Origin of the sequence: Mycobacterium montefiorense, from assembly GCF_003112775.1 — a bacterium.
Classification (GTDB): Bacteria; Actinomycetota; Actinomycetes; order Mycobacteriales; family Mycobacteriaceae; genus Mycobacterium; species Mycobacterium montefiorense.
Window position 1 is genome coordinate 1,129,406 of the sequence record NZ_BFCH01000018.1, and the last position, 57,671, is coordinate 1,187,076.

The 57,671-nt window shown below is 64.9% G+C and carries 46 protein-coding genes and 1 pseudogene (2 of these 47 running past the window's edge); 19 read left to right on the top strand and 28 right to left on the bottom strand.

The annotated features are described in order from the left end of the window. Positions 1-157, top strand: partial view of a DUF3349 domain-containing protein gene (locus tag DB708_RS17800; protein ID WP_108923977.1) — the 3' portion only. It extends 131 nt beyond the left edge of the window; the window shows 157 of its 288 coding nt (coding positions 132-288); its start codon lies beyond the left edge, outside the window; its stop codon occupies positions 155-157. Here the strand turns inward: DB708_RS17800 and DB708_RS17805 are convergent. From DB708_RS17805 to DB708_RS17830, 6 genes are read right to left on the bottom strand one after another with little or no spacing between them, the layout of a single operon-like run. After that, the gene (locus DB708_RS17805; protein WP_108923979.1) at positions 154-1,110 is read right to left on the bottom strand and encodes a patatin-like phospholipase family protein; all 957 of its coding nucleotides are present in this window, start codon (positions 1,108-1,110) and stop codon (positions 154-156) included. The two genes, DB708_RS17800 and DB708_RS17805, sit on opposite strands and share 4 nt — an antisense overlap. Continuing rightward, positions 1,107-2,177 carry an ABC transporter ATP-binding protein gene (locus DB708_RS17810; RefSeq protein ID WP_108923981.1) on the bottom strand — a complete coding sequence of 357 codons (1,071 nt, stop codon included), beginning with the start codon at positions 2,175-2,177 and terminating at the stop codon, positions 1,107-1,109. The genes DB708_RS17805 and DB708_RS17810 overlap by 4 nt, the downstream gene beginning before the upstream one ends. A 2-nt stretch (positions 2,178-2,179) precedes the next feature. Next, a complete protein-coding gene (locus DB708_RS17815; protein ID WP_108923983.1) occupies positions 2,180-3,022 on the bottom strand; it encodes a carbohydrate ABC transporter permease in 843 nt (280 codons plus the stop codon). After that, entirely contained in the window at positions 3,009-3,959 is a 951-nt protein-coding gene (locus tag DB708_RS17820; RefSeq protein ID WP_108923985.1) for a carbohydrate ABC transporter permease, read from the bottom strand. The genes DB708_RS17815 and DB708_RS17820 overlap by 14 nt, the downstream gene beginning before the upstream one ends. Beyond that, positions 3,956-5,281 (bottom strand): ABC transporter substrate-binding protein, encoded by a 1,326-nt coding sequence (locus tag DB708_RS17825; RefSeq protein WP_108923987.1) that lies wholly within the window; start codon positions 5,279-5,281, stop codon positions 3,956-3,958. Before DB708_RS17825 ends, DB708_RS17820 begins: the two co-directional genes overlap by 4 nt. Beyond that, the gene (locus DB708_RS17830; RefSeq protein WP_108923989.1) at positions 5,271-6,185 is read right to left on the bottom strand and encodes a sigma factor; all 915 of its coding nucleotides are present in this window, start codon (positions 6,183-6,185) and stop codon (positions 5,271-5,273) included. Before DB708_RS17830 ends, DB708_RS17825 begins: the two co-directional genes overlap by 11 nt. Positions 6,186-6,372: 187 nt before the next feature. Between DB708_RS17830 and DB708_RS17835 the strand changes: the two genes are divergently transcribed. Continuing rightward, entirely contained in the window at positions 6,373-6,729 is a 357-nt protein-coding gene (locus DB708_RS17835; RefSeq protein ID WP_108923991.1) for a DoxX family protein, read from the top strand. Here the strand turns inward: DB708_RS17835 and DB708_RS17840 are convergent. The 3 genes from DB708_RS17840 to pncA form a co-directional block, all read right to left on the bottom strand. Continuing rightward, complete coding sequence (locus DB708_RS17840; RefSeq protein ID WP_235616807.1) at positions 6,726-7,370, bottom strand: hypothetical protein; 645 nt, start codon at positions 7,368-7,370, stop codon at positions 6,726-6,728. The genes DB708_RS17835 and DB708_RS17840 overlap by 4 nt on opposite strands. Before the next feature lie 149 nt (positions 7,371-7,519). After that, positions 7,520-8,320: a ketosteroid isomerase family protein gene (locus DB708_RS17845; RefSeq protein ID WP_108923993.1), complete on the bottom strand. Its 801-nt coding sequence runs from the start codon at positions 8,318-8,320 to the stop codon at positions 7,520-7,522. Then, entirely contained in the window at positions 8,320-8,880 is a 561-nt protein-coding gene (gene pncA, locus DB708_RS17850; protein WP_165839852.1) for a pyrazinamidase PncA, read from the bottom strand. Before pncA ends, DB708_RS17845 begins: the two co-directional genes overlap by 1 nt. A 67-nt stretch (positions 8,881-8,947) precedes the next feature. On the opposite strand from pncA, the gene DB708_RS17855 reads away from it, so the two are divergent. Continuing rightward, a complete protein-coding gene (locus DB708_RS17855) occupies positions 8,948-9,904 on the top strand; it encodes a DoxX family protein (RefSeq protein ID WP_108923997.1) in 957 nt (318 codons plus the stop codon). A 4-nt stretch (positions 9,905-9,908) separates the two neighbouring features. On the opposite strand, the gene DB708_RS17860 is transcribed toward DB708_RS17855, so the two are convergent. The 3 genes from DB708_RS17860 to DB708_RS17870 form a co-directional block, all read right to left on the bottom strand. Continuing rightward, entirely contained in the window at positions 9,909-10,370 is a 462-nt protein-coding gene (locus DB708_RS17860; protein ID WP_201263541.1) for a gluconokinase, read from the bottom strand. Between the two features lie 38 nt (positions 10,371-10,408). Next, the gene (locus tag DB708_RS17865; RefSeq protein ID WP_108923999.1) at positions 10,409-12,403 is read right to left on the bottom strand and encodes a DUF7064 domain-containing protein; all 1,995 of its coding nucleotides are present in this window, start codon (positions 12,401-12,403) and stop codon (positions 10,409-10,411) included. Between the two features lie 61 nt (positions 12,404-12,464). Then, a complete protein-coding gene (locus DB708_RS17870) occupies positions 12,465-13,970 on the bottom strand; it encodes a carboxylesterase/lipase family protein (RefSeq protein ID WP_108924001.1) in 1,506 nt (501 codons plus the stop codon). Positions 13,971-14,048: 78 nt separating this feature from the next. Between DB708_RS17870 and DB708_RS17875 the strand changes: the two genes are divergently transcribed. Beyond that, positions 14,049-14,741, top strand: coding sequence for a hypothetical protein (locus DB708_RS17875; protein WP_108924003.1), 693 nt, complete (start codon positions 14,049-14,051; stop codon positions 14,739-14,741). An 81-nt stretch (positions 14,742-14,822) separates the two neighbouring features. After that, positions 14,823-15,830 carry an aldo/keto reductase gene (locus DB708_RS17880; RefSeq protein WP_108924005.1) on the top strand — a complete coding sequence of 336 codons (1,008 nt, stop codon included), beginning with the start codon at positions 14,823-14,825 and terminating at the stop codon, positions 15,828-15,830. A gap of 5 nt (positions 15,831-15,835) precedes the next feature. Here the strand turns inward: DB708_RS17880 and DB708_RS17885 are convergent. From DB708_RS17885 to DB708_RS17895, 3 genes and pseudogenes are all read right to left on the bottom strand, one after another. Continuing rightward, positions 15,836-16,804, bottom strand: a pseudogene (locus tag DB708_RS17885) (SDR family NAD(P)-dependent oxidoreductase). A 7-nt stretch (positions 16,805-16,811) separates the two neighbouring features. After that, positions 16,812-18,029, bottom strand: coding sequence for a cytochrome P450 (locus DB708_RS17890; RefSeq protein ID WP_235616808.1), 1,218 nt, complete (start codon positions 18,027-18,029; stop codon positions 16,812-16,814). Further along, positions 18,026-19,240, bottom strand: coding sequence for a cytochrome P450 (locus DB708_RS17895; RefSeq protein WP_165839853.1), 1,215 nt, complete (start codon positions 19,238-19,240; stop codon positions 18,026-18,028). Before DB708_RS17895 ends, DB708_RS17890 begins: the two co-directional genes overlap by 4 nt. A gap of 93 nt (positions 19,241-19,333) precedes the next feature. On the opposite strand from DB708_RS17895, the gene DB708_RS17900 reads away from it, so the two are divergent. After that, a complete protein-coding gene (locus tag DB708_RS17900) occupies positions 19,334-19,960 on the top strand; it encodes a TetR/AcrR family transcriptional regulator (protein ID WP_108924007.1) in 627 nt (208 codons plus the stop codon). 16 nt (positions 19,961-19,976) lie between these two features. On the opposite strand, the gene DB708_RS17905 is transcribed toward DB708_RS17900, so the two are convergent. Both DB708_RS17905 and DB708_RS17910 read right to left on the bottom strand, forming a co-directional pair. Further along, positions 19,977-20,588 carry a GNAT family N-acetyltransferase gene (locus DB708_RS17905; RefSeq protein ID WP_108924009.1) on the bottom strand — a complete coding sequence of 204 codons (612 nt, stop codon included), beginning with the start codon at positions 20,586-20,588 and terminating at the stop codon, positions 19,977-19,979. 56 nt (positions 20,589-20,644) lie between these two features. After that, complete coding sequence (locus tag DB708_RS17910; protein WP_108924011.1) at positions 20,645-21,868, bottom strand: acyl-CoA dehydrogenase family protein; 1,224 nt, start codon at positions 21,866-21,868, stop codon at positions 20,645-20,647. A 199-nt stretch (positions 21,869-22,067) separates the two neighbouring features. On the opposite strand from DB708_RS17910, the gene DB708_RS17915 reads away from it, so the two are divergent. Further along, positions 22,068-23,126, top strand: a complete 1,059-nt coding sequence (locus DB708_RS17915) for an AraC family transcriptional regulator (protein WP_235616809.1) — start codon at positions 22,068-22,070, stop codon at positions 23,124-23,126. Between the two features lie 28 nt (positions 23,127-23,154). Here the strand turns inward: DB708_RS17915 and DB708_RS17920 are convergent, their stop codons facing one another. Genes DB708_RS17920 through DB708_RS17930 form a run of 3 tightly spaced genes read right to left on the bottom strand, consistent with a single transcriptional unit; the run spans position 23,155 to position 25,911 of the window. Then, on the bottom strand, positions 23,155-23,973 hold the full coding sequence (locus DB708_RS17920) for a mycofactocin-coupled SDR family oxidoreductase (protein ID WP_108924015.1): 819 nt from the start codon (positions 23,971-23,973) through the stop codon (positions 23,155-23,157). Positions 23,974-23,986: 13 nt separating this feature from the next. Continuing rightward, positions 23,987-25,069: an NAD(P)H-dependent amine dehydrogenase family protein gene (locus tag DB708_RS17925; protein WP_108924017.1), complete on the bottom strand. Its 1,083-nt coding sequence runs from the start codon at positions 25,067-25,069 to the stop codon at positions 23,987-23,989. A gap of 53 nt (positions 25,070-25,122) precedes the next feature. After that, entirely contained in the window at positions 25,123-25,911 is a 789-nt protein-coding gene (locus DB708_RS17930) for an SDR family NAD(P)-dependent oxidoreductase (protein ID WP_108924019.1), read from the bottom strand. Between the two features lie 206 nt (positions 25,912-26,117). Here DB708_RS17930 and DB708_RS17935 point away from each other — a divergent pair, with 206 nt between their 5' ends. Next, complete coding sequence (locus DB708_RS17935) at positions 26,118-26,717, top strand: TetR/AcrR family transcriptional regulator (RefSeq protein ID WP_108924021.1); 600 nt, start codon at positions 26,118-26,120, stop codon at positions 26,715-26,717. Between the two features lie 10 nt (positions 26,718-26,727). On the opposite strand, the gene DB708_RS17940 is transcribed toward DB708_RS17935, so the two are convergent. Then, entirely contained in the window at positions 26,728-27,828 is a 1,101-nt protein-coding gene (locus DB708_RS17940; RefSeq protein WP_108924023.1) for an NAD(P)H-dependent amine dehydrogenase family protein, read from the bottom strand. 301 nt (positions 27,829-28,129) lie between these two features. On the opposite strand from DB708_RS17940, the gene DB708_RS17945 reads away from it, so the two are divergent. From DB708_RS17945 to DB708_RS17985, 10 genes are all read left to right on the top strand, one after another. Further along, on the top strand, positions 28,130-28,873 hold the full coding sequence (locus tag DB708_RS17945) for a hypothetical protein (RefSeq protein WP_409347603.1): 744 nt from the start codon (positions 28,130-28,132) through the stop codon (positions 28,871-28,873). Between the two features lie 203 nt (positions 28,874-29,076). Beyond that, complete coding sequence (locus tag DB708_RS17950; protein WP_108924025.1) at positions 29,077-30,606, top strand: nitric oxide reductase activation protein NorD; 1,530 nt, start codon at positions 29,077-29,079, stop codon at positions 30,604-30,606. Continuing rightward, positions 30,603-31,400: a CbbQ/NirQ/NorQ/GpvN family protein gene (locus DB708_RS17955; protein WP_108924027.1), complete on the top strand. Its 798-nt coding sequence runs from the start codon at positions 30,603-30,605 to the stop codon at positions 31,398-31,400. Before DB708_RS17950 ends, DB708_RS17955 begins: the two co-directional genes overlap by 4 nt. Before the next feature lie 26 nt (positions 31,401-31,426). Then, complete coding sequence (locus DB708_RS28000; protein WP_261859545.1) at positions 31,427-31,555, top strand: hypothetical protein; 129 nt, start codon at positions 31,427-31,429, stop codon at positions 31,553-31,555. Continuing rightward, complete coding sequence (locus tag DB708_RS17960; RefSeq protein WP_108924029.1) at positions 31,552-32,271, top strand: hypothetical protein; 720 nt, start codon at positions 31,552-31,554, stop codon at positions 32,269-32,271. The genes DB708_RS28000 and DB708_RS17960 overlap by 4 nt, the downstream gene beginning before the upstream one ends. A gap of 17 nt (positions 32,272-32,288) precedes the next feature. Beyond that, a complete protein-coding gene (locus DB708_RS17965; RefSeq protein WP_108924031.1) occupies positions 32,289-32,720 on the top strand; it encodes a hypothetical protein in 432 nt (143 codons plus the stop codon). Next, the gene (locus DB708_RS17970; protein ID WP_108924033.1) at positions 32,717-33,772 is read left to right on the top strand and encodes an NAD(P)H-dependent amine dehydrogenase family protein; all 1,056 of its coding nucleotides are present in this window, start codon (positions 32,717-32,719) and stop codon (positions 33,770-33,772) included. Before DB708_RS17965 ends, DB708_RS17970 begins: the two co-directional genes overlap by 4 nt. Before the next feature lie 4 nt (positions 33,773-33,776). Beyond that, positions 33,777-34,199: a VOC family protein gene (locus DB708_RS17975; protein WP_108924035.1), complete on the top strand. Its 423-nt coding sequence runs from the start codon at positions 33,777-33,779 to the stop codon at positions 34,197-34,199. Further along, positions 34,196-35,365 (top strand): cytochrome P450, encoded by a 1,170-nt coding sequence (locus DB708_RS17980; protein ID WP_108924037.1) that lies wholly within the window; start codon positions 34,196-34,198, stop codon positions 35,363-35,365. Before DB708_RS17975 ends, DB708_RS17980 begins: the two co-directional genes overlap by 4 nt. Next, positions 35,362-36,600, top strand: a complete 1,239-nt coding sequence (locus tag DB708_RS17985) for a cytochrome P450 (RefSeq protein ID WP_108924039.1) — start codon at positions 35,362-35,364, stop codon at positions 36,598-36,600. The genes DB708_RS17980 and DB708_RS17985 overlap by 4 nt, the downstream gene beginning before the upstream one ends. Here the strand turns inward: DB708_RS17985 and DB708_RS17990 are convergent. The 3 genes from DB708_RS17990 to DB708_RS27455 all read right to left on the bottom strand — a co-directional run bounded on the left by DB708_RS17990 (position 36,597) and on the right by DB708_RS27455 (position 52,496). Further along, on the bottom strand, positions 36,597-39,242 hold the full coding sequence (locus tag DB708_RS17990) for a sugar epimerase family protein (protein ID WP_108924041.1): 2,646 nt from the start codon (positions 39,240-39,242) through the stop codon (positions 36,597-36,599). The two genes, DB708_RS17985 and DB708_RS17990, sit on opposite strands and share 4 nt — an antisense overlap. A 19-nt stretch (positions 39,243-39,261) precedes the next feature. Continuing rightward, positions 39,262-51,747: a type I polyketide synthase gene (locus DB708_RS17995; protein WP_108924043.1), complete on the bottom strand. Its 12,486-nt coding sequence runs from the start codon at positions 51,745-51,747 to the stop codon at positions 39,262-39,264. A 398-nt stretch (positions 51,748-52,145) separates the two neighbouring features. Further along, entirely contained in the window at positions 52,146-52,496 is a 351-nt protein-coding gene (locus DB708_RS27455) for a hypothetical protein (protein WP_108924045.1), read from the bottom strand. A gap of 170 nt (positions 52,497-52,666) precedes the next feature. Between DB708_RS27455 and DB708_RS18005 the strand changes: the two genes are divergently transcribed. Further along, entirely contained in the window at positions 52,667-53,002 is a 336-nt protein-coding gene (locus DB708_RS18005; RefSeq protein WP_108924047.1) for an RNA polymerase-binding protein RbpA, read from the top strand. Positions 53,003-53,016: 14 nt separating this feature from the next. On the opposite strand, the gene DB708_RS28325 is transcribed toward DB708_RS18005, so the two are convergent. The 4 genes in view from DB708_RS28325 to DB708_RS18025 are tightly spaced (at most 34 nt apart) and all read right to left on the bottom strand, a layout consistent with a single transcriptional unit that may run on beyond the window. Beyond that, complete coding sequence (locus DB708_RS28325) at positions 53,017-53,811, bottom strand: polyprenol monophosphomannose synthase (RefSeq protein ID WP_108924049.1); 795 nt, start codon at positions 53,809-53,811, stop codon at positions 53,017-53,019. After that, positions 53,808-55,895, bottom strand: a complete 2,088-nt coding sequence (gene lnt, locus DB708_RS18015; protein ID WP_108924051.1) for an apolipoprotein N-acyltransferase — start codon at positions 55,893-55,895, stop codon at positions 53,808-53,810. Before lnt ends, DB708_RS28325 begins: the two co-directional genes overlap by 4 nt. Continuing rightward, positions 55,888-57,492 (bottom strand): amidohydrolase, encoded by a 1,605-nt coding sequence (locus tag DB708_RS18020; protein WP_108924053.1) that lies wholly within the window; start codon positions 57,490-57,492, stop codon positions 55,888-55,890. Before DB708_RS18020 ends, lnt begins: the two co-directional genes overlap by 8 nt. 34 nt (positions 57,493-57,526) lie before the next feature. Further along, positions 57,527-57,671: the 3' end of an FxsA family protein gene (locus DB708_RS18025; RefSeq protein ID WP_108924055.1), read on the bottom strand. The gene runs 389 nt beyond the window's last position; the window shows 145 of its 534 coding nt (coding positions 390-534); its start codon lies beyond the right edge, outside the window; its stop codon occupies positions 57,527-57,529.

Below are 57,671 nucleotides of genomic sequence, written 5' to 3' on the forward strand. Positions count from 1 at the left end.
CATCATCGCAGGCGAATTCATCGCGCGGGGAACGTCTCCCATCACCGCCGTCGATATCGGAGTCGCGATCTTTCGGATCACCAACGCACTGCCCTCACTGGATGACATTCAGCGCGTCGAGCGTCGCCTCGACGTGATTGGGTGCGCGCGGCGCTAGTCCCCTGCGACTGGTCCCCCACACGCCTGAAGATAGTCGGCATAGTTCCAGGTCTTCAAGAACTCCTGACCCGCGAGCAATCCTCGGCGGTAGAGAGCATCGCGTTGTTCGGCGGTGATGTCGAAGTCGATCGGGCTCACCTCATCGGACGGAACGAAGATGGTGCGCCTCACCGTGCACGGATCGTCGATGTAGGCGTTGTCCTGATTGCTCACCAATGTCTCGATTGCGGCAATGCCCAACGACACCGGCCCATGCACGGGATGCGTGGGCGGGATGCCGGGCCGCGCCGATAGCCGGATCCCGAATGTCGGCCACCGCGGCTGAGCCCGGTCGAACAGCTCCACGGGAAAGCTCGACAACAAGCCGCCGTCGACCCAGGTGGCACTGCCCACCCGCACCGGCTCGAACACGTAGGGAATCGCCGCCGAGGCGTGCACCGCGCGTGCCACTGGGAATTCGTTCGGGTCGATCCCGTACGAATCGAGGTCCCACGGAATGCGGACCAACCGGCGCCGGGACAGATCACTCGCGGTGACGACCAGCGACCACGCGAATTGTTCGGGTCCCTCACCGGTGCGCAGGTCGCCGAAGGTCCGCACACCCAGGTCAGCGAGCAGACCGGCCAGCAGGTGCTCGAGATAGGCGCCGCGGTAGACGCCATCTGATACCAGCAATGAGAGTCCCCCGCCGATGAGTGGAACACGCCCGATTAAGTTGCGGTCCAAGAACTTTCGGTAGTCAAGCGAGCGCATAATCTCGGCGAGCCGGGTCAGCGGTTCGCCGGCCGCTTGCAGGGCTGCCACCAGCGAGGCAACGATCGCGCCCGCGCTTGTCCCGGCGACGCGAGGAAAGCGGTAGCCGGCCGCAGCGAGCGCGTCCACCGCCCCGACCAGCCCAATGCCCCGAACGCCGCCGCCTTGGCACACCAGGTCGACCGAGTCCGTGCTCACGAGAGCCGCTCGCCGTCGATCCCGAAGAAATGCAGTTGTCCGGGTTCCGGATGCAACCGAACCCTGCTGCCTTTCTGCGGCGGATTGTGACCGTCGACGCGCGCAACGACGTTTTGTGCGATTACCTTGCCGGCGTCCGCGATTCGGCCATACAGGTAGGCGTCCGCCCCGAGCTCCTCGACCACGTCGACCTCCATTTCCACCCCAAGGCTGCCCAGTTCAAAGTGTTCCGGACGAACCCCGACCACGACCTCACGTGCCGCGCTTCTGATTTCACGCGGCAGCCGGATCGGCCAATCCCCGAGCGAGACAGCGGAATCAACAATGGGGAGAGTGAACAGATTCATCGCCGGAGATCCGATGAATCCGGCGACAAAGACGTTGGCCGGGTTCCGGTAGAGCTCGCGCGGCGCCGCGAACTGTTGCAATATGCCGTCGCGCAGGACTGCGACACGATCGCCCATCGTCATGGCCTCGACCTGGTCATGAGTGACATAGACCGTGGTGGTTTTGAGCCGACGCTGCAAGGCGGCGATCTGATTGCGGGTCTGCACGCGTAATTTCGCATCGAGACTGGACAACGGCTCGTCCATCAAAAACACCTGTGGGCGTCGCACGATTGCGCGTCCCATCGCCACCCGCTGGCGTTGGCCACCGGAGAGATCTTTGGGTTTTCGGTCCAGGTATGGCTGCAAGTCAAGCAATTTCGCCGCGTCCAGCACCCGCTCGCGGATCTCGGCTTTCGGGGTTTTGGCGATCTTGAGCGCGAAGCCCATGTTCTGGGCCACCGTCATGTGCGGATAGAGGGCGTAGTTCTGGAACACCATGGCTACGTCGCGATCTTTGGGATCGACGTTGGTGACGTCGCGATCGCCAATCCGAACGCGTCCGGCGTCCAGGGTTTCCAATCCGGCCACCATCCGCAGCGAAGTCGTCTTGCCACAACCCGATGGCCCAACCAGAACCACGAACTCTCCGTCATCGACCGACAAATCGAGACCGTCCAGGGCCGGCCGATCCGCACCCGGATAGCGCCGCGTTGCCTGCTCGAAGCTCACCGAAGCCACCGTTACCCACTCATTCCGGTCACCGCGATACCACGGACGAACGAACGTTGGGCGACCGCGTAGATGATGACCAACGGCACCATGATCAGCATCGAAGCCGCCATGATGATCGGCCAGCGCGCGACGTATTCGCCCCGCAACCGGACCAGGCCCAGCGTCAACGTGGCCAGGCTGTTGCGCTGGAGCATCAGCAACGGCCACAGGAAGTCGTTCCAGACGTTGACCCAGGTGAGCACGGCGAGCACCATCACCGCGGGCCTGGCGTGGGGCAACAGAATCCGCCAGTAGATCTGCCACGGCGAGCAACCGTCGAGAATTGCCGCCTCCTCGAGATCGGTTGGCAGCGTTTGGAAGAACTGCCGCATGAGATAGGTGCCGAACGCACTGCCGAACAAGCCCGGCACGATCATCGACCAGGGAGTGTCCACCCAGCCGGCGATCCGCATCATGATGAACTGTGGGATCACGGTGACGGTCAGCGGGACCATCAGGGTGCCGAGGTACAACACAAAAAGCGTGTCACGGCCGCGAAACTGCAGGCGCGCGAAGGCATATCCGGCCAGTGAGCAAAAGAAGACCTGTCCGGCTGTGACGCATCCGGCATACAGCACGGTATTGAAGAACATTCGCCAAAAGGGCATCACCGCGAACACCTCGGTGTAATTCGACCACCGGGGGTGGGCAGGTAGCAGCTTCGCCTCGCTGATCTCACCTTCCCTTTTCAGCGAGCCCGAAACTGCCCAGGCAATCGGGAACAGCCAACACCACGCGATGCCGACCAGCGCAGCGTAGACCGGAACAGCGCGAAGCACGCTGCGCTTGACCACACGCTCAGCTAAGGCCACGGGATGCCTCCAAGGAACGCTGCCGGGTGATCCGCAATTGCAGCACGGTCAGCACCAGCAGGATGGCGAACATAACCCATGCCAGTGCCGAAGCATAGCCGAATTCCAGAAAGGAGAAGGCGTGCTGAAACAGCATGATGCCCAAGACATAAGTCGACGTTTCCGGACCACCGTTGGCCCCGTTGAGCACATAGACCACGTCAAACGCCTGAAACGCGTGGATGATTGAAATGACGACGACAAAAGAGATCGCCCCACGGATCAGCGGCAGCGTGATGAATGCGAATTGGCGGACTTCGCCAGCACCGTCGATCTTTGCTGCCTCGTAGAGAGTTTCCGGAACTCCTTGCATTGCGGCCAACAAGATGACGGTAGCGAACGGAACGCTCCGCCACACACTGATGGCGCACAGCGACGTCATCGCCCAGTCGGGGTCGACCAGCCACGGGACCGGGCCGAGCCCAACCCAACCGAGCATGATGTTGAGCAACCCATTGTCGGTGTTGAAGACGAACTGCCACACGACGGCCATCACCACCGACGAGATGGCGAGCGGCATGAAGACGATTGTCCGGAAAATCGCGATGCCCTTGACTTTTCGGTTCAGCACGCCGGCCACGACGAGACTGATGAGAACGGTCGGCACAACCGTTCCGAGCGTAAAGACCACAGTGTTGCGAATCGCGATGAGGAACAGCGGATCAGAGGTGAACAGATTTTCGAAGTTCGCCCACCCCACGAACTTTGGCGGATTGAACACATCCCACTGCTGAAAGCTCATGTACAACGAGAAGCCGAGCGGGAAGAGCATGAACACCGTGACCGCGAGCAGGTTCGGTGCGACAAACAGGCGCCCTGCCCATGCACGTCGGCGCCAAGGACGCAGTCCCTTGGGCAATGTCTCGCCGACCGGCGTGGATTCAGCGGTTGAGATCATGGGTTTCGCAGAACCTCGTCGACTGCGTTCGACAACCCGGTCAGCGATGTCGCCGGGCGGGAACCGCGCAAGACGGGTCCCATGTTGCGATCGACCAGCGCTGCGATTTTTTCCCATGCCGGCGTAACGGGCAATCCTTCGGAGTGGGAGGGCCCTTCGGTGAGCACGGCAAGGTTGCGAATCCTGTGGTGGGCGTTGGCGAATCCGTCCGACGCGAGCACAGACCGCAAGACCGGTACGAACAAGGATGTTTCAGCGATCACCGCCTGCCCGACGGGCCCGGTGGCGAACTTGACGAATTCCCACGCCTGCTCTTTGCGTTTGCTGGCCCCCGAGATGGACAGTCCGGTGGTGCCGATATTGGAGCAGGCGTTGCGCCCCTCGGGCAGGGATGGGCCTACCGGCAGCGGGGCGACATCGAAATCCAATCCCTCGGCCCGGATAAAGGTCTGGTATCGCCAGTGACCACCCAGCGCGATCGCTGCCTTGCCTGCGGCGAACAGATCGGGCGTCGACATCGACTGCACCTCGGAAGCGTCGGGTGCCACGTTGTGCTTGTTAGCGAGGTCAGCGTAGAACTGCACCGCCTCCATGAACGCCGGGTTGTCGAAGTTGAAATGCGTCGGGTTCCGCAGCGGCGTCGACCACGGCACGCCATTGTTCAACGCGAACAACCCGGCCGAGTAGTACGAGATAAAGGTGTTGACGAAACCCCACTGCGTGACCCGCCCCGATGCGTCCCTCTTGGTCAACGCTTTGGCCGTGTCCAGGAATTCGGCGAATGTCCACTTCTTGTCCCAGGCCGCGGGCGGGGCCGCGACGCCGGCGTCGGCGAAGAGCCGCCTGTTGTAGTACAAGTAGTTTCCCGACCACTGCTCCGGAAACGCGGATTGCCCGCCGTCGAAGGAGAACGTGTCAAACAGCCGCCCAACGCTGTCTGCCTTCAACTGGGCAGCAAAGGCTTGATCGCGCGCCAAGAAGTCGTTGAGGTTCTGCAACACTCCCCGGGCAGCTAACTCGGCATAGCTCAGCTCCCACGTCTGCAACACATCTGGACACTTACCGCCCGCGCAAAACGTGGACAGCTGCTGCATCACGCCCGGCCCAGACCGCACCGCCCGAACCTTGATGTCGGGATGGCGGCGCTGGAATTCATCGACGACACGCAGGCGCGCAGCCGCCTCGTCCGGGTTGGCGGCGAAAAAGAACGTCAAGGCGTCGTCGTCGGAAGCACAGCCGCCGACCCACGGCACCAAAGTCGCGGCGGTGAGCGCGCCAGCGCCTCGCATCAGGGTTCGCCGTCCGAACGGCTTACCGAGCATCGTGCTCCCGTTCTCGCCTCATCGCCGACGACCCCGCCGGCCATGTCTCATGTCCTTGGTACCCGATGGGGCTGAAATCTGCCTGACACGCCCCCGGCGGCAGCGCAAGAACGGCCCGATGCAGCTGGTCGGTGTCGGCGCTGATGTCGATGGCGTGGATGCGATTGGCGGCCCCGATGCCGAGCCGCAACAGGATCTGGGCGCGCCCGCGCGGCGCGATCACGACGCCGGGCACACCGTCGATCATCATGACGACACCGCGCCGTGCGCGGGTGGCGAATCGACGGGTCTCCTCGGCGACCTCGCGGGCTCCACGCAGCTCGGCGGGCACGTCGTCGGGAATCAGCAACCGGTCGACCCGGCGCACCACGTCGGGAGCCAACAACTCGAGCAAGGTCGCGATGTCACCGCCCCGGGACGCCGCCAGAAACGCCTCGACGACCTCGAGATGCTGGGCCAAGCGGCCGGGTTGCGCGGGCGTGCCCTGATGCAGTCGCGAACGGGCCCGACTCGCCAGCTTCTTCGCGGCCGCTGGCGACCGGTCCAGCACCTCGCCGATCGTCTCGGCCAGCAGCACATCCTCGTCTGCCGGTGCGGTGGCCGCCAGCCGATCGAATTCTCCCGCGTCGGCCAGCGGCTGCTCGGCGCGCCGCTTGCGAGCCCGAAGCTGATCGAACGCCTCGTGCGCGGTGATAGTCGTGAACCAACCGGTCAGGTTGTCGATGCCGTCGATGCCGTCGATGCCGGCCGCCCGGCTGGCCTTGAGCCATGCCGACTGCACCGCGTCGTCGGCATCGGCTATCGAGCCGAGTAGCCGAAACGCCACCGCCCGCAAGTGCTGACGATCCGCGTCGAACCGTTGTGCCAGATCGGCGAGGTCTGCCCGATTTTTGGTTGCGCTCATGGGGTCACCTTTTCCGCGCCCAAGTCGTCAAGAAGACGACCACATCGATCGAAGTCCCCGCCCCAAGCAGACCAGCACCATGACCCTACCGATTGTGCGCCGCGGCGCGCGCAGCAGCCAACCGGCTCGCCGGTGCGGAAATAGCTGCACCACAACGGATTGAACGACACAAAAGGAGCTGATTCGAATGCACACCGCGTCCCTGGTGATCACGTTGATCACCGCGATCATGAGCTGCGGGATCGCCGTCGCCGACTTCATCCCCGCGAGGTTCGTCCTGGCAAACTCCGCCGAGGTCGGTGTGCCGCGTTCGTGGATACGGCCACTGGGAGCGGCCAAGCTCGCCGGGGCCATCGGATTGGTTGCCGGGCTGCTGGGTTTACCGGCTTTGGGTATCGCGGCCGCGGCCGGCCTGGTCCTGTTTTTCGTCGGCGCCGTAGCGACTCACCTTCGGGCACACGTCGTGTACAACATCGCTTTCCCCGGCGTGTTCCTGTGCCTGTCGGCGGCGTGCTTGGCGTTGCTGGTAGCGCAGCGCTACTAACTCACGCGGCTTTTGACGGCTTCGTCCTGCTTCTTGGCGACGTCAAGCACGAAGTCCTGCGGCGCGGCGTCGTTGGGTCCGCTGTCGAACTCGAGGTCGACGACGACCTTGCCCTCGGCGAACACCACGTAGGTCACCGATTTGGTGTTATCGGGCGACGGGCCGACCACGATGATCCCGTTCGTGCCCACCGAGAACGGCTGCGGGGCACCCGTGACGTATTTGCTGAGCGAGGCGGGGCGATCTTTGGCTCCTTGAGCCGCCGCGGCCGGATCGGTGAAGACCACGAGGAGGTCGTCGATGGTGTGGGTCTTGGCGTTGTTACTGAAGGTCACCGCCACGCCGGCCACGCCGCCTGGGTTCTGTTGCGGTGGGCCCAATGTCGTGTCGGCCCCGATGTCGCTGGCCGAGATCAGCAAGTTGGAGTAGTCAGCCAGTGGCGCCGTTCCAGACGGAGCCGCGCTCGACGCGGACGACGAGGCTGACGAGCTCGACGACGCCGCTGAAGTCGACGAGGACGTCGACGACGACGATGACGATGACGACGAGGAAGATGACTTTTCGTCTTTGCCACAGCCTGTCGTGACAGTCAGCAAGGCAGTGATCGCCACCCCAACACCGACGGTTCTTACCACACTCATCGTTTGCCTCCGTTCCATGACAGCTATTTCTACGGCACCCATCACGTCCTCGGCAATACATGCGACCATGCGATTCGCGTTGTCACGCGAGCTGCGGTGACCTGCAAGCTCCACGGCGGTGCTGGTGAAGACCGAATCAGCACCCGCGGTCAGGCAGGAAAATAACGGATCTGGGTGATCGCTTTGCCCCGCCAAGCCACGTCGGCGAACATGACGCCGCGCCCGTGACTTGAATTGAGCGAGACGGCGACCGTGGATCCCGCACCGACCGTCTTGGTCCAGGTCGCCCCGTTGAGCGCCTCCGCAAACTCGGCGATATCGAGCGGATCTTTGTCACCCAAAGTAATTGTGGCAGAAGGCGATAGTGCGCGCGCAGCGATGGATGTGTCGCCACATGAAACAACGCCGAGGAAAGTCTGTACCAACCGCTTGTGCCGCGCGCCTGGCCGGCGAAAGCCGGTCAAGAAACCTGCGGTTCCCGACAGCCCCTGATTGCCCAGCAGAGCTCGCGACAGTGCCACGCCGGGCGACATCGCCCCCGATCCGGTTCGCAGGAACTGCAGCATCATCGCGGGCAACTCCCAATACGCCCGTAGACGATCAATCTGCCACTGCCCGTTCGCTTCTCGAAGGTCGTAGCGCAGAAACGCCGGAATGTACATCGTGACAGCCGAACCCATAGCCACCTCGAGCTCGAGATCGCGCAGCACGACAGTGCCGACGACGATGTCGAGATCGCGATGGAATGTGATGTCGCGCGGACCGATGAAGGTGTCGTAGAAATTCCCGATTTCTACGCGGCCCACATGCGGTCGCGAACCGACCGGGTCTTCGATTCGGCCGTCGCCGGTGAACAAACCCACCCATCCATCGCGGTCATGCGCGGCGGCCGCCCGTGGCGACCGTTCAACCGCGGCCAGCAGCGACTCTCTGTCCAGTGGGACCACCATCAGATGGCTCCAATCAATTCGACTCCGGCACTTCGCATCCCTGCCAAGGCTTCCGCGGCCGAAGTTGCCGTCACCCCCGCCGTCAGGTTGACCAACACCCGGGTGCTCAAGTGATTGCGTGCCGCGTCCTCGGCCGTCCTGCGGACACACTGGTCAGTGGCGATGCCGACGATGTCGACCTCGTCGACGCCGCGCAGCCGCAACCACTCGAGTAGTGATGTCCCGTGCTCGTCGGAGCCTTCGAAACCGCTGTACGCCGCGGCGTGCGCGCCCTTGCGGAAAATTGCCTCGATCCGCCGCGTGTCGAGGTCGGGGCAAAAATCCGCTCCGGGGCTTCCGGCAATACAGTGCGGCGGCCAGGACGACGAATAATCCGGGTGCTCGGAGAAATGGTCACCCGGGTCGACATGGAAGTCCATGGTCGCCACGACGTGTTGGTAACCGGGCTGGTCGGCTAGATAGTCGTTGATGGCGCCGGCCAGTGCGTCGCCACCGGTCACCGGCAGCGAACCGCCCGCGCAGAAGTCGTTTTGTACGTCGACGATGATCAACGCTCGCACGCGCTCCACCATATCGCCGTTAGCTGGGGCGATGTTTGTTTGCGACCTCGTCGGGTAACCCCCTGCCATGCTGATCCGCAGAATTGCACGGCCGCTGTTGTCGGTTGCCTTCATCGGCCAGGGAGTTGAATCGCTGCTCAATCCCAAGTCAGCGGCTGAAGCCGCAGCGCCCGCGGTGGACGGCCTGCAAGCGCTGCCGGACCAGGTGGCCCGCAGTATGCCGGACGACCCCCAGACGTTCGCGCAGGTGACCGCGGCCGTTCAGATCGGTGGCGGGTTGCTGCTCGCCACCGGCAAGCTGCCGCGGCTTGCGTCTGCCGTATTGGCGGTCACTGTGTTGCCGGCCAACTTCGGCAACTACTCCTTCTGGACCGAGGCCGACCCCGAGCGCAAAGCCGCGCTGCGGCGTGACTTCCTCAAGGACCTGAGCCTGGTAGGCGGATTGGTAATCGCATCCGCCGATACCGCCGGCAAGCCATCGCTGGGATGGCGTGGGCGGCGCGCGGCCGAGCGCCTTTCTGAGCGGGTGTCTTCAGCGCTACCAGGATCTGACGACGCGTTGCTCGACACGGACTTCGGCGACCTCGGCGAAAGAATCGTGCACGGTCTGCACATCGGCGCCGAACGTGGCCGCGAACTGGCCAACACCGCGGCCGAACGAGGCGCACCCTACGCCGAAGTGGCCCTTGACCGGGGCCGCGAACTGGCCAGCGTCGCCGCCGAACGCAGCGCGCCGCTGGCGAAAAAGGCACGCAAGCGGGGCGAAAAGTTTGCCGACGAGCTTGCCGAGAAGGCCGAAAAGGCGCGCAAGCGAAGCGAAAAGCTAGCGGAGGAGGCCGCCGATAGAGCCAAACCGCTGGCCAAGAAAGCCCGCAAGCGCAGTGAAAAGCTGGCAAGTAAGGCCCGCTACCGTGGTGGGGAGCTCGCCGAAACCGCACGTACCCACGGCAGCCAGTTTGCCGACGCCGCGCGGGAACGAGTCGGTTCAGAGGTCAAAAGCCGGCGGCGCAAGCTCCCGTGGTGATCGTCTAGACCGCGAGAAACTCGTCGATGATGGTCTCGACGTCTTGATCAATGTCGACGGCGACACCGGACTCGTCGGCCCCCAAGGGTTCCAACGCGTCGAATTGCGACCGCAGCAGTTCCGCCGGCATGAAATGGTCCGGCCTGGCTGCCAATCGAGCGCTGATCACGTCCGGTGAGCCGCGCAGGTAAAGGAACTCGACGCGCGGACAGTGCGCGCGCAGCTGGTCCCGGTATGTGCGTTTGAGCGCCGAACAACTCACTACCCCGCCGTCACGTTGGCCGGCTAACCACTCTCCGACTCTTTCCAGCCAGGGATAGCGATCGGCGTCGTCGAGCGGTTGCCCGGCACCCATCTTGGCGACGTTGGCCGGTGGATGCAGACTGTCGGCGTCCACGAAGGACGCGTGCAACCGTTGTGCGAGTGCAGAACCGACCGTCGACTTGCCCGATCCGGAGACACCCATCACCACAATGTGTGACGCCACGGCGGTCGGCACCGCGGCTAGGTCTGTTGCGCGACGTTACGATTCCATTCCATCCAGCCGACGCCGGTGCGGCCATCCGTGGTATCAATGCTGACCCAGGCGCGCGCGAACTCGCTTAGCTGTCCGTCGGGGCCGGTCAGCAGCACCGGTGCGTGGCCATGGATATCCACTTCGCCGCTGATCCCACCCGGGTTGAGACTCAAGCTCATCTTGAGCGGTAACCCGTTGTCTTGAAAAGCTCGTGGATTGGTCACGGTGTGAAGCTCGGTGACGTTTCGGTCGGGGTCCTGGATGTAGCCGATGCCCACCGGCGCAACGTTGGGAATGTTGATGTCCAACCCGTGCAAGTGGGTTCCATCGTCCAAGTGCAGCGCGCTCCACATCCAATCCATGCTCCACCAGTCGCGCACACCCCACGAGTGGTCACGCTGTCCCGGCACGGAATCCATCCGGTAGATGGTGTCGTGGACGGTGACGGTTCCCGTTACAGTGCAAGGGATTTCGTAACGCGTCGTCACCCGGTACTTGTACGGGGTGCCGTCGGTGGACCACACCAAATTCATCGTCATGTCGACAGGAGTTCCCGGATCTCCGCGCAATATGGCCGAGGGGTCCGAATAGGACTGACCCTGGGCACGCACATCGACGCGGTAAGTCTGCAGTGGCGCGCTAGCGGCATGGCCGATTTCAAAGGCGTCGGTGTGCAACACCCACGGGTCTGACGGCAACGGCATTTCGTAGTCGAGAACGGCGACCGTAGGAAGATCGGGTCCGCACAGCAGCACCTGAACCCAGGCCGCCTGCTGGTTCGCGACCAGACCGATGCGGAACCAGCCGCCGAATCCCTGTGCAGCATCCACGAAATCGGCATACCAACTCTCGCTCCACAGCGATTCACCGGTGGGGACATGTGCGAGTTCGTCGTCTTCCGAGGGTCGCAGCGGCTCCGGTGCCTCCGCATTCGGCAGCGTTGCCAACGCATCGGTATCGAGCACATGATCGCAGTGCCGTTGCAACATCGTCATGAACATGCGGTCGCCGCGCTCGGTGCGTTCCACCAATATCGACGAAACGATCGCCATCATCACGCCGAAAAAGCCTTGCCGGCGAACACCTTCGGCGACGTCGGCAAGCGTGATGGACGCCTGCGGCCCGAGTGCCTCGTGGTAGGCGCGTAGTAATCGGTCGTAGTGCTCCCGGCGATCTTCGGTCGGCAATGCGCAACCGAGGAAGTAAGCCAGGTCAGTCAATGCCGGTCCCCAGGAAACGGTCTGCCAATCGACCACGGTCAGCGCTCGGTCGGCTCCATCGACACCGAACAACATGTTGTCCAGCCGATAGTCGCCATGGACCAGGCCCTGCACCGCGTCCCGCTCCGCTTCGGCGGCCAGGTAGGCGTCGAAAGCACCGACCAGGCGCTCGCACACCATGCGGTGCGCCGGCGCGATCTGGTCGCCGTAACGGTCGAGGAAACCGGCATAGAGCGGCCCGATCATCGACTGGTTCAGCGGAGCATCCCGGTTCAGCCACGGCGCTTCCGCCAGTGACGTGTCGCCGAGCAGCGGACCGTGCAGCCGCCCCAACTCGACAACCCCGAGGGTGGCCTGTTCGATTGTGGCACCAGCGATTTCGTCACCGACTATCGCCGGTCCGGCGTCGCCGAGCAGCAGGTCGAACACTCCCGTCGAGGTATCGATCTCGGCGTGATAGCACGGCGCGATCGGGCCGCCCAGGCGTGGCGCGATATCGCGGTAGAACCGGACTTCGCGCTCGTAGAGGCCCAGTGCCAACCCCGTCTGCCGACTCACCGGATCGCTCGCCGCGACCTTCAACACCACCGACTCCGGTCCCGCGGCCCCATCGGTGTAACGCAGGCGCACGCGGTAGCACTCACTCATTTGGCCGGTACCGATGCGCTCGGTTTCGAAGTCGGCGACCTCTCCGGCGCCGAGCGCGGTGGTCAGCCACGAAGCCGTGAGATCACTGGGTCTTTCGACTGGCTGGGTCTCCATTGACGTCCTCTGCCCGAATTTTGTCGCTAACGGCTTTCCCGTGCCAGGTCAGCGTGCCAGGTCACTGCGCCAATGAGAAGCCGGCCCACGCCATCCGGCGATTCGGGTGCGGATCGAACTCGATACGCCATTTGCGGTCGAAGACCATCACGGCGCGGTCGTCGGCGGTGTAGGCGGGCCAGTCGTCACCGGGGACGCCGTTGCGACTGAATGCTCGCCAACGACGCTGCACCTGGTTGCTGACCCGCAACGCGGCGCGCTGGTCGGCCGCGGCGGTCAACAACGCGCCGACCCGCGTCCGATAGAAATCGAAAACGGCGAGCAATTCGGTGGCATGCGTTGCTCCCAAACCCGACCAGCGCAGCATCCGCGGTGCGTAGTCGTAGCGGTACAGAAAGGTGGGCGAGTGACTGCTGTGCGCCTCGGCGATCTGCCAGGCGGCCGAGCTGAAGGCGAAGTCACCGCCGAGCTGGATGCACGCCGAGGACGACGGATAATCCGGGTAGGCGGCGGTAATGCGTTCGCGCGCAGCCGGTTCCACGTCAGCCAGCAACTCTTCGATCATCGATTCGTTGGTGGGCAACATTCGCAGGAAGCGGGTGAACAACCTGCCTTCCTCGGCGTTGGTACCCACGATCAGCGGCACCCGATGCGCCCGACCACTCTGCATCGCCTCGACGGGGTCTTCGGGCAGGTAATCGTCGCCGATCACCGGCCCAATGGGAAAAGCACCCAGCCTGCTCTCCATGCCCTGATCGATCAGCCGGTGTTGGGTCTCGACGAGTTGGGCCGATGATGCCTGCATCAGTGCATTGGCGGCATCCCCGGGTCGCGCGCCGAGCAGGTTGGCAAACCGTGTCGCGAACTGGGCCGAAATCTCCTTCGACCGCACCAGACCCGACGCCGGGCTTTCGGAGATCGCCCGGGCGAACAGGCCCTCGGCGGCCGGCACGGCCAACAGTGTGGCGGTGATGCACGCACCCGCGCTCTCGCCGAAGATGGTGACATTGCCGGGATCGCCGCCGAATCCCGCGATGTTGTCGCGAATCCATTGCAGCGCCAGCACCAGGTCGCGCAAGTACAGGTTGCTGTCGATGGTGATGTCCGGGGTGGACAGCGACGACAGGTCAAGACATCCCAGCGCGCCCAGGCGGTAGTTCACCGACACGTACACGCAACCACGACGAGCCAATGCGGCGCCGTCGTACAGCGGGGTCGCCGAGCTGCCCAGGATGTACCCGCCGCCGTGAATGAAAACCATCACCGGCAACGGTTCGGTCTGGGCGTCTTCCGGCGTGACGACGTTGAGGGTCAGGCAGTCCTCGCTCATGGACTGGTATTTGCCCACACCCAGCAAGGTGTAGCGGCGCTGCTGGGGCGCGCAGTCGGTGAAGCCGTGGCAATGACGCACACCCGACCAAGGCGCAGCAGGTTGCGGCGCCTTGAATCGCAGCCGCCCGACCGGCGGCCGTGCATACGGAATGGAGCGCCAGCGGTTGACGCCGCCGCGGGTAAAACCTTCGACGGTGCCGTTGGCGGTGCGTGCGCGGATAGTGCGCTCGTGCATACGCCGACGGTAGCCGACACTACGTATGTAGGGCGCGCGGAGCAGCTAAATCCAAGGTGTGGCGGTTAGCCTGGCGGGATGCGAATGACCGTGCTGGTCACACTTTCGGTTCTGGTTACCGGATGCTCGCACTCGGGCGGCGGCCAGCCCGGGCAATCGCAGACCCCGAACACGACGGCGGTTTCCGGTTTTTCCCCGACCAGCACGGTCTCGCCGGGGAGTAAACCCCCGGGTCCAGGAGCTCCACCAGCGGCCGGTGCGGCGATCTCCGACGTCATCGCATGGATCGAGACAGGCCATCCCGCCGATCCGGCCCGCTATCGCGCCGTCACGCGCGACGGTGTCACCACGCAGCTGGGAAATGACGTCGCCTTCACCGTGACGGCCGCCAAAGTCGCATGTACGACGGATTCCGCCCACACCGGCGGCACGCTCACCTGCCTGGTCGACCTGACCAATCCCCCGCCCCGGCCGGAAACGGCCTACGGCGAATGGAAAGGCGGTTGGGTCGACTTCGACGGGGCGACCCTGAGAGTCGGGGCGGCCCGCGCCGACCCGGGTCCATTCGTCAACGGCAACGGGGCCGAGTTGGCGGGCGGCGACACGCTGTCCTATGACGACTACCGTTGTCGCGCCGATCAGACGGGCCTGTTGTGCGTGAATTATGCCCATCAGTCGGCCGTACGGATCAGCAGCGCCGGAATCCAGCAGTTCGGCTGCCTGCGGTCGGTGCCGCCGCCCGATGGCATCGGTACCGCGTTCGGCTGCTGAGGACCTGTTGCTGCTCCGATCGGGGCATAACGGGCGCGCCGGTGGTGTTCAGTACGTCGGATCAGGACGAGGAGCGCAGCCATGACCACCACAATTCCCACTGTCGACCTTGGTGACGGACTCACCGTCAGTGCGATCGGGTTCGGCGCGATGCCCTTGACCCCGATCTACGGCGCGGTCGACGACGCTGAATCGCTTGCCACGCTCAACCATTGCCTCGACGCAGGTGTCACCTTCATCGACACCGCGAACATTTACGGCGGTGGGAGCAACGAACGGCTGATCGCGGAACTCTTGGCGAATCGGCGGGACGAGGTCACTCTCGCAACGAAATTCGGCATCGACGGCAACCCGGCAGCGGGCTCACGTGAGGTGAGGGGCGATGCCGCGTATGTCCGTCAGTGCATCGACGAAAGCTTGCAACGACTGAACACCGACGTCGTCGACCTCTACTACATGCACCGACGTGATCTCAAGGTGCCGATTGAGGAGACGGTCGGTGCGATGGCAGAGCTGGTGACGGCCGGCAAGGTGCGCCACCTCGGATTGTCCGAAGTGACCGCCGACGAATTACGTTCGGCCGTCGCGGTACACCCAATCGCCGCCGTGCAAAGCGAATGGTCGGTGTGGAGCCGCGACGTCGAACGCAACGTCGTGCCGGCCGCCGCGCAGCTGGGTGTCGGCTTCGTTCCCTATTCGCCGCTGGGACGCGGCTTTCTCACCGGGACGGTCCGCTCGGCCGCGGATCTGGCGTCGCCGTCCGACTTCCGCCGCCGGATGCCACGGTTCGCGCAGGGCGCCCTTGATGCCAACCTCGCGGTAGTCGACGTCGTGACCTCAGTCGCGGACGAGCAGGGCGCAAGCGGCGCGCAGGTCGCCCTGGCCTGGCTGCGTGATCGCGCACAACAGCTGGGCGTCACCAGCGTGCCGATCCCCGGTACCCGACGGGCGACGCGAGTGGACGAGAACGCCGCCTCGCTGACGGTGAACCTGACACCAGAGCAGTTGGCGGTGCTCGATTCTGCCGGTTCCGTGGTTGCGGGCGACAGATTCGAAGACCTCAGCTGGGTGTCGGCGGGGCGAGAATAGCGTCGCTAATCCGGTTGCTCGGCCATCAAAGTGGCGAAGAGCTCGGCCATCTCGTCGGCCGGTCCGCCGGGCACGGTGTAACCGGCTTCGTCACGGATCTCCGCCAGGTGGTCTCGCACATCCTCGATTGACAGTTCGGGACTGCGGAAGCCCCGGGTTCGCCCGATGAAGAATCGGGAAACATGGCCTGCACCAACGGTATAGATCTCACCCGACACCGGGCAATCACGATGGATCAGGAAGGCGGCCACGGGAGCCACCAGAGCCGGATCCAGCTTCTTGAGGTATTGGTTCGTCAGGTCGTCCAGTACGGCCTGCGCCGCCGCGTCGGCCGGGGGTGCGGCACCGTCGATCGAATGCGTCAGCATCCGGGTGTAGGCGATCGGGGCGACGGCATTGACCTTGATGTTGTGATCGGCGCCCTCGGCGGCCAGCACGCGAGTGAAGCCGATGAGTCCGGTCTTGGCCGAGCCGTAATTGCTCATGCCCGGGGCGCCCAGGATTCCAGCCGCCGACGTCGTGTTGAGTATCCGCCCATATCCCTGCTCGCGCATGGCTTTCCAGGCTGGAATCGTCACATGAAACGCGCCCCTGAGGTGTACATCAAGCAGAGGCTCGAATCGATCGGAGGTCATCTCCTCGAACGGGAAGTCACGCACGATGCCCGCGTTATTGATCACGATGTCCACTCGGCCCCAGGTGTCCAGGGCGGTGTCGATGATCGCCGCTCCCCCTTCCGGGGTGGTCACGCTGTGGCTGTCGGCGACGGATTCGCCACCGAGTTACCGGATTTCGGCTGCAGCGGCCTCGGCCGCCGTGGTGTCGGAACCATCTCCGGTCACCGAACCGCCAACGTCGTTGACCACGACGCACGCCCCGCGGGATGCCAGCAGTAGGGCGTACTCTTTGCCCAAACCCCCGCCCGCGCCGGTGATCACGGCAACCTGTTCGTCGAATCGCAGCTCGTTCGTCATCGCATCCTCACCAGCTGACCGGCAGCTCTTTCATCCCGTAGATGTCGGCTTCTTTGAACTTCAGGTCATCGGGAGCGACCGCCAGTCTCAGCCCGGGCAAGCGCCTGGCCAATGTGGCGAACGCCGCCTGCATCTCAACTCGAGCGAGATTCGCCCCAATGCATTGATGCACGCCGTAGCCAAAGCCCAAGTGCCCGCGAGTATTTCGCTCGACATCGAAGGACTCCGGATTGTCGACGAACTCGGCGTCCCAGTTCCCGGCGGGAATATTCATCAGGACCATGTCGCCGGCGCGGATCAACTGACCGCCGAGTTCGAAGTCCTCGGTAGCCACCCGGTCCACCTGGCTGTGCACGATGGACAGATAGCGCATCAGCTCTTCGACGATGTTGGCGACTACGGCGGGATCGTCGGTGTCACCGAGTCGCTTGAAAATCTCGGGACGCTCCAGCAGCGCAACCGTTCCCAGTGAAATCATGTTGGCGCTGGTCTCGTGGCCGGCGACCAGCAGGGTCATCCCGGAGAAGGCCGCGGTCTCGCGGTTGAGCTGACCTGTCACGACGTAGTCGGCGACCAAGCGGCTCATCAGGTCGTCAGCCGGATCTTGTTCCTTGCGCGCCACTAATTCCAGGAGGTAGCCAAACATCGCAGCACCGGCCTGTGCCTTTTCGTCGTCGGATGCCTTCGTATCCAGCCCAACCGCGGTGTATTGCTGGAAGGACGCGAGATCCTCGGATGGCACCCCCAGCAGTAAAGCGATTACCAATGACGGCACCGGCAAGCCGAAGTCACGCACCAGGTCGGCTGGCGCCCCGTTGCGGATCATCTCGTCAAGATGATGGTCGACCAGTTCCTGGATCTGGGGCCGCATCGCTTCGCAACGGCGGAAGGTGAAGTCGCCGGTCAGCATGCGCCGCAACCGATGATGCTCGGGGTCGTCGACCCGGGCGAACATGACCGGTGTGTTGTCCGTGTTCTTCTGCCTCAGATATTCGGGGATGGTGTCGGCGGACAGACGCGGGTCGACCAGCGCCGCCCGGATGTCGTGGTACCGGCTCACCACCCAGGCCGGTTGGCCGTGGTACGCCGCCCGTCGTAGTCCAGGGTCCTGGCGCCAGTTAACGAACTCAGCCGGGGGATGCAGCGGGCAGTGCGCAGCGCGCGGCACAGGTATTACCGGAAGATCCGTGTCGGAGCTCAGATCGGAAATTGTTGACTTCGTCACCAGCTCACCGGAAGTTCTTTCATGCCATAGATATTGGCTTCCTTGAACTTCAACTCCTCCGCCGATACCGCGAGTTTGAGCCCAGGTAGCCGGCGGGCCAGCGTGGCGAAGGCGACCTGCATCTCGACGCGGGCCAGATTGGCGCCGATACATTGGTGCACGCCGTAGCCAAAGCCCAAGTGCCCGCGAGTGTTTCGGCCGACGTCGAAGGATTCGGGATGGTCGACGAATTCCGCGTCCCAGTTCCCGGCAAGCAGGCTCATCATGACGTACTCGCCGGCGCGAATGAGCTGGCCGCCGATCATCAGATCCTCGGTCGCCACGCGATCGACCTGGCTGTGCACGATGGTCAGGTAGCGCATCAGCTCTTCGACGATATTGGCGACGACTGCAGGATCGTCGGTTTGGCCGAGTCGCTCGAATGTGTCGGGATAGTCCAGCAGCGCAACAGTTCCCAGCGAGATCATGTTGGCGGTGGTTTCGTGACCGGCCTGCATCATGATCACAGCGTTCATGGCCGTGGTGGCACGGTCGAGCTGACCCGTCGCCACGTATTCGGTGACCAGGCGGCTGATCAAGTCGTCGCCGGGTTCGCGCGCCTTGCGCTCCACCAACTCCTCGATGTAGGCGTACATGGCCCCGAACGCCTGGCCCTTTTGCTCGTCGGTGGATTTCTGGTCAAGTCCGGTCGTGGTGTTGAACTGGAAGAGTTCGAGGTCCTCGGGCGGCACGCCCAGCAGCAGTGCGATCACCATTGACGGCACCGGCAAGGCAAATTCACGCACCAGATCAGCCGGAGCACCGACGTCGATCATCTGTCCGAGATAAAGGTCGACCATGTCTTGAATGTGTGGCCGCATCGACTCGCAACGCCGGAAGGTGAAGTTGGTCGTCATCATGCGCCGCAACCGTTGATGCTCTGGATCATCGGTGCGCGCGAACATCACCGGGACCTTGTTGTCTTCATCCTTCGGCATGATCGAGTCCGGAATGGTCTTCGCGGACAGGCGCGGATCGACCAGCGCGGCCCTGATGTCCTGGTACCGGCTCACCACCCAGACCGGATTGCCCTGAAACATTGCCTTTCGCAGCCCGGGTTGTTCCCGCCAGTCGACGAACTCGGACGGTGGCGCGAGCGGGCAACGTCCGGACCGCGGTAGCGGCAGCACGGGAAGATCGGCGTCTGAGCGCACTTCGGAAGTTGTTGACATAACCTGCGTTTCCCATTAAGTGTCAGATGTCTGCCAGTTATGCAGTTTAGAGTAGCGCATAATTGGCAGTCAACCGTCAGATAGGCTGTCCCGATGACCGCGGTCGAAGACCGGCCGTTGCGGGCCGACGCGGCGCGCAACGTCGAGCGGATCCTGCGCGCGGCGCGCGAGGTCTATAGCACGATGGGGCCCGACGCCCCGGTGGAAGCGGTCGCACGCCACGCCGGTGTGGGTGAGCGAACGCTCTACCGCAGGTTTCCGGCGAAGGCCGATCTGGTGCGGGCCGCGCTGGATCAATGCATCGCCGAGGACCTCACGCCGGTGATCGACAGCGCTCGCCGCAGCGAAGACGCGCTGCGCGGCCTGACCCAACTCATCGAGACGGCGATCTCCCTCGGCGCCCGGGAGCAGAACCTACTGATCGCCGCGCAACGGGCCGGATCGCTGACCGCCGATATCTCCGACTCGTTGCTTGACGCCCTCAACGAGCTTGTCCGCCGGGGCCAACAGTCCGGCATCGTCCGCACTGACCTGGTCGCCGAGGATCTGCTGCGGCTGATCGGCATGCTCTACAGCGTGCTGTCGACAATGGAGGCGACCAGCGACGGTTGGCGACGCTATCTCGCGCTCATTCTCGACGCGATATCGACCGGAGAGCGACAGCCGCTGCCTCCCGCGCCTCCTCTTCAGGCCTCTGAGCCGAATAGCTGGCCGCTGTAAGCGCGTTAGTTGATCGTCACCCGGCGTCGACTTTGACGTCGCGCCACATTCGGAAAAACGGTGTCCCGTCCGGCAGCAGGATTTCGCACGGGCTCATGTCGCGGTAGCCGTGGCGGCGGCATAGCCGGGCGCTGTTGTGGTTGCTGGCTTCCAGGTACTGCGGCGAACCGACGGCGTCCAACTCTTCGTGAAAGTGTTCGAGCAAGGCACTGCCCAATCCGCTGTTCTGCAGGCGGGGATCCACCCCGAGAAATGCGAGTTGCCAGTGCGGCTGGGCGGGGTGGTGTTCGTCGAACAAGGCGTCCAGAGCTTGGAAGCGGTCCAGATATTGACCCGCTATCTCGGGCAGGCGGCGGTCATAGTCGGCTATCTCCGGTATTTCGCGGCTGCGGTCAAACCAGACGGCTGCAGCTGACAATCCGTCAGCCTTCTCGATGACGTCGACGCGGCCGTGTTCTAGCGCATGTCGAGTATGCAGAGTGAAGTAGTCACCACATACGCGTGGCCGATCGATCAGTGGCGGGGTGAGGTAGGCACTGGCGTCAAGATCGTTGAAGGACAACGCAATCAGTGCGCCTACCGCATCAATCTCATCCTGGCGGGCACGACGAACGTTCGCATTGGGCACAGCAACTCCTGGTGATCGGGTGGGAAAGTGAAGGCCGCGGTGTTGTCGAGCAGGCGTTACACATCCATCGTCAGTGCGTCGTCGGCGCCGATCAGCAGGCGTCCGTAGACCTCCTTGCCGACCTCGGGTGAAACGAAGGCGTGCCGTCCCGCGATCTCGGCATCCCGCCAGATCTGGCTGAGCGCGTTGGCGTCGGCGAACGATCCGGCACCGTTGGTGGTCATCAGGATGTCTATCCCGTCCTTGACGAGTTCGGCGACGATGCCCGCGTCGCTGCGGATGCGTCCCCGCGTTATCAGGTCGGGCAGCTCACCGCGGGCGGCAGCATTGTCGACGTCGGCGGTCGCCTGCCGCATCAGCAGCTCGGCCAGGTTGAACTTGGTGGCGGCGACAGCCACGCCGATTTGATGTGTTGGTGAGTTCTTGGCTGCCGTGTACTTGGTGTAGGCGACCGCCTTATTCGGAAGCTTCTGCAGAGTTAGCTCCATCGCATGGCGGGCCAGCCCCAGCTGCGCACCGACGAGGATCAACGCGGTGACTGCGATGAAGGCCATGTTGGAGTTGCGTTCGTTGACCTTATGCGGCGTGGCGAAGTTCGCGTCCCGCATGGCGACGAAGCGCTGGACTCGGTGATCGGGGACAAAGTGATCCTCGACGACGATCGTGTCGCTGCCCGAGCCCTGCATGCCGGCGACGAACCAGGTCGGATTGATGGTCCACGCCTCCTTGGGAATGAGCGCCAGCGCGGGGTGATTCTCGTCCTCGACGTCGAGCGAGAGCCCGACGGTCGCCCAGTCCGCGCCGAACCAGCCTGACGAGTAGGGCCATTGGCCGCTGACCATGTAGCCGCCGTCGACCCGAACCGTCTTGCTGAAAGGAGTGAAGATCCCGCAACACGTCGCGTCCGGATTCGCCCCGAACACTTCATCCTGGGCCTCTTGGGCGAACGTGGTCGCGAACCACGTGCACAGGTTGAGCAGCGCGACGACCCACGCGGTGGATCCGTTACCGCGGGCGACCTCCGCGATCGTCTCAATGGCGGTGGCTAGGTTCTCCTCGTAGCCGCCGTACCGACGCGGTACGAACACCTTGAACAGACCCTGTGCTTTCAGCGCGGCCATCACCTCGGGTGCCACGCGCCGGTCGGCAGAACTTTGCTCGGCATATTCGCGAATGAGCGGTATCAATGCGCTTGCCTTGGCGACGACTTCGCAGTTCGGCCGTGCCGCATCGGTACCGATCACATCGACCGGCGTCGTGGGTTCGAGTGTGTGATTCATGAAGTTCTCCTCGACGGTGAAATGCGTGTAGTCGCCGCCAATAAGTGACCGGCGTCACTCGAATGGAACGATCCGACGGCAGTCCAATTGACGTTAATGAGAGCGGAGGGGCCCCGAAATCCGCTTTGCGAGATCGGATGTCCGATTTCGGAAACGCCCGAAGATGCTTTGACAGATCTCCCATTGAATGAGGTTGGCGATGAAAGATCAAGCGCTGCAACATGTTAGCGACCGGATAAGCGCCCACCTGTCGTCAACCGCTAAGGCCGATGCCGGCATCCACTGCGTCACCGAGGACTTCGACGAATTTCGGGTCAGCCTCGACAGCGTGTTCTACTCGGCGAACATCGACCCGACACGCGAGCAGGACCGCGTCTCGTGCGCACAGCTGTCCGCCGTCAGATTGAAATACCTCACGATCGGACTGGTTCGGTTCGGGAACGAGGTATCGGTAGACCCCGGCGACCTTGGCGCCTACCACGTGAACGTGCCCGTCTCGGGCGAGGTGGTCTCGTCGTGCGGTGAGCGGCAGATGATCGCAACTCTTGGACGTGCAGCGGTATTCACGCCGCACGAGCACACGGTGCTCCCAGTCTGGGGTGCGGACGCGGCGCAGATTTGTATCAAAATCGACCGCGCCGGCGTCGAATGCGAGTTGGCGCGCATCTTGGGTCACCCCGTCGATAAGCAAATCCGCTTCGATCTCGAGATGGATCTGATGAGCCCGGCCGGGGCCCGATGGCTCTCGATGGTCACGCTACTGATCGAAACGCTCGACGATTCGCGGCCGATCCGCACCAAAGGTCTTGCGACTCATGTCGAATACTTGGAGCGATCGCTGATCTCCGGTCTGCTGGTCCAGCAGCCACACTCGATGACGTCTCAGATCTACGCGCCCGTCCAGGCTCGCAACCCCGGGGCGATTCAGAAAGTCCTCGATCACATCGAGTCCAGGCCCGGATCGCAATTCGCGGTGAGCGATCTCGCTGTCGTCGCCGGGATCAGCTCACGCCATCTGCAGCACTTGTTCCAAGAACAGTTCGGGATGTCTCCGATGACGTACGTGCGCCAAGCACGTCTTGACGGTGTGCGTCGAGAGCTGCAGCGCGGTGTCGACGACACCCAGATCAGCGCCGTTGCGTTCAGCTGGGGTTTCAACCACTTAGGACGGTTCGCCCAGCACTATGTACACAAATTCGGTGAGTCGCCATCGCACACGTTGCGTGCTGGCTTGAAACGTAGCCAAGCGCGCCGATGAACCTCGTCGCCGAACCGCTGTAGGCGGTTTAGTTGATCGTGACCCCGGCGTCGACTTTGAACTGAAGCCCCGTCACATATCGGGATTCATCGGAGAGCAGGAACAGCACTGCGTTGCTGACATCGGCGGGCTCCACGGCCGGCGTGGGCATGGCATTGACGAAGATGGGAATCAGGTCAGACCGTTGCTCACCCAGGAGCGGTCCGAATGACGGCGGAACCATCCCGGTCAGCACGCCGGTGGGAAGCACGGTGTTGACCCGCACGTTCTGTGCCGCAAGTTCATTCGCCAGGGCCAACGTCAGGCCGACAACGCCGTGCTTGGCCGCCGTGTAGGGCGTCTGCAGCGGAAAGCCTTTGATGGCACCGGCCGAGCTGACGTTGACCAGACTGCCTCCACCCTGGTTGAGCAGGTGGGGTATCGCGGCCGCGCAGGTGTTCCACACCCCGATCAGATTGACGTCGACAACGGTGCGCCACTGATCGGCAGTTGTCCTGTCCCAGGGCGCCACCGTCAACACGCCGGCGTTGGCCACCGCCCCATCGAGTCCCCCCAGCTCGTCGACGCCGTCATCGACCGCGGCGCGCAGCTGCGCCTCGTCGCGAACATCGACGACGCAACTGACGCAGCGGCGGCCGAAACCTTGTACCAGCCTTACCATTTCGGCCAGGTCGTCTTCCGTGACCATCGGATACTCGATCTGCGGCAAGGATTGGCAGATATCGATCAGGATGAGATCCGCGCCCTCCTCGGCAAGCCGCAGCGCATGGCCGCGCCCCATACCGCGGGCAGCGCCGGTGATCAGAACGCGTTTACCGGCGACGCGTCCGGGCAGTGATGTCGTCATGCCTCGATTCCGGCTACTGCTCGTTCCACATCAGGCCACGCATCGTCGCGGAGAGCGGGATGTCCTCCACCCCGATCAGTCCCTGGGGTGCGCGGCACACCCAGTCGATCGCATTGACGGCCCGACCGGCCGTCGAGATGCAGCCGGCATCAGTGGAATCGAAAAGCGGATGTGAAACGTGGGTGTTGATCTCGACACGGGGTTCCCCCTCCACGACCACCCGATGTACGCCGGTGTGACCATCGGGCGGAAATTCCCAGTGGGGCGCAGCGGCGGTGGTGAGCCTGGTGACATGCTCGAGCGTGATTACCGGCTTGCCGTTCCGCACGCCTTCGGTAGCAAAGCGCACCGCACCCATCTGGCCGGGCTCCACCGTCATCATCGTGCATTCGATGCGGTCAGGGGTGTACCAAGGCTCGACGCGCTGGCGCACTTCGTCGAGTTTGATGTCCAGATTGTCCGCCAGACTGCGGACCTGACCGCCCCACATCGACACGATCACCCCGGGCAGAAACATCATCGGCGAATCGTCATCCTTAGAGGATCCGAAACCCATTGCGGCGCCAGTGAATTCGGCATCATCGTAGTTTCCGTAGTCGAAGATCTCCTGCACGGTGATCGAATCCACCCGAGTAGTCAGGCTGACGGCCGAGTGCACGAGCGTATCGCCCGAAAATCCGGGGTCGATGCCGTTGACGTAGAGCGAAGTGTTGCCTGCCGCGCAGGCCTGCTGCAACGGCTCGCGCAACCAGTCCTCGGCGTGATGCGGTGTGACCAGCCAGACCATCGACGTCCCGACGACGTTGGTGCCCGCGGCGAGGAATTTGGACATCTGCTCGATCGCTTCGATCGGCCGCGTCTCACCCTGAGATGTGTAAACCACGCAGTCGGCGCCGAGGTTCACCAGGGCGTCGATGCCGTCGGTGGCGACGATGCCGGTCGGTGCGTCGAGTCCGCACAGCTGCGCCGCATCCTTGCCGATCTTGTCGGGGCTGGCGGCATGCACACCGACAAGTTCCAGGTCAGACCGCCCGATGATCGCCCGCAACGAATGCCGGCCCACGTTGCCGGTGGAGAATTGAATCACTCTGCGCATCGCTACCTCATCCTTCCCGTGGACGATACTGTATCGCTTTCGGTGGCGGGGGCCTAGTAATCGGGTATCGGCAGCGGGGAATTGTTCGATTCGATGCCGCCGTCGACGTGGAAGGTGGCGTTGGTCGCGTAGCAATCGCGTGTTGATAGGTACACCGCGAGCCGTCCGAGGTCCTCGACATCGCCCAGCCGATGCAACGGCGTCGCCTCCTGCATCTTCTCCAGCGACCCCGGCATCATATCCAGGCTGCCCTTCAGGCCGTCGGTGGCGAAGGATCCCAGCGCGATGGCATTGACGCGAATTTTCGGTGCGAGTTCCTGTGCCATCGCGCGGGTGAGCGCTTCGAGGCCGCCCTTCGCGACGCAATAGGCGGTCAGCGCCCGGATGCCGAATCGCGCCGAGCCCGAAGAGATATTGATGATGGAGCCGTGGCCGGCGCTGAGCATATGCGGGGCCGCGAGCTGACTCATGATGAAAGCCGATGTCACACACCAGTCGAACGTATGCCGGAAGTCTTCGTCGGTGATGTCGAGGAACCGCGCATAAGTGGAGCCGCCGACATTGTTGACGAGAATGTCGATGCGGCCAAAGCACTCCACGGCGGTATTGACGACGCGCTCTCCGTCCGGACGACTTATCGCGTCCGCGACGAGCGCCAGCCCCTTGCCCCCCGCCGCCTCGATACCCGCAATCGTGCCAACGATATCGGCCTCGGTGCGGGCGGTGCCGACCACCGTCGCACCCGCCTCCGCCAAGACCCGGGCAATTCCCGCCCCCACACCCTTACCGGCACCCGTGACGATTGCAACCTGTCCATCCAGCCGGAACTGCTCCAACGCCATGCCGAGCTCCTTCGATCGGGTATGTGCATCGTTCAATCTATGGATCTTGCTAACTAAAGTCAATGAATCTTGAGGAGGGTCGTCGGTGACGGTGCGGAGAGACTCACAATGGCCAAGTTATGCAAGCCTTTTTAGCGAGAACACGGCATAATGGTTGGGTTAGCCTCGATGCTCTCGCATGAGTCAGGTCAACCGTAAGGAAAGAAATGGCTGTGACGGATCGGGTGTCTGCGCGCGAAGCCAAGCGTTTACAGACGCGAGAGCGGTTGATGGGCGCCTCGATTGCGGAGTTCGCCCGCGCCGGGATGGCCGAGGCCGACGTCAGTGCGATCGTGGCCGCTGCAGGAGTCGCCCACGGGACCTTCTTCTTCCACTTCCCCACCAAGGAGCATGTACTACTCGAGCTGGAGCGCCGCGAAGAGGAACGCATAGCCAAGCAGTTCGCGCAATTTTTGAAGTCCAAGCACGATCTTGTTTCCGCATTGAATGAGGCGGTCCGCCTGGTGGTCGGATTGGAGCGCCGACTCGGCGATCTGCTCTTCAATGACTTTCTCGCACTGCACTTCTCGCAAACCCGTCCGCAGACCGAAGACGGCGGGGATCACCCCTTGATCGTTCTGGTCGCTCAAGAAATCGCGCAGGCCCAGGAACGCGGCGAGACCGATCGGCAGGCGAATCCGATGAATAGTGCGGTGTTCTTCTTGCTGGGTCTCTACGCTCTGTTGATCACCACGAATCACTGGCCGACCGGCCACGCTCTGCTGGAAGACTACGTCGCAAGGACATTGCGGAGTTTGAAGCCCTGACGCCCCGACGCTAGGGCCGTATGACACCACGCAGCGGCATCAGCCCGAGTTCGTTGTGGGACATGAACCCTGGCGGAGCATCGCAGACGGCGGGAATGGCGTTCGCGGGCCCCATCGCGGTCCAGGTGTATCCGGGCAGCGCGTAGCAGCCATCCGGGTCTTGCGCCCCCTGCAGGATCAGCTCGGTGGACGAGTCTCCCTCAATCACAATGCGGTAGTGGTAGTGCTGAGGCCAATCCTCCCGCGGTTCAATGGCATCGAAGGTATCCATCGTGTAGATCTCGTGAAAAACGATAAGGGGTCTACCGTCCACCCACGCCGTCCACTTGTGATGCTGGCGAGCGACGGTACCCTTTTTGATCACGCCCTTGAAGCCCGGCATGTCGCTGGTCTCCCCTCCTTCGAAGGGGATATCGCGCGTGGCAGACCCTAGCTCCACCTCCGTCGTGTATTTCTCGACCGTCTTGCCCATTCCCTCCACAATCATCGCCATCGACTGCGCGAACAATGGCCATGCTTGCCCCAACAAATTCGGGCCATCCTCAAACCCGGCCGGATCGCTCCCCATTCCCATCTCGAACAGATACTTCAGCGTGTCCCGCCCGAAGTTCACCACTTCGTAGATGTGAATTGTGTCGATCTGGCTGACGATTCGGGCCAGCGTCAGGACCAGTAGGTCTCCGGCAAAACCCGGATTGACACCACCGGCATGAAACGACGTGGCGCCCTCGTGGCACGCGGCATCGATCTTGTCGATGTCCGCCTGACTGTGCTCAGTGCGATACCACCACGCACCACCCGATGCGACGACGTTTTTGCCGCTGCGCAGCAGCCGGCATACCTCGTCGGGGTCAGACCACAAGGGTGCATAGAACACACAATCGGCGTCGAGGGCCTCGATGACAGCCTTGTCGTTGGTCGCATGTACACCGGTTGGTGCTTTGCCGCAGAGTTCCCCGGCGTCCTTGCCAACCTTTTCCGCCCGATTGCACAGCACTCCAACCAGTTCGTAGGCAGGGTTGTGAACAAAGTGGCGGAGTGCGATCGTCCCGACATTGCCGACGCCCCACTGGATTACGCGATACTTCTTCTCGGCCGACTTGGGCGTCATTGCTGCTCCTTTGCGAAGCCGGAACGGCTGAATGCTCGCTGCAGCGTAGGCGCGCCGCGAACGGCGTGTCAACGATTCAGAGCTGACTTTTGTCAGTAGGAATTCACCGGGACCGCGGCTCGCGTGACAGCAGGGCGTGCGAATTCAGCCGTTGTAGCCGGTAATAACAATGCGAAGTACTGGTAGCCGTGCCGGATCGATACCACCTTCAAGGTGTCGGTGTCGCGGTCTTATGCTGACTGTAGTCAGCCTGTTATAGTGCACGAGCCGATCCAATCAGTGCCGATGACGGGGAGGGTTAGTGAATCTGCCCAGGCTCCAGCAGCGAAATACCACCACTGGCACGGCGGCTGGCGCAAACGACGCTGCGCAGGCGAGTCTGACAATCGACCAACACCTAGAGCGCTCACAACTCGCACAGCGGCAGGCCGACAAGTGGCTTATCTCCGGCAGCCTGCTGATCGGCACCGCGGCTCTCGGCGTCTTCGGCTTACCGCTGTTTCTGTGGGGAGTGCGGTTGCTGCGACGCGCCCAACGCGACGGCCTCTCCGTTCGGCCGATGCTGGTCACGCTGCTCGGCTATCTCGTCATCATCGACGCCGCGATCAACACCGTCGGATGGGCGCTTGACCTGGTGGCAAACCATACGATTCTGGCCCGCGTGCTGCTCAATGGCTGGGGCAACATGTTCGATGCCGGCTACTTCTGGCACTACAACGAGCTATGGGTCGGCGGCGCCGCCGGGCCCGGGGAAAAGGCCCTGGAAGTCGGTCTCATCCTGACCGTCTTCACGATGCGCATTGCCGCCGCGATCGGCTTCCTGCAGATGAAGCGCTGGGGCCACCAGTGGATGGTCGTCACCTGCTGGATGGGCGTTGTCATCTGGATCACCTACGTCTTCAACATGACCATGTTCGCCGACGTGCGCTTCGCCGGCGTCGTGCTGCCGGTCGTCGGCTGGTGGCTCTACGACATCTTCTACATCACCCCCTTCCTCGCCATCCCCTATCTGCACACCGTCAATCGCGAACTCTTCTCGGACTGACATGCCGCATCCGATTCCGTTGCATCAGAATCTGTTTCGATACCCCAGGAGGTCACATCATGGGTTATGTATGGGAGATCCTTCGCTATGTCGCGGCGTGGGGCGGCACCGGCCTGATCATCTGGTTCTGGTACTGGCTCTTCTCCAACATCGGTACGTTCTGAGCGACGGACCGGGCAGCCCGAACGCGCGGGAATCGGCCAATGGCTGAGTCTTCCGATGCCGGTGCGATGGCGCTGGAACGCAGTTGCGCCGTCACGGCGGTCGCGCTCAGCGAGCAACGTCGCGAAGGCGTCCGGCTCGTCACCGGCGACCGCCGTGGCTTTGGCCTGAACGCGGCGCTCACCTTCGTGCATGTCCCCTACCCAGCACTGTCTGGTTGGACCCGCCGGACCCTGACATGCGGTGTGGCGCTGCAATGTTCGCCATCTAAAGAGCGGATCACCGAATATCGTCTGAACGAGCTATCCGCTCGCGAACTGCGCGCGCTCACGCTCATCGAAGCCGGCGTCGCCGTCGGCTGGGTAGCGTCGCGGTGGCCGGGTCTGCTCCCCGAGGTCCGACGACTACTCCCGGACGTCCACACCGAAGCCGCTGACATGAATGCCGCGGAGATGCTAAGCCGGGCGATCGGGTTAGCCGCCACGGGCCATACATTGACGCTGCATCCGCTGTTGGGCAACTTGCCACTGGCCTACACAACGCCGCAAGGACTGACCGACAAGCTGCGCCGCAGCTTTGGCCGAATGCCCTGGACCACCACACAGAAGCGGCTGCCCCGGCCATACTCGGTTCCCGTCGGCGGCGATGGCGGCGTGCGCAATCCCAACCTGCCGCCGCCAAGCCGGCCACAGGACAACGATTTCGATGTCACACCCGAACACCGGCCCGGTATTCCCTATCCCGAATGGAACATGTGGACGCGGCGATTCATGCGCGACCATGTCGCCGTCGTCGAGCACGCAGACGGCCGGCATATCCGCCGTTCGGCGCCGGTAGCCGTCGACGTGCGCAAGTGGTTCGAAGAACACACCCATCGTGCGATGACAAATCGCCTCGAAGACGGCTCCGACCTCGATGTCGACCAATACGTCAATCACTACATTGACCTGACCACCGGCGAGGCCAAGGAGCCAAGGGTATTTCGCGACTTGCTGCCCAGCAGCCGGGATGTGACCACGGCGTTGTTGCTGGACGGCAGCTCATCGTTGGGGGTGCACGGCGGCCGGGTCTTCAGGCTGGAATTGGCCTGTGCTGATGCACTTTCCCGTGCCATGACGCTGGCGCGAGAGCGTCACGGCGTCTTCGTCTTCACCGGCAACACCCGCCATCGAGTCGAGGTGCGGTGCCTGAAGGACTTCGAAGACCGCCGGTTCGTGCCGCCGAGCGGGCTGGGTTTGTCCACTCGCGGATACACCAGACTCGGTGCGCCGCTGCGCCATCTGACCAGTCGGCTGCTTACCCAGCCGTCGGAGCGGCGCCTGTTGATCGTCATCGGCGACGGTCTGATGTCCGATGAAGGATATGAGGGCCGTTATGCCTGGGCTGACGCCGCACACGCGGTCGAGGAGGCGAACGACGCCGGTGTGTCGATGTACTACGTGGGAGTGGGACCGACGCGCGTCGATCCCCTACCGGAGGTGTTCGGGCCTCGTCGTTCGCGACGTATCCGACGCATAGAGGAGCTTCCGCGAGTGCTGGCTCATGTCCATCGGGAATTGGTCGCCGCATGACCACAGACACCTATTTCGCAAACGGCAACGAAGTCCAGCTGTTTGAGCAAGCCTTCCACCGGCGGCTCCCGGTGATGCTTACCGGTCCGACCGGATGCGGCAAGACCCGGTTGGTCGAGCACATGGGCGTGCTGCTGCAACGGCCGGTTGTCACGATCAGCTGCCATGACGATCTCACCAGCTCCGATCTCGTCGGCCGTTTCATGGTCCGCAGCGGCGACGTGGTCTGGACGGATGGGCCGCTGACCCGGGCCGTCAAAGCCGGTGCAATCTGCTATCTCGACGAAGTCGTCGAGGCCCGCCACGACTCACTGGCCATTCTGCATTCGCTCACCGATCATCGGCGGTCGCTGTACCTGGATCGAGCCGGCGAGGTCGTCACGGCGCCGGACACGTTCATGCTGGTGTGTTCGTACAACCCGGCGTATCGCAGTTCACTCAAAGAGCTGAAACCATCCTTCCGCCAGCGGTTTGTGACTCTCGGGATGCAGTACCTGCCGCCGGACCGCGAGGCCGACGTGATCGTCGCCGAATCCGGAATTCCGTTGGCCATCGCGCGACGGCTGGTCGGATGCGCGGTCGCGATCCGCACCGCCGACGAAGCCTTTCACTTCGAGCCGCCGTCCACCCGGGTGTTGGTCACGGCGGCTCAGTTGATCGCGGCCGGCGCAACAAAATTCGATGCGGCCGACGCTTGCATACTCGCGCCGCTGAGTACCGACGGCGCGATCACCGACGGTCTACGTGAAGTCGCGGCGGCCAACCTGGCCAACGCCGACGCCTCGAGCAGCTAGGAAGACCCCAGGAAAGGAGCACCGGCATGGATCGCCAAGAACAAAAGCGCAAGAGGGCGCTCATCGTCTTTCAGATCGCCATCTACGGCTACCTGCTGGCGATGTTCGGGATCCAGCTCTACATGTCGTTTGCGCGGGGCTGGTGGGATCTGTGAATCTGCCACTACTCAAACGCAATTCGGAAGGCGCATCGGCGGCTAACTCCGTCGGCCTCGAAGAGCACCACGACGAATCCCGACAGGCCCAGCGGCGAGCCGACAAATGGATGATCGTCGGCGCCGCCCTGATGGGCATGTGGGCTCCCGGCCTGATCGGGTTCCCGATCTTCATGCGTGGAGTGTGGCTGCAGCGCCAAGCCCTGCGCGCCGGCCTGTCGGTACGGCCGATGATCGTGACACTGATCGGCTATCTGACGCTGATCGACGGCATGCTCAACAGCCTGGGCTGGTCGCTGGACCTGGTCGCCAACCACACCTTGATCAACCGGGTGCTGATGGTGGGCTGGGGCAACATGTTTGATGCCGGCTACTTCTGGCACTACAACGAGCTGTGGGTCGGCGGTGCGGCGGGGCCAGGTGAGAAGGCCTACGTGGCGGGCTTGATCTTCACGGTGTTCTCCATGCGGGTGGCCGCTGCGATCGGCTTCCTGCAGATGAAGCGTTGGGGTCATCAGTGGATGGTCGTCACCTGCTGGATGGGCGTCGTGATCTGGTCCGCCTACATCTTCAACATGACGATGTTCGCCGACGTCCGCTACGCCGGCGTCGTATTCCCGGTCATCGGCTGGTGGCTCTACGACATCTTCTACATCACCCCGTTCCTCGCGATCCCCTACCTGCACACCGTCAACCGAGAAATCTTCTCCGACTAGGCCCAAGGAGCAATGCCGTGACCGCACCGTCAACCACCGAAGACAAAGACCCGGCGGCCGATCTGGAGCCGGGGACGACGCCGTATTACGCGCGAATGCACAAGTGGATCAAGCGGGCCGTGTTGGTGTGCCTGGTGGCGCTGGTGATCGAAGGCGCGTTCACCTTGCCGTTCATGGCGGTCTACTACGGCTATCCGACGCTGAGCCTCACCGAAATCTGCAGCGAGCTGTTGAAGATCCGCTACTCCAACGACACCCTGGAGTGCAAGTACCCGTATCCCCCGTTCGGACCGCCGGAGGGCGCCGAAGGCAAGGCCACCGCTCAGGACGTTTGGGGCATCCAGCCGATACCGAAGTACCACCGGCTCGGTTTCCGCGAACTTGTCAAGATTCACAACGACAGGCTCGCTCGCCAGGCGGCCCAACAGCAGGCGGCGTCGCACCCGTGACCTATCGGGTCGTTCAGTGGACGACCGGCAACGTCGGCAAGAGTTCGGTCAAGGCCATCGCCGCCAATCAGGAGCTCGAGCTGGTCGGATGCTATGCCTGGTCACCGGAGAAGGCCGGTCGCGACGTGGGCGAGCTGTGCGGTCTGGGGCCGCTGAATGTCAAGGCCACCAACGATATTGAGGAGCTGCTCGCGCTCAAGCCGGACTGCGTGGTCTACAACCCGATGTTCGCCGACGTCGACGAGCTGGTCCGCATCCTTCGCGCGGGCGTCAACGTCGTGGGCACAGCCGAGTTCATCACCGGCCACTTCCTCGGTGCGGGACGCGACCGTATCGCCAAGGCCTGCGAACAAGGCGGATCAACCATCTTCGGCACCGGTATCAACCCCGGCTTCATTCAACTGTTCACCATCGTGTCGGCGGGGCTTTCGGACCGGGTGGACAAGGTGTCGGTACTGGAATCGTTTGATACCACTATCTACAACTCGCCGGCGACCGAGATACCCATGGGCTTCGGTTATCCCATCGACCAGCCGGACCTACCGGCTATCACTAAGAAAGGATCCGGCATCTTCGGCGACGGCGTGTTGCTGCTCGCCGATGCGCTCGGCGTCGAGCTCGACGAAGTCCGTTGTGAAGCCCAGTACGCCCAGACCACCGAGGATCTTCACCTGCCCGGCGACTGGACCATCGCGAAGGGTTGTGTCGCGGGCATCCACGTTCGCTGGAAAGGGATTTTGGCCGACCGAGAGATCATCGAAATCGGCGGGCAATGGCGCAAGGGGCAAGCCCTGGAACCTGATTGGCCCTTGGACATGGGCTACACCATCGAGGTGCAAGGCCGACCGACGATCAAAACCACGCTGAGCTTTCTTCCGCCGCGGGACTTTGAGGGCGAGACGCTGGACGACTTCATCATGTTGGGCCTCACCATCACCGCCGTACCGGCGATCACTGCGATTCCTGCCGTTGTCGCCGCGTCGCCCGGCATCGCGACCTATAACGACCTGCCGCTGCTGCTTCCGCGCGGAGTCCTGCACGCCAACCGATAGGAAGATGCCGATGCCTGAAGAACCTTCGCTTCACCACGTGGTCTTCGCGGTGGCACCCGAGCGGCATGTCACCGTGACGCAGTTCTTCAGCGATCTGGGATTCGTCTTCCAGCCTCTGCAGCTGACCGAACTCGGCTTGGACATTCACCTCGACTGGAATCGAGGCATCGAGCTGGTCAGCCCGATCCCAGGGTCCACCGGGGAGGTGGCCGCGTCGGTGAACGAGTTCCTGGAACGTCACGGCGACGGCGTCTACACCGTGGTGATCGGTGTTCCGGAAGCCGCCTCCGCCCAAGCCGTCGCCGAACGCTACGGCGCGACAACGCGATTCCGGCAACACTTCGAGGGCGAGGGCACCTATCTCGACGAAAACGACCTATCCGTGTTGGGGCTGCCCTTGACCCTGCTGGCGACCAACATCCCATGAGCGCCATTCCGGAGCTCAACCTCGACGACTTGCCCATGTCCCTCGACCGGGGCGTCGGCTGGGCCGCATTGCGGGACGCCGGTCCGGTGGTCTTGAGCGACGGCTGGTACGCGCTTACCCGCCGAGAAGATGTACTTGCGGCACTGCGTAATCCGAACGTGTTCTCTTCCAAGAAGGCTTTCGAGGTGGTGGGCAGCCCGCTGCCGCTGGTGCCGGCGGCGTTCGATCCGCCGGAGCACACCCGGTTTCGCAAGATCCTGCAGCCATTCTTCAGCCCCCACGCACTCGCGGCGATACTCCCGTCGATTCAGGCCCAGGCGATCGACATCATCGACGCGATTGCCGGACGCGCATCATGCGAGGTGATGGCCGAGCTTGCAACCCCGTATCCGTCCCAGGTCTTTTTGACGCTGTTCGGCCTGCCCCTTCAGGATCGCGAGCGGCTGATCGGGTGGAAGGACGCCATCATCGAATTGAGCATCCCGAATGCCGCCGCCGAAACCCCTGATCTGACACCGGCACTGGAGCTGTTCGCCTACCTCACCGAGGCGGTCGCCGAGCATCAACAGAACCCGGGCAACGATGTCCTGTCCCTGGTGCTCGCAGGCGAGGACGCGCTCACCGACGAGGAAGCCCTCGGTATGGCGTTCTTCTTCGTGCTGGCGGGCCTCGACACCGTCACATCGGCCATCGGCGCAGCGATGCTCGAGTTGGCGAGCCGCCCCGATCTGTGCGCGAGGCTCCGCGAACAGCCGGACGCAATTAATGTTTTCGTCGAGGAGATCGTCCGGCTGGAGTCCTCGGCGCCCGTCGTCCCGCGGGTAACGACCGAAGAAGTCACGATCGCCGGCATCACGTTGCCGGCCGGCTCTCGGGTGCGGCTGTGCCTGGGCGCGATCAACCGGGACGGTAGCGACGCTATCTCCGGTGATGAGCTGGTGATGGACGGCAAGCTGCACAAGCACTGGGGCTTCGGTGGCGGACCACACCGTTGTGTGGGTTCACACCTGGCGCGGATGGAGATGAACGTCGTCGTGACCGAATGGCTCAGCCGTATACCACATTTCGAGCTTGCACCCGGATACCGGCCCGAGATCACCTGGCCCTCCCCGACGTGCACCTTGCCCTCGCTCCCGTTACGAATTTTGGCAAGTGAGGCAACATGACCGTAAATACCACGATGCCAAGCGTGTTCGACGCCGGACTCCCGACGCTGCACTACGACATCACCGATACCGTGCACGAGGTTGCCCCGCGGATCCACGAGGTGCGGAAGCAGTCGCCGATGGCCATCGGCCCCTTAGGGCCGGAGGTGCTGGGCTACGAGCTCGCCCGCGGCATACTTCGCGACCCGCGATTCGTGTTCCCGCCCGGCATGCACATGACGGCTCGCGGAATAACGTCCGGTCCGCTCTATGACAGGGTGCTCGGCACCATTCTGGGTATGGAAGGCGACGAACATCGGCGGCTGCGCAGTCTCGTGTCCAAAGCCTTCACGCCGCGGGCGTCCGCGCGCATGGAACAAACCATCGACACGGTGATCAACGAATTGATCGATCAGATCGCCGACGCCGGCCGGTGCGATTTCGTCACGGATATCGCCCGGCCCTACCCGATCCCGATCATCTGCGCGCTGTTGGGCGCACCTCCCCGCGACTGGGAACAGTTTTCACTGTGGGCGGAAGACGTCTTCAAAATCGTGCGGTTGGATTCAAACCTCCTCGACGAGCAGGACATCGTCATGCGGGCCTGGGACGAGTTCGACGCCTACATCGACGACATGATCGCCGAACGGCGTGGCCGGTTGACCGACGATCTGATCTCCGAATTGATCCGCGCCCAGGACGACGGCGACCGACTCAGCAACGCCGAGATGCGCATGCTGGCATTCAGCATCCTGAGCGCCGGCACTGACACCACCCGCAATCAACTAGCCGCGTCCATGCATGTGCTGTGCGATCATCCGGATCAGCTGGCGTTGCTCCGCGACGATCCTGCCCTCGCGATGCACGCCGTCGAAGAATGCATGCGGCATTCACCGGCAGTATGTGCCACTCTCCGCACGGTGCTCGAAGATGTCACGTTCGCTGACTACACCTTTCCGGCCGGCACCTTCATTTCCGTGAATACCTATGCGGCCAACTGCGATCCAGAGATTTATCCCCACCCGGACCAATTCGACATCACCCGGGATGACCCGCCACCCATTTTGACCTTCGGCGGCGGCGCCCACTACTGCCTTGGGGCAAACCTCGCCCGAGTGGAGCTTGCCGGCGCCCTCAAAATTCTCGCCCGGCGGATATCCAACCCGCACCGCGTTGCGACGTCACGCTGGAAACCGATGCTGGGACTGAGCGGGCCGCTGGTTTTGGAGATCGAATTCGACGCTGCCGACGCCTAAACGGTGCGGCCGCTAGCCGGAGACGATGAGTTGTCTTCCGGCGCAAGCTCGAGCACCTGAATCTCGCCCGTCCTGCCATCGACCTCGACCAGTGCGCCCGACGGCAACGACCTTGTTGCGCCTTGCACATCCACCACACAAGGGAAGCCGAATTCGCGGGCCACCACGGCGGCGTGTGACATCGGGCCGCCGAGTTCTGTCACCACTGCAGCCGCATAGCAGAAGGCGGCGGTATAGCCGACGTCGGTGACCTCCGCGACGAGTATCTCGCCGGGTTGCAGATCATCGATGGTCTCGGGACGCACGATGCGCACCCGGCCGCGTACCCGTCCCCCGCATACGCCGACTCCGCGCAAGGAGTCGCCGCTGGAAAGTGGTACCGACGACGTGGTGGACGGCTCCCAGCTCCCGCTGAACACCGTCGGCGGAGCAACAGCCGCCAGCCGGCGCTGTTCGGCTCGGCGTCGGGCCACCAGCCCCGCGACGTCGGCCGGCAGCGCATCGAGTTCGTCGACCAGCAAATAGAACACGCCATCGGCGGTATCCAAGATACCGGTGTCGACCAGCCTGCGCCCGTACTCGCGCAGCAGACCACGCAGCACCCAGTTGGCCCTGACTACTTTGTCGCGACGAGCTTCACGGTCGCGGAGTTGGTGTGCCGCCAACAGCGCTACCGGTTTGGCCCGCAAGGGAATCCGTGGATGCCGCGGCTGGGGCGCCGCGGCCGCACTCATTGCCCTGGCCACCATCCGGACCAGTAACTCGGGATCGTCGGCGTAGCTGGTCGAGAGCATCTCGAGCTCTGCCGGGCCACGATGGCCGATCAACGCCAGCTCGGCCAGCACCGCGGCGTGAAATTCCGGTGCGTCGACGGCGAGCTTGTCCAGCCGCTCCCCCGGATCGGTCAGCAGCCGAACCACATTCGGATCGCGCTGTGCGGCCACCACCAAGCGATGCATGGCCTCCACCGATCGCGCGCTGACCAGTTCCGGGCCCGCGGGAGCGGAGGTGTCTCGCCCGCACAGCCCGCGCAGCAACACATTGAACGCAGCGCAGAGCATGAAGGACGCCGAGGCCAGCACCCAACCATGCACGACGTGGTCACGTGCCAGCACGATCAGGCTCAGCAGTCGGCGATCGTCGAGTTCGGTGACATTGTCGGCCAGCCGTTCCAGGCGATCGACATCGGCAATGAAGTCGCGGGTATCGCGGGACGCACCGGAGCTCAGGCCGATCAGATTGACGCCGAACACCCCGACATTGCGCGCGTTGCGCAGTTGCCTTCGGACCCGGCCGATTTCGGCCGGACGCAGCTCTCCGAAGACCGGCAGCGAGGCCATGCTAGGGCCGAAGAACCCGCTGTTGCTGACGATCATCGACGGCTTGGCGAACGGCACGGTATCGGCCATGAAGTGCGCCGATGTGATCGCCCCATACAGCCGGTGGGCGAACACCGCGACGGTGCGCATCGCGATTTCGCGCTGGACCATTCCACCCGGCCGCAGCCGCTCGGCAATGATGGCTCCACCGGCGCGCAACCCGCGCACGGTCGCCGACGCCGACGCCGGCGAGAACGGCCCTGGCAGCGCCTCGGACAAATTGGTGGCCAAAAATGTGGGAAAGCGCGGATCGACAGGGGTGTCGAACTCGCCGTTATCTCCTTGTGGACCAGCCAGTTTAGGTGCCACACCGTCGCCTGCTGGCGCGTCGACGGCAGGCAGGTCCGCAATATTGGCCAGCCGCCACGGCAGCGATACGACTCGCTTACCCAGCGCGACGCGACCGCGCATCGCCAAGGCGAAGTCCTCGATGCATTCGTCGCAGTTCCACACCGGCCGGAATCCCCACTGCTCGCGCAGCAGTGAGGTATCCATCAGCGGGGCGGTTCGGATCAGCTCTAGCTCGCCACGTCGTCCCAAAACCCACAATGGGGCACCCACCCGGACGACCGGGCGCCCAAGCCGGGCAGCGACCTGACGGAAGGTCTGCTCACCCGCCGCGGCAAGATTGATTGGGCCGTTGGCGATCGCGGTGTCCACGACAGCACGGGTGAACAGCCGAAGCGCATCGTCGAGGTGGACGACCTGCATGCGCCGATCGGCGGACCCGTCGGGGAACGCCGGCAATGCGAGCAGCCCGCGCACCCAATTGTCAACGTTGCGGCCCACAATGAGCGCGGAACGAATCGCGATCCATTCGGCCTCCGATGCGCCGAGCAGGTCTTCGACCCGGGCTTGGTGCAGTCCGTCGGCCAGCACCGGAACTATCGGCGCCTGCTCGGCTCGGGGTGTGTCCGCGCTGCCATAGACGTGTGCCGACGACGCGAAAACAATTCGCCTGGAACCAGTCTGGGCCATGGCTTGCAGAACGTTGAGTGTGCCCCCGACGTTGACCTCGTGACCGATGCGTTCATCGGGGCCGGCGCCGCGCGCCCACGCGAGATGCGCGACGACGTCCGCGCCGGCAATGCCGTGTTTGACCGCGACCGCGTCGCGGATGTCCGCCTCAATGAAATCGGCTTCACTAGACCAGCTTTCCGGCCGGTGCCGGGCGATCCCGACGACCTCGTGACCCTGGCTGAGCAATCGGGCGGTGAGACCGCGGCCGAGCACACCGCTGGCCCCGGTGACCGCGATTCTCACTGACTGCCGACTTTCATGATTATTCTTCGTCGTCGTCGCTCAACGCCGCATTGAGCAGGTCCTCGAGGTCCATGTCCGCGATGTCCTTTTCGGTGCTCGCTCCAGCGACTGGGGCCGCCGCGGTGCTGTCTTCGGTTGCCAACGCGAGCAACAACTCCAGCACTCCGGCTTGCCGGAGTCGCTTGACCGGAATCGACCCCACCACACGCTGAATGTCGGCTTCCCCGGGCGCGGCGGCCGGGGCGCTTTCCTCCGAACTCCCCACCAGCTCGGAATGCATGTAACCAGCCAGCGCGGCGCAGTTCGGATAATCGAAGATCAGCGTGGGCGAGAGCGCCAGACCGGTAGCGGACTTCAGCCTGTTGCGCATCTCGACGGCGGTCAGCGAATCGAAGCCGAGCTCCTGGAACGCTCTTTCCGGATCGATCGACTCGGGGCTCGAGTTGCCCAGCACCGTGGCGATATTGGAGCGCACCAGATCCAGCAGAACCGCGTATTGCTCATCCTCGGGCAAGCCTTCGAGACGTTGCAGCAGAGCTGATTTGGACTTCGCCGCGGCCAGCGAGTCGTCAACCTGGCGCCGGGTCGGCGCGTTGATCAGGTCAACGAACATCGGCGGCAACGTTCCGCCGTCGAACTTGACCCGCAGCGCCGCAAGGTCGATGTGGGCGGGCATCAAGAACGGCTCGTCGACGATCAGCGCGGTGTCCATCAATTCCAGTGCCTGATCCGACGACATCGCGACGATGCCGTCGCGGCCGAATCGGGCACGATCGGCGGCACCCAGCGCACCGGTCATGGCACTGGCCTGGTCCCACAGACCCCAGCCCAGGGACATCGCCGGCAAGCCGTCCCCGCGCCGGTGCACGGCCAATCCGTCCAGGAAGGAGTTGGCAGCCGCGTAGTTGGCTTGACCCGACGCGCCTGCCAATCCGGCCATCGACGAAAACAGCACGAAGGCGGACACATCGAGTTCGCGCGTCAACTCGTGCAGGTTCCAGGCACCGTCGACCTTGGCCCGCAGCACCGCATCCACCCGTTCCGGGGTCAACGACGAAATCACTGCGTCATCGAGCATCCCGGCCGCATGAATCACGCCGGATAGCGGCCGCTGCACCGGGATATCAGCGATCACCTTGGCCAACGCCTCGCGATCGGCGACGTCACACGCCACCACCTGGACCTGGGCACCCATCGCGCTGAGCTCGGTCATCAACTCCGCGGCCCCCGGCGCATCCAGGCCGCGCCGGCTCACCAAGACCACGTTGCGTGCGCCACGGCGAGAGACCAGGTGGCGGGCCAACGCCGACCCGGCCATGCCGGTCCCACCAGTGATCAGCACGGTGCCGGCCGACCAGCCATCCGGCATCGTCATCACGACCTTGCCCACGTGGCGGGCCTGACTCAGGTACCGCAACGCCGCCGGCGCGCGTCGGACGTCAAACCTGGTCACCGGCAACGGCCGTAGCACGTCGTCGCCGAAGAGCGCGGCCAGTTCGTCGAGCATCTGCTGGATGCGCTCGGGGCCCGCCTCGAACAGATCAAAGGCGCGGTATCGCACCTCGTGATGTTCCTCGGCGACCTTGGCGGGCTCGCGGATGTCGGTCTTGCCCATCTCCAAAAAGATCCCGCCGGGAGCCACCAGCCGCAGGGACGCGTCGACGAAGTCGCCAGCCAGGGAATCCAGCACCACATCCATGCCACGCCCGGCGGTGACCGCACGGAACTTGTCCTCAAACTCCAGGCTTCGGGAATCCCCGATATGATCGTCGTCAAAGCCCATGGCCCGCAAGGTGTCCCACTTGCCACGGCTCGCCGTTGCGAAGACCTCGAGACCCAGGTGCCGGGCCAGCTGCACGGCAGCCATCCCGACACCGCCGGCGGCGGCGTGCACCAGCACCCGCTGGCCCGGTTTCGCCGCGGCCAGATCCGTCAGTGCGTAATACGCGGTGGCGAAAACCACTGTGGTGGTTGCGGCGGCGGTGTGCGACCAGCCGGCCGGCATCTTGGCCAGCAGCCGCTGGTCGGTGGTCGCGATCGTTCCGGTTCCGTCGGGGAACAAGCCCATCACGCGGTCACCGATCGCGAAACGGCCATCCTGCGAAGCTGTTTCGATCACGACGCCGGACGCCTCGATACCCATCACCGCATCGGGATCGGGGTAGAGACCGAGCGCGATCATCACGTCGCGGAAGTTGGCCGCGATGGCCGACAGCGCGACCCGAACCTGCCCCGGCTCCAGCCGAGCGTCGGCATCCGGGATTCGCTCGAGTCGCAGGTTCTCGAATGTGCCGCGACTGCTCATGCCCAACCGCCACGGGCCATCGCCCGGCGGCACCAGGAGACCGCCCAGCGCGCGGCTGCCATGCACTCGCGCGATGTAGACCTTTGCACCACGCACCACGACTTGCGGCTCACCGGTCGCCAGGACCGCGGCCACCGCCTCGTCGTCGAACGATCCGTCGGTGTCGGCCAACACGATCCGGCCTGGATGCTCGGTCTGCGCCGAACGCACCAAGCCCCACACCGCGGCGCCCGCAAGATCGGTGATCTTCTCCCCCGGCAACGTCGTCGCACCCCGGGTCGCCACCACCAGCGTTCCCGCACCCTCGCGGGCCAACCACGTCTGCAGCACCGGCAGCACCGCGCGGGTGGCTCCGTACACGCCGGCCAGGACGTCATCGGCAATCGCCGCCGACTCGAACAGCACCGCCGATCGCTGCCCCTCGGCAGGCTGGGATTCCGGTGCACCCCAGGTGCACACCGATACCGGCTGCGCCGAGGAGGCCGGCGCAGCGATCCAGTCGACTTCGAAGAGCCGGTCCGGCCCGGAGTTCGACACCGCCGCCAGCAATTGCTGATCGGTGACGGGTCGGGCCACCATCGATGCCACCGAAAGCACCGGCAGCCCAAGGCCGTCGGCGAGTTCGATCGACACCGCCGACTCGCTCACCGGAACGATCCGCGCCCGGACCGCCGACGCGCCCGCAGCGTGCAGGGACACCTGCTGCCAGGAGAACGGCACCAACATCGACCCTTCGACAAGCTCGTCGCTGTCTGAGGCCAGGATCACCGCGTGCATTGCGGCATCCAGCATCACCGGGTGAACCCCGAACCCGGCCACCGAGACCCCGGCATCCGCAGGCAACGTCACTTCGGCGAACACCTCGTCGCCACGACGCCACATCGAGGTCAAGCCGCGGAACGCGGGCCCGTAGCCGTACCCGCGCTCGGCCAGCCGCTCATAGCCGTCGCCGACATCGACCGGGACCGCACCGATCGGCGGCCACGCCGACAGATCCGCGCACGACTCGGCCGACCCGGCGCGCAGCACCCCCTCGGCGTGCAGCGACCAGCCGGAACCGGCCTCGGCACGCGAGAAGACCGACAAGGCACGGGCGCCCGAGTCATCGGTACCGCCGACCACCACCTGGATTGCGACCGACCCACCGGCCGGCAATACCAGGGGCGCTGCAAGATTCAGTTCGTCGACAACTCCGCAGCCGACCTCATCCCCGGCGCGGATCGCCAACTCGACGAATCCAGCTCCCGGGAACAGCACGACCCCGCCCACGGCGTGATCGTTTAACCAGGTCTGCACGCTGGGCGATAGCCGACCGGTGAGCACCACTCCGCCCGAAGCCGGCAGCTCGACCACCGCACCCAGCAGCGCGTGTTCGCTGGCGGCCAGGCCCAGCCCGGCCGCATCGGCCGGCATACCGTCGCCGGCAAGCCAAAACCGCCGCCGCTCAAAGGCATAGGTGGGCAGCTCGACGAAACGCGCCTGGCCAAGAACACCGCGCCAGTCGACATCCATCCCGGCGACGAATCCTTGCGCGATCGCATTGGTCAGGGTCTCCGGCTCCGAACGGTCCTTGCGCAACGCGGACATGGTGAAGACCGGCGCATCGGGAAACGATTCCTCGATCGACGCCGTCAGGCCACTGCTAGGCCCGACTTCGAGGAAACGGGTGCCTCCTGCCGAGTGCACGAAGCGCACACTGTCGGCGAATCGCACCGCCACGCGCACATGCCGCTTCCAATAAGCCGCCGTCGCGAAGTCATCTGAGGCCAGCTGCCCGGTCACGTTCGACACGATCGGGATGGTGGGTTTGCCGACGGCGAGTCCGGCGGCGACCGTTCCGAATTCGTCGATCATCGGATCCATCAACGGAGAATGGAAAGCGTGCGAGACGGCCAGTTGGTGCACGCGTCGACCGTCGGCACGCAGGCGCTCGGCAATCGCGGTCACCTTGTCTTCCTCGCCCGAAATCACCACCGAGCCCGGTCCGTTGACCGCTGCGATGCCGACCCCCGTTTGTTCGAAGGGAGCCAGCTGCGGGAGCACTTCTTCTTCGGTGGCCTGCACGGCGATCATGGCCCCGCCTACCGGCAGTGCCTGCATGAAGCGGCCACGGGCGGCCACCAGCACCGCGGCGTTCTGCAGCGACAAGACATCGGCGACGTGCGCGGCCGCCAACTCGCCGATCGAGTGGCCGAGCACGAAGTCGGGCCGCACACCCCAGGATTCGAGCAACCGGTACAGCGCTACTTCCACCGCGAACAGCGCCGGTTGCGCGAATTCGGTGGTATTCAACAGGTCCTCGTCGTGGCCCCACATCACTTCGCGCAACGGCCGCAGCAGGTGCCGATCCAATTCGGCCACCACGGTGTTGAAAGCCTCGGCGAACACCGGATACCCGGCGTGCAATCCCCGGCCCATGCCCAGTATTTGGGAGCCCTGGCCGGGGAAGACGAAGACGGTCTTGGCCCCCGGTGCTGCGCTGCCGCGCACGACCGATGCGGCCTCACCGGTGGCCAATTCGTCGAGGCCGGCAATCAACTGGTCGCGATCGGCACCAGTGACGATCGCTCGATGCTCGAAGTTCGACCGGCCCGCCAAGGACCATGCCACGTCGGCGACATCGAGATTGCCGTGGACGCGGAGATGAACGGCCAGCCTGGACGCGTGGGAGCCTAACGCCGACAAGGACTTTGCCGATACGACCCACGGCAATACCGGCACCTTGGGGCGATCGACGAGGTGGTCGGGATCGACCGGCGCGGCCTCGATGATGACGTGGGCGTTAGTGCCGCTGATGCCGAACGACGACACGCCCGCGCGATGCACGCGCCCCGCGGCGGGCCACTGCCGCGCCTCGGTCAGCAACGACACCGAGCCCACCGTCCAATCCACGTGCGGGCTGGGCTGATCCACATGCAACGTCGCCGGCAACAGCTCGTGGCGCATCGCCAACACCATCTTGATCACGCCGGCGACTCCGGCGGCGGCTTGGGTGTGACCCATGTTCGACTTGATCGAACCCAACAGCAGCGGCTCGGTCCGGTGCTGCCCGTAAGTCGCCAACAATGCCTGGGCCTCAATGGGATCGCCCAATGTGGTGCCCGTGCCGTGGCCCTCGACCACGTCGACCTCGGCGGCGGATAAACCGGCACTGGCCAACGCGGCGCGGACCACTCTCTGCTGTGACGGCCCGTTGGGGGCGGTCAATCCATTGGAGGCACCGTCCTGGTTGATCGCCGAGCCCCGCACCACCGCCAGCACCGGATGACCCAGGCGCCGTGCATCCGATAATCGCTCAACAACGAGCATGCCGCCACCCTCGGAGAATCCGGTGCCGTCGGCGGCTCCCGCGTACGCCTTGCACCGGCCGTCAACCGACAGGCCGCGCATCCGGCTGAACTCCACGAAGATGTCGGGTGTGGCGTTCACCGTGACGCCGCCGGCCAGGGCCAAGTCGCACTCACCCGAACGCAGCGATTGCGCCGCCATGTGCAACGCGACCAACGACGACGAGCACGCGGTGTCCACCGATACGGCGGGGCCTTCCAGCCCCAGCACGTACGACACCCGACCTGATGCCACACTCGAGGACTGGCCGGTCAGCCGGAAACCCTCCGCAGTCGGTGCGGCGCCGATGCCGTAGCCCTGTGTGTATATGCCGGCGAACATGCCGGTAGCGCTGCCACGCAAGGTGCCAGGTTCAATTCCAGCCCGCTCCAAGGCTTCCCAGGACAGTTCGAGGAACATCCGCTGCTGCGGATCCATCGCCAGCGCCTCGCTCGGCGCAATACCGAAGAAGGCGGGATCGAAGTCCGCGACGCCGTCGACGAAGCCACCGGTACGCGTGTAGCAGGTGCCCGGAACATCGGGGTCCGGGTTGTACACGCCGGACAGGTCCCAGCCGCGATTGCTCGGGAATTCGGTGAGGACGTCACGACCCTCCGTCAGCATCTCCCATAGGTCGTCGGGAGACGTCACCCCACCCGGGTAGCGGCACGACATGCCGACGATCACGATCGGGTCGTCGCCGGTAACTCTCACCACCGCGGTTTGGGCGATTTCTTGCGGGACGCCGGCGAGCTCGTTGCAGATGTAGCTGGCCAGCCCACTCGGCGTTGGGTAGTCGAAAATGAGAGTGGGCGAAAGCGCCAGTCCCGTCGCGATTTTCAGTCGGTTACGCATTTCGACCGCGGTCAGCGAGTCAAAGCCGAGGTCCTGGAACGCCTTGTCGGGATCGATCGCCTCGGCGGTGCTGTTGCCCAACACGGTCGCAATGTGCGAGCGGACCAGGTCCAGCACCAGGGCGTGCTGTTCGGGTTCGGAGAGCCCGTGCAGTCGGTGCGCCAGAGCCGATTTCAATTTCGCGGCGGCCAGTGAGTCATCGACTTGGCGCCGTGCCGGTGCGTTGAGCAGATCGGCGAACATCGGCGGCACCACGGCCGCATGCGCACGCAGCGCGGCGAGGTCGATGCGGGCGGGCGCGATGAAAGGCTGGTCGACAATCAGTGCGGTGTCGAACAATTCCATCGCTTCGGCCGACGACAACGCCAGGATTCCGTCGCGGCTCAACCGGGCGAGGCCTGCAGCGTCCAATCCGCCGGTCATGGCGCTGGCCTGATCCCACAGCCCCCACCCCAGCGAGATCGCCGGCAACCCGTGTGCCCGCCGGTGCGCGGCCAACCCGTCGAGGAACGTGTTGCCCGCGGCGTAATTGGCCTGGCCCGATGAACCCACCAGGCCGGCCATCGACGAAAACATCACAAACGCCGACACATCCAAGTCGCGGGTGAGCTCGTGCAGGTTCCACGCCGCGTCCACCTTCGCCCGCAACACCGCGTCCACCCGTTCAGGTGTCAGCGAGGTGACCACCGCATCGTCGAGCACACCGGCGGCGTGGATGACTCCCGACAGCGGGTGCTGCGCCGGAATATCGGCAACCGTCGCGGCCAAGGCCCCGCGGTCGGCCGCGTCGCATGCGATCACCGTCGTCCGGGCTCCGGCCGCTTCCAATTCGGCGACCAACTCGGCAGATCCGGCAGCATCCGGACCACGACGGCTCAGCAGCAGCAGGTTCTGCACACCGTGGTGCGTCACCAGGTGGCGGGCCAGCGTCGAACCCGCCATGCCGGTACCGCCAGTGATCAACACCGTGCCGGCCGCCCACGCGTCCGGCAACGTCAGCACGACCTTGCCGATGTGGCGGGCCTGACTCAGGTACCGCAGGGCCGTACGGGCCCGTCGCACATCGAAAGTCGTCACCGGCAAGGGCCGCAGCACACCAGTGTCGAACAGTTCGGCGAGCTCGAGCATCCACTCGTGCATCCGGGGACGGCCCGGCTCGAAGAGGTCGAAGGCGCGGTAGCGGACGCCCGGATACTCCCGGGCGACCACGCCGGGGTCACGGATGTCGGTCTTACCCATCTCCAGGAACACGCCGCCGGGCGCGACCAGGCGAAGCGACGCGTCGACGAATTCACCGGCCAGCGAGTCCAGCACGACATCCATGCCGCGCCCACCAGTGACCGCGCGGAACTTCTCCTCGAACTCGAGGCTGCGCGAGTCCCCGATGTGGTCTTCGTCAAAGCCCATGGCCCGCAAGGTGTCCCACTTGCCGCGGCTGGCGGTACCGAACACTTCGAGCCCTAGGTGCCGGGCCAGCTGCACGGCGGCCATGCCCACCCCGCCGGCGGCGGCGTGCACCAACACCCGCTGACCCGGCTTGACATCGGCCAGATGGATGAACGCCATGTATGCGGTGGTGAAAACCGCTGAGATGGCGGCTGCTTCGGCGCAAGACCAGTCGGCGGGCTTCGGCTGCAGCAGGCGGATATCACCGGGTACCAATGTGCCGCTGCCGTCGGGGAAGAATCCGTAGACCGAATCGCCGACCGCGAATTCGGTGACGCCAGGCCCGACTTCAACGACTACGCCCGCGCCTTCGCCGCCGAGCAGTGCGTCGTGGGTGAACATGCCCAGCGTGATCATCACGTCGCGGAAGTTGGTGGCGATGGCGCGTAGGGCCACCCGAACCTGACCCGGCTCCAGCGGAGCACCCGCGTTGGGAACCGGCTCGAGGCGCAGGTTTTCGAACGTGCCCGCGCTGCTGATACCCAGCCGCCAGGGCCCCTCGGCGGGAGGCGCCAGAATTCCGTCGACCGCGCGGCTGCCGTTCACCCGCGGGATGTAGATCGTCGCGCCGCGCAGCAATACCTGCGGCTCGGCGGCCGCCACGACAGCGGCAGTGGTCGCGTCGTCCAGCGGCGCATCGGAATCCACCAGCACGATCCGGCCGGGATGCTCGGTCTGCGCCGATCGCACCAGACCCCACACCGCGGCGCCCGCTAAATCGGTGACATCCTCGCCCGGCAGCCCGATGGCTCCGCGGGTGGCCACGACCAGAACGCCCGACTCCTGCTCGGTCAACCACGACTGCACGGCCGCCAACACCTGGTGCGTGCGAAGATAGCTGGCAGCCACCGGATCATCCTCGGTAGCAACGGATTCCAGCAGCTGGTGGGGTGAAGCCTGCTTTGCACCGGCGGCTGACGACGCCGGCGACCACACCACCTCGAACAACCGGTCCGGGCCCGAGCTCGAGATGGCCGCGCGCAGTTGCTGCTCGTTGACCGGGCGGACGGCCATCGTGCCCACCGACAGCACCGGCAGCCCCAGCCCGTCGGCAAGCTCGATCGACACTGCGGAAGGACCAGCCGGCGCGATGCGCGCGCGTACCGCCGACGCGCCCGCGGCATGCAACGAGACGCCCTGCCACGCGAACGGCAACACGACGTCGGTTTCGTCGGCATCCTGGTGCGCAATGACCATCGAATGCATTGCCGCATCGAGCAATGCCGGGTGCACCCCGAATCCGTTGACACCCCCGGCGGCATCCGGCAACCGCACCTCGGCGAACACCTCATCACCGCGGACCCAGGTGGCGGTCAATCCTCTGAACGCGGGACCGTAGCCATACCCGCGGGCCGCCAGTTTCTCGTAGCCGTCGGCCGCATCCACCGCGACCGCACCGGCCGGTGGCCACACCGACAGATCGGCCTTCGGCTCGAGCGGCGCGGAACTCAACTCCCCCTCGGCGTGGCACATCCACGCGGAGTCGGCGTCGACGCGCGAAAAGATCGTGACACTGCGCCGGCCCGATTCGTCGCTGGCGTCCACCACGACTTGCACTGCCACCGAGCCGAATCCAGCATCGGTCACCGGCAACATCAGCGGCGCCTGCAGCGTCAGCTCGTCGACTGTCGAGCAACCGACTTCGTCCCCGGCACGGATGGCCAGCTCGACAAATCCCGCGCCGGGGAACACCGGCGTGCCAGACACGGCGTGATCGGCCAGCCAGCCCTGCAAGCTCGGCGACAAACGGCCCGTCAGCACCACCCCGCCCGAGGCGGGCAAGTCGACCACCGCGCTGAGCAACGCGTGCTCACTGGTTCCCAGGCCCAACCCCGCGGCGTCGGCTCCGACGCCCTCGCCGGCCAACCAGAACCTGCGCCGATCAAAGGCATACGTCGGTAGCTCGACGAAGCCGGCGCCGCCCAGTACCCCGCGCCAATTCACATGCACGCCCGCCGTGAAAGCGGCGGCGGCCGACATCAGGAACCGCTCGAGTCCGCCGTCGTCACGGCCCAGGGTGGGAACGACGATCGCCTCGGTGTCGGCGGCACCGGTGTCGTTGTAGGTGTCCTCGATCCCGGCGATCAACGCGGGATGCGGACTGGATTCGATGAATGTCCGGTATCCGTGCTCGCATGCGGTACGTACCGCCTGGTCGAATTGCACGGTCTGCCGGATATTGCGATACCAGTATGAAGCATCCAAACTGGCTGTGTCCAAACGATTTCCGGTCACAGTGGAAAAGAAGGCGATCCGCGTGGAACGCGGCTCGATGCCGGCAAGCACCTGAGTCAGCTCATCACGAATCGCCTCGACCTCAACCGAATGCGACGCATAGTCCACGTCGATCCGGCGGGTCCGCAGATCCAGGTCGGCGCAGAAGCCGACGACTTCTTCCAGCGCTGCGACCTCACCCGAAACCACGACCGCAAAGGGGCCATTGACGGCGGCGATGCTGAGTCGATTGCCGTAGGGCGCCAGCAATTCTCGCGCACGCTCGGTGCTGCACGCGATGGAAAGCATGCCGCCGGTGTGAGCCAGCGACCGCAGCAGCTTGCTGCGCAACGTCACCACGCGCGCGGCATCGCGCAGCGAAAGCGCACCGGCGACATATGCCGCGGCGATCTCCCCCTGCGAGTGCCCGATCACCGCGTCCGGATTGACTCCGACCGACTTCCACAGTTCGGCCAGCGACACCATCACCGCGAAGAGCACCGGCTGCACCACGTCGACGCGATCCATGCCCGGCGCTGCGGGTGCGCCACGCAACACGGCAATCAGCGACCAGTCGACGAACTCGGCGAACGCCTCTGCGCACACCTCGATCTGCTGGGCGAATACCGGTGCAGCATCGAGTAACTCGATGCCCATGCCCAGCCACTGCGAGCCTTGGCCGGGGAAAACGAAGACCTGCTTGCCGACTGGGCGCGCCGCTCCCCGAATGATCGAACTACCCGGGTCATCGCCGGCCAATTCGGCGAGACCGGCCAGCAATTGGTCGCGGTCACTACCGACGACAACGGCCCGGTGCTCGAAGGTCGCCCGGCCGGCCAACGACCACGCCACGTCGGCAAGGTCAAGCCCCTGATCGCCAGCTACCTGCGCGGCCAGGCGAGCCGCCTGAGATGTTAACGCCGCCAATGACTTTGCCGATAGCGCCCACGGCACCACCGTGGGCGCCGGGCCGGGATCCCGCGGGTCTTCGGCAGGGGCGGATTCGACGATCACGTGCGCGTTGGTGCCGCTGATCCCGAACGACGAGATCCCCGCGCGGCGTGCATGGTCCGCCGCCGGCCAGGGCCGCGCCTCGCTCAGCAACGACACCGCACCAGCCGACCAATCCACGTGCGGGCTGGGCTGATCCACATGCAACGTCGCGGGCAGCGTCTCGTGGTGCATCGCCTGCACCATCTTGATCACGCCGGCCACCCCGGCGGCGGCCTGGGTGTGACCCATATTCGATTTGATCGAGCCCAACCACAGCGGCTCACTGCGATCCTGGCCGTACGTCGCCAACAACGCCTGCGCCTCAATCGGATCGCCCAATGTGGTGCCGGTGCCGTGGCCCTCCACCGCATCAACCTCGGCCGTCGACAACCCGGCGTTGGCCAGCGCCGCGCGCACCACCCGCTGCTGCGAGGGGCCATTGGGTGCGGTCAATCCGTTGGAGGCGCCGTCTTGATTGACCGCCGAGCCGCGCACCAGCGCCAGCACCGGGTGACCCAGCCGGCGCGCATCCGACAGCCGCTCCACGACCAGCATGGCGCCGCCCTCGGACCAGCCGACGCCGTCGGCTGCCCCCGCGTAGGCCTTGCAGCGCCCGTCGGGTGCCAGGCCACGGTGCCGGCTGAACTCGATAAAAACCGTTGGGGTGGCGTTGACCGTGGCGCCGCCAGCCAGGGCCAGGTCGCACTCGCCGGACCGCAGCGACTGCACGGCCATATGCAAGGCCACCAGCGACGACGAGCAGGCCGTATCCACCGAGACGGCCGGGCCCTCCAGCCCCAGCACGTAGGACACCCGCCCCGAGGCGACACTGGAGGTCATGCCGGTCAGGCGATAACCCTCGATTTCCTCGGCGAGCATGCCGTAGCCCTGGACGATGAGCCCGGCGAACACCCCGGTGGCACTGCCGCGCAGCCCGCTGGGGTCGATCCCGCCCCGCTCCAACGCCTCCCACGCCAGCTCCAGCAGCATCCGGTGCTGGGGGTCCATCGCGAGCGCCTCGGTGGGCGCGATGCCGAAGAACGCGGGGTCGAAGTCGGCGACGTCGTCGACGAAGCCGCCGGTGCGGGCGTATGTTTTGTGGCGCGCGTCGGGATCGGGGTCGAATAGGCCCGCCAGATCCCAGCCACGATCGGCCGGAAACTCCGAGATCACGTCGCGGCCGTCGGCCACCATTTGCCACAGACTCTCGGGCGTATCTACACCGCCCGGGAAGCGGCAGGACATACCCACGATCGCGATCGGCTCGCTCGAGCGCTCCAGCAGCGCACGGTTGGTGCGCTTCAGGCGTTCAACCTGGACCAGCGCTTTTCGCAGCGCCTCGGTCGCATGCTGGAGTTGATCCACCTCAGTACCCCTTGCCTAACATTTGGTCTCTCCCGAACACGGGATGCCAACCACCGGATGCCGAGTCACGGCAGTCGCTGCACGAAGCGCGTTTCCGAGCCGCGTCGTGCTGCTCTCCGACCCAAGAATGTCGCTGGTGAGTATGGCTAACTCCGACAGGATTTCAAAACGTCCGATGCTCCCGGCTGCTAAAGGAGGATCGGGTCCGACGTGCGGAACGCCGTGTCCAATGGGATGGCGGCGCGCCCGGTGCCGCTGCGGTCCCGCTGACCGCGCCATACGCGTAGCACCCCGTCCATGGCGCGACTGTACCCGGCTAACCATCGGTAGTGGTCGGGTACCTGGCGGTGGGATTTCCATCGGAGCCGGGCAGTGTGGCACGGCACCGACTGGCGCGGTCAGACGACCGCTCGACGCCAGCCGTCGGCTGCCTGGGCGGCACGGAGCAGCGTCTCGCACAGTTCGCGCAATTCGGTTGCTTCGGCACCTTCGTCGAGCGCCGTGGCGACGTCCTCCGCTGCGCATCGGAGCTGGTAAACGCGATCTGACAGGTCGGACGCGTCGTCAGCCGACAGCACCACAGCATCGGCCGGCAGCGCGGTCGTTTCACCCCGGTTGATCGAAGCCCGCTGCTCGTAGGCCCGTTGCCGGCACGACTGCCGACAGTATTGACGGCGTCGACCCATCCCGACTTCGGTAACGTCTCGACCGCACCAACGGCATGGCTGTGGGTGGGAACGGCGGCTCACGCCTGCCGACTTTAGTCCGCCCCTCTCTGCGATCCCGGTATCATTGACGGTCGAGTCGCGTACGCCGCGTGTCGACTCGGGAACTACGCAGAACGTCCTAACGTTTGCTATGCGAATAGAATCGCGTCACCGGAGCTAAGAGCTCAAATGATTTAAAAGGAGTAGCAGCCATGGCTGATCGTGTGTTGAGGGGCAGTCGCCTCGGAGCCGTGAGCTATGAGACCGACCGTAACCATGACCTGGCGCCGCGTCAGCTCGCGAAGTACCGCACCGAGAACGGCGAGGAGTTCGAAGTTCCGTTCGCCGACGACGCTGACATTCCCGGCACCTGGCTGTGCCGCAACGGCATGGAAGGCACCCTGATCGAGGGTGACCTGCCCGAGCCGAAGAAGGTCAAGCCGCCGCGCACGCACTGGGACATGCTGCTGGAGCGTCGCACCGTCGAAGAGCTCGAAGAGCTGCTCAAGGAGCGCCTCGAACTGATCAGGACGAAACGGCGCGGCTGACCGGCTTCCGGGCGCTACGTCCGGTTGGTAGCGCGGGAAGCCCGGGCGCCGCTCCTACGGCTCTCGACACCCCATTTCGCGACCTTGACCAGCGCCTCGCGAATGTTGGATCCGCTCATTTTGGAGACGCCTAGTTCGCGCTCGGTGAAGGTGATCGGCACTTCGGCGACGATGAACCCGTTGTCCAGCGTGCGACGGGTCAGATCGATCTGGAAGCAATAGCCCTTGGAGTCCACACCGTCGAGATCAATCGCCTCGAGAACCTCGCGGCGATAGGCGCGGTAGCCGGCGGTGATGTCATGGATGTCGATATCGAGCGCCAGTCGCGCGTAGGTGTTGGCCGTCCAGGACAGCGCCCAGCGTCGCTTCGGCCAGTTGCGCACCGCTCCCCCGTCGACGTAGCGCGAACCGATGACCAGATCGGCTCCCGAGTCGACGGCATCCAGCAGACGGCGCAGCTGCTCGGGCGCATGACTGCCGTCGGCGTCCATCTCGACGAGGACCGAGTACTCCCGACTCAAACCCCAGGCGAAGCCCGCGAGGTAGGCGGCGCCCAGGCCATCCTTGGCCGTGCGGTGCATGACGTGCGTGCGCCCGCCGTCGGCCACGGCCAACTCGTCGGCGAGCTGACCGGTCCCGTCCGGGCTGCCGTCGTCCACGATCAGCACGTGCACATCGGGGCAGGCGTCCGTCAGCCGCCGATGGATCAGCGGCAAGTTCTCCAGCTCGTTGAAGGTCGGAATGATAACCAGGACACGCTGGCTAGGACGATTGCCCGGGGTTCGGGTCGCCTGCTCGCCGGTGGTCATTTATCTCCTCTGTGTCGCCCGAGATAACGCGGTTGTGGCCCGCCCTTTTGGTGAAGCGGAGTGTAGTCACCGGCGGTGTCCGGCGGAGCGTCGTGCGCGGTCGTCGGGGCTTCCTCGTCGGACCGGGGTTCCTCCGCGGCCACCCCGCCGTCCGCCGATTCAGCCGACGGCCTGGACCTGTGCCGAAACGAACGCGGGAAGCTCCTATTGTGCCGTATTCCGGCCAGGATGACCGCTCCGGCCGCCGCAAGCAGAACCCACTGCACGATCGGCGACCATTGGGTTGCCGGCGTCAGCTTTGTCTTGAGGCGCACCTGGATGTCCAGGTAGGCGGGCTGGAAGAAGTCGGTGCGCACCAGCTCATCGCCGTCGGGCGCGATCACCGCACTGATCCCGGTCGTGCCGGCGACCACGACGTATCGGTCGTGCTCGACCGCCCGCACCTTGGCGAACGCCAGCTGTTGCTCGCTCATGCGCTTGTTGAAGGTGGCGTTGTTGGCGGGCACCGCGAGCAGCTGGGCGCCGTTGAGGACGGCCTTTCGCGGCACCCGGTCGAAGATGACCTCCCAGCAGGTGGCGACGCCGACCGGTACTCCGCCGATGTGCACGACGTCGCTGCCTTTACCGGGGATGAAATTGCCGGCCAGGCCGGCATAGCCCGACAGCTGTTTGAAAAGCCACGGCATGGGCAGGTATTCGCCGAATGGCTGCACGATCTCCTTGTCGTGGCGGTCGGCCGGCCCGGAGACCGGATTCCACACGATGGCGGTATTGGTGTATTCGACGGGCTCTTTGTCGCGGCCGGGCACCGCGAGGACCGAGCCGATCAGGATCGGCGCATTGATCGCGTGCGCTGCCTCCGCGATCCGTTGGGCGGCGTCGGCGTTGACGAAGGGATCGATGTCGGAGGAGTCCTCCGGCCAGATGACGAACTGAGGTTGCGGGGCCGCCCCGGCCCGCACGTTCTCGGCCAACCGCAGCGTCTCGGCGACGTGGTTGTCCAGTACCGCTCGACGTTGCTCGTTGAAGCCGAGACCGAGCCGGGGCACATTGCCTTGTACGGCCGCAACAGTCACCGTCGGGTCGCCACCGGAACCGGCACCGGAATGCCGCACCTGCGGCCAGGCAATGACCGCGGCGAACAGCACCAGACAGATGCAGACACCGGGAAGCACTACAGCGGGCGGCGGTGGTGCGGCATCCTCGGCTGCCTCGGCCGGAGCGCCGGCACGCACCCGGCTACCGGTGCGCCACCACTTGGCGATTTCCAGCGCGATGGCGGTCGCGCTGAAACCCAGCAGCATGACGCCCACCGACAGCAGCGCCACCCCGCCGAGCTGAACCAACGGCAGCAGAGGCCCTTCAGCCTGGCCGTAAGCCACCGCACCCCAGGGAAAACCGCCGAACGGGAAGACCGACTTCAGCCACTCCTGGCCCGCCCACACCAATGCGAACCAGATGGGCCAGCCGGGCAGTCGGCGCAACACGATCGCGAAGAAACCGAATAGGCCGGGGAACAGCGCGCACATCGTGCCCAGCGCGAGCCACGGTACGGCGCCCACCAGCAGGCTGATCCACGGCAGCAGTGGCAGGTAGAACGCCAGTCCGAATAGGAATCCGTAGCCGAAGCCACCGGCCAGTGTCGTGGCGGGATGTTTGAGCACCCACGCCAGCAGCGCGGCGGCGACGACGGCGGCCCACCACCAGTTCACCGAGGGGAAGCTGGCACACAGCAGCAGTCCGCCGGCGATCGTGGCCACCAAACGCGACAGCCGGGGCAGCATCGCCGCCCCGATCGCGGGGAGCCGCGCGATCGCCCCGGTGCCCAGCCTGGCTATCGCGTGGCCTGACGCGGCGGCCAGCCGAGCGGCCAAGCCCGGCCCGTCGGGCTCGCTCGGGGTATGGTCTTCGGCCGCATGCGATCCCGAGACGTCTTCTTCCACCGGCTCGGCCTCGACCTCGTCCTCGAGCGCGTCCGCGTCGACGGTGTCTGGCGCCTCGGCGTCTTCGGGGTTCTCCTGCACCGGGTGGCTTTCGCTGGCCTCGGCGGGCCGCCTGTCGCGGCCAAACCACTGCCTAGCCATGGATCACTGCACCTCGGTGGACGGTGCGCCGGCACCGCGGCAAGTCGTCGGTCGGACCCACCCGGGGCAACGCGGGCACCCGGGAACGCGGGTCGGTGGACCACCGCTGGACGCTGTCGTCGGGAGCGTGGACATCGAGGTCTCCGGCGTCCCACACGGCGTAGGAGGCGGGAGCGCCGGGCACCAGGGCGCCCATGTTCTCGTCTCGGACACCGCAGGCGCGCCAGCCGCCGCGGGTCGCACCGGCGAACGCGGCCCGCGCCGACACCCCACTGCCCGGAGTGCGGTGATGGACCGCGGCGCGCACGCTCTCCCACGGATTAAACCCCGTCACCGGGGCGTCGGAACCTAGCGCGAGGGGCACGCCTTGGGATGCTAACAGCGCCAGCGGGTTGAGCCGGCTGCCTCGTTGGGCGCCGAGTCGGTCAGCGTACATGCCGTCGCGACCACCCCAGAGTGCATCGAAGTTGGGCTGCACGCTGGCGATGATGCCCCACGCGCCCAGCTTGGCGGCTTGATCGCCGGTCACCATCTCGAGGTGTTCCAGCCGGTGCCCGCAGCGGGCGACCGCGACCACCCCGAGATCGGCGACCACGCGTTCGAACGCGTCCACCGCAGCCGAGACCGCGGCGTCGCCGATGACATGAAACCCGGCCGTCACCTGCGCCTCGCTGCAGGCTCGTACGTGCGCTTCGACAACGTCGGCGTCGAGGTAACAGGTGCCGCAGCGGTCCGGCGCATCGGTGTAGGGCTCGTGCAGCCAGGCGGTGTGCGATCCGAGGGCCCCGTCGATGAACAGGTCACCGGCCAGCCCGCGCGCTCCTGTCTCGTTCATCAGGGCGCGGGCCTGTTCGGCGGTGGTCACTGCTTCACCCCAGTAGCCGATCACTTCGACGCCGTGATCGAAGGCACGCAGCTGCAGCCAATCGTCGAGGCCGCCGATCTCGGGACCGGCGCATTCGTGTACCGCGACGATGCCGGCGGCGGCGGCGGCCCCAAGCGCGGCGGATCTGGCTTCAGCCAGCTGTGCGGCGGTGAGCAGGCCGCGAGCGACGGCCCGGACCAGGTGGTGTGCGTCGCCGGTCACCGGCCGGTCCGCGGCGAAACCGCGTGCCGACGCGAGGTCGGGAACCAGCCTGCGCAGCCCGGTCGAGGCCAGTGCGGAGTGAACGTCGACGCGCGCCAGGTAGGCCGGCCGGTCGCCGAGCATCGCGTCGAGGTCAGCGGTGGATGGCGGGCTGTTCTCGGGCCACGACGACTCGTCCCAGCCGTGCCCCCAGATGGCCTGGCCGGGGTGGGCGGCGGCGTAGTCGGCGACCATCTGCACGCACTGTGCCCGCGAGGTCGCCCCGCGCAAGTCCAGGCCGCTCAGCGTGAGCCCGGTCGCCGTCACATGGATGTGGCTGTCCACGAATCCCGGGGCCACGAAACCACTGTCGAGGTCTATCACCTCGGCGTCCGAAAACTGCTTGCGTCCGACGTCATCGCTGCCGAGCCACGCGACGACCTCACCGCGCACCGCCATGGCGGTCGCGTCGGGATGGGTGGGGCTGTGCACCCGGCCATTCAGTAGCAGCGTGGTGGGAATCGGGCTCACACCGCAAAACTACGTGGAGCAGCGCCGAGGGCAATCAGTTCGGGCCCGCAGCGTAACGGGGCCCGCCCCAGTGGTCGTCCTGCGACAGCACGGGCGGCTCGACATCGCGGACGTCGATAACCTCGCCGTCGATGTAGTCGCGGCCATCGCCCGCGGAAGTGGGACGGGAGTCGGCGAAG

Excerpts from the sequence above, each read along its gene's own strand:
- DB708_RS17980 (WP_108924037.1), top strand. The coding sequence starts at position 34,196 with ATGAGCGCCATTCCGGAGCTCAACCTCGACGACTTGCCCATGTCCCTC.
- DB708_RS17915 (WP_235616809.1), top strand. The coding sequence starts at position 22,068 with ATGAAAGATCAAGCGCTGCAACATGTTAGCGACCGGATAAGCGCCCAC.
- DB708_RS17910 (WP_108924011.1), bottom strand. The coding sequence starts at position 21,868 with ATGAATCACACACTCGAACCCACGACGCCGGTCGATGTGATCGGTACC.
- DB708_RS17895 (WP_165839853.1), bottom strand. The coding sequence starts at position 19,240 with ATGTCAACAACTTCCGAAGTGCGCTCAGACGCCGATCTTCCCGTGCTG.
- DB708_RS17920 (WP_108924015.1), bottom strand. The coding sequence starts at position 23,973 with ATGACGACATCACTGCCCGGACGCGTCGCCGGTAAACGCGTTCTGATC.
- DB708_RS17830 (WP_108923989.1), bottom strand. The coding sequence starts at position 6,185 with ATGAGCGCAACCAAAAATCGGGCAGACCTCGCCGATCTGGCACAACGG.
- DB708_RS17925 (WP_108924017.1), bottom strand. The coding sequence starts at position 25,069 with ATGCGCAGAGTGATTCAATTCTCCACCGGCAACGTGGGCCGGCATTCG.
- DB708_RS18005 (WP_108924047.1), top strand. The coding sequence starts at position 52,667 with ATGGCTGATCGTGTGTTGAGGGGCAGTCGCCTCGGAGCCGTGAGCTAT.
- DB708_RS17870 (WP_108924001.1), bottom strand. The coding sequence starts at position 13,970 with ATGCACGAGCGCACTATCCGCGCACGCACCGCCAACGGCACCGTCGAA.
- DB708_RS17875 (WP_108924003.1), top strand. The coding sequence starts at position 14,049 with ATGCGAATGACCGTGCTGGTCACACTTTCGGTTCTGGTTACCGGATGC.
- DB708_RS17940 (WP_108924023.1), bottom strand. The coding sequence starts at position 27,828 with ATGACGCCCAAGTCGGCCGAGAAGAAGTATCGCGTAATCCAGTGGGGC.
- DB708_RS17825 (WP_108923987.1), bottom strand. The coding sequence starts at position 5,281 with ATGCTCGGTAAGCCGTTCGGACGGCGAACCCTGATGCGAGGCGCTGGC.
- DB708_RS17930 (WP_108924019.1), bottom strand. The coding sequence starts at position 25,911 with ATGGCGTTGGAGCAGTTCCGGCTGGATGGACAGGTTGCAATCGTCACG.
- DB708_RS17840 (WP_235616807.1), bottom strand. The coding sequence starts at position 7,370 with ATGAGTGTGGTAAGAACCGTCGGTGTTGGGGTGGCGATCACTGCCTTG.
- DB708_RS17865 (WP_108923999.1), bottom strand. The coding sequence starts at position 12,403 with ATGGAGACCCAGCCAGTCGAAAGACCCAGTGATCTCACGGCTTCGTGG.
- DB708_RS17950 (WP_108924025.1), top strand. The coding sequence starts at position 29,077 with ATGGCTGAGTCTTCCGATGCCGGTGCGATGGCGCTGGAACGCAGTTGC.
- DB708_RS17855 (WP_108923997.1), top strand. The coding sequence starts at position 8,948 with ATGCTGATCCGCAGAATTGCACGGCCGCTGTTGTCGGTTGCCTTCATC.
- DB708_RS17900 (WP_108924007.1), top strand. The coding sequence starts at position 19,334 with ATGACCGCGGTCGAAGACCGGCCGTTGCGGGCCGACGCGGCGCGCAAC.
- lnt (WP_108924051.1), bottom strand. The coding sequence starts at position 55,895 with ATGGCTAGGCAGTGGTTTGGCCGCGACAGGCGGCCCGCCGAGGCCAGC.
- DB708_RS17860 (WP_201263541.1), bottom strand. The coding sequence starts at position 10,370 with ATGGGTGTCTCCGGATCGGGCAAGTCGACGGTCGGTTCTGCACTCGCA.
- DB708_RS17880 (WP_108924005.1), top strand. The coding sequence starts at position 14,823 with ATGACCACCACAATTCCCACTGTCGACCTTGGTGACGGACTCACCGTC.
- DB708_RS17955 (WP_108924027.1), top strand. The coding sequence starts at position 30,603 with ATGACCACAGACACCTATTTCGCAAACGGCAACGAAGTCCAGCTGTTT.
- DB708_RS17820 (WP_108923985.1), bottom strand. The coding sequence starts at position 3,959 with ATGATCTCAACCGCTGAATCCACGCCGGTCGGCGAGACATTGCCCAAG.
- DB708_RS17985 (WP_108924039.1), top strand. The coding sequence starts at position 35,362 with ATGACCGTAAATACCACGATGCCAAGCGTGTTCGACGCCGGACTCCCG.
- DB708_RS17935 (WP_108924021.1), top strand. The coding sequence starts at position 26,118 with ATGGCTGTGACGGATCGGGTGTCTGCGCGCGAAGCCAAGCGTTTACAG.
- DB708_RS17835 (WP_108923991.1), top strand. The coding sequence starts at position 6,373 with ATGCACACCGCGTCCCTGGTGATCACGTTGATCACCGCGATCATGAGC.
- DB708_RS17975 (WP_108924035.1), top strand. The coding sequence starts at position 33,777 with ATGCCGATGCCTGAAGAACCTTCGCTTCACCACGTGGTCTTCGCGGTG.
- DB708_RS17845 (WP_108923993.1), bottom strand. The coding sequence starts at position 8,320 with ATGGTGGTCCCACTGGACAGAGAGTCGCTGCTGGCCGCGGTTGAACGG.
- DB708_RS28000 (WP_261859545.1), top strand. The coding sequence starts at position 31,427 with ATGGATCGCCAAGAACAAAAGCGCAAGAGGGCGCTCATCGTCTTTCAG.
- DB708_RS28325 (WP_108924049.1), bottom strand. The coding sequence starts at position 53,811 with ATGACCACCGGCGAGCAGGCGACCCGAACCCCGGGCAATCGTCCTAGC.